The 57,236-nt window shown below is 62.1% G+C and carries 51 protein-coding genes and 1 pseudogene (1 of these 52 only partly in view); 30 read left to right on the top strand and 22 right to left on the bottom strand.

The genetic code is table 11. The features are described 5' to 3' along the window. The 3 genes in view from BLU85_RS09445 to BLU85_RS09435 are tightly spaced (each overlapping or abutting the next) and all read right to left on the bottom strand, a layout consistent with a single transcriptional unit that may run on beyond the window. On the bottom strand, positions 1–366 hold the beginning of the coding sequence (locus BLU85_RS09445; protein WP_092198199.1) for a rhomboid family intramembrane serine protease. It extends 507 nt beyond the left edge of the window; the window shows 366 of its 873 coding nt (coding positions 1–366); it begins with the start codon at positions 364–366; the stop codon falls past the left edge of the window. Then, positions 363–1,337, bottom strand: a complete 975-nt coding sequence (locus BLU85_RS09440) for a metallophosphoesterase (protein ID WP_170847560.1) — start codon at positions 1,335–1,337, stop codon at positions 363–365. Before BLU85_RS09440 ends, BLU85_RS09445 begins: the two co-directional genes overlap by 4 nt. Beyond that, complete coding sequence (locus BLU85_RS09435; protein WP_003180647.1) at positions 1,334–2,224, bottom strand: NAD(+) kinase; 891 nt, start codon at positions 2,222–2,224, stop codon at positions 1,334–1,336. The genes BLU85_RS09440 and BLU85_RS09435 overlap by 4 nt, the downstream gene beginning before the upstream one ends. Positions 2,225–2,329: 105 nt before the next feature. On the opposite strand from BLU85_RS09435, the gene BLU85_RS09430 reads away from it, so the two are divergent. Then, a complete protein-coding gene (locus tag BLU85_RS09430) occupies positions 2,330–3,295 on the top strand; it encodes a DUF1853 family protein (protein ID WP_092198193.1) in 966 nt (321 codons plus the stop codon). Positions 3,296–3,435: 140 nt separating this feature from the next. On the opposite strand, the gene BLU85_RS09425 is transcribed toward BLU85_RS09430, so the two are convergent. From BLU85_RS09425 to BLU85_RS09415, 3 genes are all read right to left on the bottom strand, one after another. Then, positions 3,436–4,719 carry an arsenic transporter gene (locus tag BLU85_RS09425; protein WP_092198190.1) on the bottom strand — a complete coding sequence of 428 codons (1,284 nt, stop codon included), beginning with the start codon at positions 4,717–4,719 and terminating at the stop codon, positions 3,436–3,438. 36 nt (positions 4,720–4,755) lie between these two features. Then, the gene (locus BLU85_RS09420) at positions 4,756–5,106 is read right to left on the bottom strand and encodes a metalloregulator ArsR/SmtB family transcription factor (RefSeq protein ID WP_092198187.1); all 351 of its coding nucleotides are present in this window, start codon (positions 5,104–5,106) and stop codon (positions 4,756–4,758) included. A 258-nt stretch (positions 5,107–5,364) separates the two neighbouring features. After that, positions 5,365–5,922, bottom strand: coding sequence for an NADPH-dependent FMN reductase (locus BLU85_RS09415; RefSeq protein ID WP_092198184.1), 558 nt, complete (start codon positions 5,920–5,922; stop codon positions 5,365–5,367). Between the two features lie 185 nt (positions 5,923–6,107). On the opposite strand from BLU85_RS09415, the gene BLU85_RS09410 reads away from it, so the two are divergent. Together BLU85_RS09410 and BLU85_RS09405 are read left to right on the top strand one after the other, a co-directional pair. Continuing rightward, on the top strand, positions 6,108–6,371 hold the full coding sequence (locus BLU85_RS09410; RefSeq protein WP_092198181.1) for a hypothetical protein: 264 nt from the start codon (positions 6,108–6,110) through the stop codon (positions 6,369–6,371). Positions 6,372–6,457: 86 nt separating this feature from the next. Then, positions 6,458–7,351 (top strand): LysR family transcriptional regulator, encoded by an 894-nt coding sequence (locus BLU85_RS09405; protein ID WP_092198178.1) that lies wholly within the window; start codon positions 6,458–6,460, stop codon positions 7,349–7,351. Here the strand turns inward: BLU85_RS09405 and BLU85_RS09400 are convergent. The 4 genes from BLU85_RS09400 to BLU85_RS09385 all read right to left on the bottom strand — a co-directional run bounded on the left by BLU85_RS09400 (position 7,317) and on the right by BLU85_RS09385 (position 10,433). Beyond that, on the bottom strand, positions 7,317–7,931 hold the full coding sequence (locus BLU85_RS09400; protein ID WP_092198175.1) for a GNAT family N-acetyltransferase: 615 nt from the start codon (positions 7,929–7,931) through the stop codon (positions 7,317–7,319). The genes BLU85_RS09405 and BLU85_RS09400 overlap by 35 nt on opposite strands. 264 nt (positions 7,932–8,195) lie before the next feature. Continuing rightward, positions 8,196–8,957: a DNA polymerase III subunit epsilon gene (dnaQ, locus tag BLU85_RS09395; RefSeq protein ID WP_092198172.1), complete on the bottom strand. Its 762-nt coding sequence runs from the start codon at positions 8,955–8,957 to the stop codon at positions 8,196–8,198. A gap of 175 nt (positions 8,958–9,132) precedes the next feature. Further along, a complete protein-coding gene (gene rnhA, locus BLU85_RS09390; protein ID WP_030142629.1) occupies positions 9,133–9,585 on the bottom strand; it encodes a ribonuclease HI in 453 nt (150 codons plus the stop codon). Positions 9,586–9,674: 89 nt separating this feature from the next. Beyond that, positions 9,675–10,433, bottom strand: coding sequence for a class I SAM-dependent methyltransferase (locus tag BLU85_RS09385; RefSeq protein ID WP_053119806.1), 759 nt, complete (start codon positions 10,431–10,433; stop codon positions 9,675–9,677). 65 nt (positions 10,434–10,498) lie between these two features. On the opposite strand from BLU85_RS09385, the gene gloB reads away from it, so the two are divergent. The 8 genes from gloB to fabI all read left to right on the top strand — a co-directional run bounded on the left by gloB (position 10,499) and on the right by fabI (position 21,240). Continuing rightward, positions 10,499–11,266 carry a hydroxyacylglutathione hydrolase gene (gene gloB / locus BLU85_RS09380; protein ID WP_092198556.1) on the top strand — a complete coding sequence of 256 codons (768 nt, stop codon included), beginning with the start codon at positions 10,499–10,501 and terminating at the stop codon, positions 11,264–11,266. A 99-nt stretch (positions 11,267–11,365) separates the two neighbouring features. Continuing rightward, positions 11,366–12,814: a transglycosylase SLT domain-containing protein gene (locus BLU85_RS09375; RefSeq protein WP_092198169.1), complete on the top strand. Its 1,449-nt coding sequence runs from the start codon at positions 11,366–11,368 to the stop codon at positions 12,812–12,814. Positions 12,815–13,031: 217 nt separating this feature from the next. After that, positions 13,032–14,864: an extracellular solute-binding protein gene (locus BLU85_RS09370; protein WP_092198166.1), complete on the top strand. Its 1,833-nt coding sequence runs from the start codon at positions 13,032–13,034 to the stop codon at positions 14,862–14,864. Beyond that, positions 14,861–16,714, top strand: coding sequence for an extracellular solute-binding protein (locus BLU85_RS09365; protein ID WP_092198163.1), 1,854 nt, complete (start codon positions 14,861–14,863; stop codon positions 16,712–16,714). Before BLU85_RS09370 ends, BLU85_RS09365 begins: the two co-directional genes overlap by 4 nt. A gap of 4 nt (positions 16,715–16,718) precedes the next feature. Beyond that, positions 16,719–17,792 (top strand): microcin C ABC transporter permease YejB, encoded by a 1,074-nt coding sequence (locus BLU85_RS09360; RefSeq protein WP_092198160.1) that lies wholly within the window; start codon positions 16,719–16,721, stop codon positions 17,790–17,792. A 1-nt stretch (position 17,793) separates the two neighbouring features. Continuing rightward, complete coding sequence (locus BLU85_RS09355) at positions 17,794–18,813, top strand: ABC transporter permease (RefSeq protein WP_092198157.1); 1,020 nt, start codon at positions 17,794–17,796, stop codon at positions 18,811–18,813. A gap of 1 nt (position 18,814) precedes the next feature. Then, positions 18,815–20,425: an ABC transporter ATP-binding protein gene (locus BLU85_RS09350; RefSeq protein ID WP_092198154.1), complete on the top strand. Its 1,611-nt coding sequence runs from the start codon at positions 18,815–18,817 to the stop codon at positions 20,423–20,425. Between the two features lie 20 nt (positions 20,426–20,445). After that, on the top strand, positions 20,446–21,240 hold the full coding sequence (gene fabI / locus BLU85_RS09345) for an enoyl-ACP reductase FabI (protein ID WP_025213267.1): 795 nt from the start codon (positions 20,446–20,448) through the stop codon (positions 21,238–21,240). 54 nt (positions 21,241–21,294) lie between these two features. Here the strand turns inward: fabI and BLU85_RS09340 are convergent, their stop codons facing one another. Both BLU85_RS09340 and BLU85_RS09335 read right to left on the bottom strand, forming a co-directional pair. Further along, on the bottom strand, positions 21,295–21,711 hold the full coding sequence (locus BLU85_RS09340) for a hypothetical protein (protein WP_139207889.1): 417 nt from the start codon (positions 21,709–21,711) through the stop codon (positions 21,295–21,297). A 6-nt stretch (positions 21,712–21,717) separates the two neighbouring features. After that, positions 21,718–22,542 carry a lipid II-degrading bacteriocin gene (locus BLU85_RS09335; protein ID WP_092198148.1) on the bottom strand — a complete coding sequence of 275 codons (825 nt, stop codon included), beginning with the start codon at positions 22,540–22,542 and terminating at the stop codon, positions 21,718–21,720. A 116-nt stretch (positions 22,543–22,658) separates the two neighbouring features. Here BLU85_RS09335 and BLU85_RS31670 point away from each other — a divergent pair. After that, a pseudogene (locus BLU85_RS31670) lies at positions 22,659–22,739 on the top strand (enoyl-ACP reductase); the annotation flags it as partial. A 327-nt stretch (positions 22,740–23,066) separates the two neighbouring features. Here the strand turns inward: BLU85_RS31670 and BLU85_RS09325 are convergent. After that, on the bottom strand, positions 23,067–24,029 hold the full coding sequence (locus BLU85_RS09325; protein WP_092198145.1) for a sensor domain-containing diguanylate cyclase: 963 nt from the start codon (positions 24,027–24,029) through the stop codon (positions 23,067–23,069). Between the two features lie 137 nt (positions 24,030–24,166). Here BLU85_RS09325 and BLU85_RS09320 point away from each other — a divergent pair, with 137 nt between their 5' ends. Continuing rightward, positions 24,167–24,991 (top strand): helix-turn-helix transcriptional regulator, encoded by an 825-nt coding sequence (locus BLU85_RS09320; protein WP_092198142.1) that lies wholly within the window; start codon positions 24,167–24,169, stop codon positions 24,989–24,991. Positions 24,992–25,030: 39 nt separating this feature from the next. On the opposite strand, the gene BLU85_RS09315 is transcribed toward BLU85_RS09320, so the two are convergent. Further along, complete coding sequence (locus BLU85_RS09315; protein ID WP_092198139.1) at positions 25,031–25,618, bottom strand: LysE family translocator; 588 nt, start codon at positions 25,616–25,618, stop codon at positions 25,031–25,033. Positions 25,619–25,829: 211 nt separating this feature from the next. Here BLU85_RS09315 and BLU85_RS31550 point away from each other — a divergent pair, with 211 nt between their 5' ends. From BLU85_RS31550 to BLU85_RS09300, 3 genes are all read left to right on the top strand, one after another. Then, positions 25,830–26,912, top strand: coding sequence for a bifunctional transcriptional activator/DNA repair enzyme AdaA (locus tag BLU85_RS31550; protein WP_092198136.1), 1,083 nt, complete (start codon positions 25,830–25,832; stop codon positions 26,910–26,912). 23 nt (positions 26,913–26,935) lie between these two features. Continuing rightward, positions 26,936–27,553 (top strand): DNA-3-methyladenine glycosylase family protein, encoded by a 618-nt coding sequence (locus tag BLU85_RS09305; RefSeq protein ID WP_092198133.1) that lies wholly within the window; start codon positions 26,936–26,938, stop codon positions 27,551–27,553. Positions 27,554–27,735: 182 nt separating this feature from the next. After that, positions 27,736–28,224, top strand: coding sequence for a GFA family protein (locus BLU85_RS09300; RefSeq protein ID WP_092198130.1), 489 nt, complete (start codon positions 27,736–27,738; stop codon positions 28,222–28,224). Between the two features lie 123 nt (positions 28,225–28,347). Here BLU85_RS09300 and BLU85_RS09295 read toward each other — a convergent pair whose 3' ends face one another. Continuing rightward, positions 28,348–28,953 (bottom strand): MiaE family protein, encoded by a 606-nt coding sequence (locus BLU85_RS09295; RefSeq protein WP_092198127.1) that lies wholly within the window; start codon positions 28,951–28,953, stop codon positions 28,348–28,350. A 178-nt stretch (positions 28,954–29,131) separates the two neighbouring features. Between BLU85_RS09295 and BLU85_RS09290 the strand changes: the two genes are divergently transcribed. After that, positions 29,132–29,995, top strand: coding sequence for a universal stress protein (locus BLU85_RS09290; protein WP_092198124.1), 864 nt, complete (start codon positions 29,132–29,134; stop codon positions 29,993–29,995). A gap of 38 nt (positions 29,996–30,033) precedes the next feature. Here the strand turns inward: BLU85_RS09290 and BLU85_RS09285 are convergent, their stop codons facing one another. Continuing rightward, positions 30,034–30,504, bottom strand: coding sequence for a DUF1289 domain-containing protein (locus BLU85_RS09285; protein WP_060741956.1), 471 nt, complete (start codon positions 30,502–30,504; stop codon positions 30,034–30,036). A gap of 407 nt (positions 30,505–30,911) precedes the next feature. On the opposite strand from BLU85_RS09285, the gene acnB reads away from it, so the two are divergent. Next, positions 30,912–33,521 carry a bifunctional aconitate hydratase 2/2-methylisocitrate dehydratase gene (gene acnB / locus BLU85_RS09280; RefSeq protein WP_092198122.1) on the top strand — a complete coding sequence of 870 codons (2,610 nt, stop codon included), beginning with the start codon at positions 30,912–30,914 and terminating at the stop codon, positions 33,519–33,521. Between the two features lie 306 nt (positions 33,522–33,827). Here the strand turns inward: acnB and BLU85_RS09275 are convergent, their stop codons facing one another. Beyond that, positions 33,828–35,108: a serine/threonine transporter gene (locus BLU85_RS09275; protein WP_092198119.1), complete on the bottom strand. Its 1,281-nt coding sequence runs from the start codon at positions 35,106–35,108 to the stop codon at positions 33,828–33,830. A 448-nt stretch (positions 35,109–35,556) separates the two neighbouring features. On the opposite strand from BLU85_RS09275, the gene BLU85_RS09270 reads away from it, so the two are divergent. Next, positions 35,557–36,510 carry a 2-hydroxyacid dehydrogenase gene (locus BLU85_RS09270; protein WP_092198116.1) on the top strand — a complete coding sequence of 318 codons (954 nt, stop codon included), beginning with the start codon at positions 35,557–35,559 and terminating at the stop codon, positions 36,508–36,510. Here BLU85_RS09270 and tssA read toward each other — a convergent pair. From tssA to BLU85_RS09245, 5 genes are read right to left on the bottom strand one after another with little or no spacing between them, the layout of a single operon-like run. Then, positions 36,507–37,583 carry a type VI secretion system protein TssA gene (tssA, locus tag BLU85_RS09265; RefSeq protein WP_092198113.1) on the bottom strand — a complete coding sequence of 359 codons (1,077 nt, stop codon included), beginning with the start codon at positions 37,581–37,583 and terminating at the stop codon, positions 36,507–36,509. The two genes, BLU85_RS09270 and tssA, sit on opposite strands and share 4 nt — an antisense overlap. Then, on the bottom strand, positions 37,580–41,404 hold the full coding sequence (locus BLU85_RS09260; RefSeq protein WP_092198110.1) for a type VI secretion system protein: 3,825 nt from the start codon (positions 41,402–41,404) through the stop codon (positions 37,580–37,582). The genes tssA and BLU85_RS09260 overlap by 4 nt, the downstream gene beginning before the upstream one ends. Next, entirely contained in the window at positions 41,401–42,165 is a 765-nt protein-coding gene (locus tag BLU85_RS09255; protein WP_092198106.1) for a DotU family type IV/VI secretion system protein, read from the bottom strand. The genes BLU85_RS09260 and BLU85_RS09255 overlap by 4 nt, the downstream gene beginning before the upstream one ends. An 18-nt stretch (positions 42,166–42,183) precedes the next feature. Beyond that, a complete protein-coding gene (tssK, locus tag BLU85_RS09250; RefSeq protein WP_092198103.1) occupies positions 42,184–43,515 on the bottom strand; it encodes a type VI secretion system baseplate subunit TssK in 1,332 nt (443 codons plus the stop codon). A gap of 52 nt (positions 43,516–43,567) precedes the next feature. Then, positions 43,568–44,032, bottom strand: coding sequence for a type VI secretion protein (locus tag BLU85_RS09245; protein ID WP_092198100.1), 465 nt, complete (start codon positions 44,030–44,032; stop codon positions 43,568–43,570). A gap of 224 nt (positions 44,033–44,256) precedes the next feature. Between BLU85_RS09245 and tssB the strand changes: the two genes are divergently transcribed. The 11 genes from tssB to BLU85_RS09185 all read left to right on the top strand — a co-directional run bounded on the left by tssB (position 44,257) and on the right by BLU85_RS09185 (position 57,126). Next, positions 44,257–44,817 (top strand): type VI secretion system contractile sheath small subunit, encoded by a 561-nt coding sequence (gene tssB / locus BLU85_RS09235; protein ID WP_060741947.1) that lies wholly within the window; start codon positions 44,257–44,259, stop codon positions 44,815–44,817. A 30-nt stretch (positions 44,818–44,847) separates the two neighbouring features. Further along, on the top strand, positions 44,848–46,329 hold the full coding sequence (tssC, locus tag BLU85_RS09230; protein WP_060741946.1) for a type VI secretion system contractile sheath large subunit: 1,482 nt from the start codon (positions 44,848–44,850) through the stop codon (positions 46,327–46,329). Between the two features lie 227 nt (positions 46,330–46,556). Next, positions 46,557–47,054, top strand: a complete 498-nt coding sequence (locus BLU85_RS09225; protein WP_024617958.1) for an Hcp family type VI secretion system effector — start codon at positions 46,557–46,559, stop codon at positions 47,052–47,054. Positions 47,055–47,067: 13 nt separating this feature from the next. Continuing rightward, positions 47,068–47,511 carry a type VI secretion system baseplate subunit TssE gene (tssE, locus tag BLU85_RS09220; protein ID WP_092198094.1) on the top strand — a complete coding sequence of 148 codons (444 nt, stop codon included), beginning with the start codon at positions 47,068–47,070 and terminating at the stop codon, positions 47,509–47,511. Continuing rightward, positions 47,495–49,288 carry a type VI secretion system baseplate subunit TssF gene (gene tssF, locus BLU85_RS09215; protein ID WP_092198091.1) on the top strand — a complete coding sequence of 598 codons (1,794 nt, stop codon included), beginning with the start codon at positions 47,495–47,497 and terminating at the stop codon, positions 49,286–49,288. Before tssE ends, tssF begins: the two co-directional genes overlap by 17 nt. Continuing rightward, a complete protein-coding gene (gene tssG / locus BLU85_RS09210; protein ID WP_092198088.1) occupies positions 49,252–50,277 on the top strand; it encodes a type VI secretion system baseplate subunit TssG in 1,026 nt (341 codons plus the stop codon). Before tssF ends, tssG begins: the two co-directional genes overlap by 37 nt. A gap of 1 nt (position 50,278) precedes the next feature. Continuing rightward, entirely contained in the window at positions 50,279–52,822 is a 2,544-nt protein-coding gene (tssH, locus tag BLU85_RS09205; protein ID WP_092198085.1) for a type VI secretion system ATPase TssH, read from the top strand. Continuing rightward, complete coding sequence (locus BLU85_RS31120; RefSeq protein ID WP_092198082.1) at positions 52,819–53,793, top strand: hypothetical protein; 975 nt, start codon at positions 52,819–52,821, stop codon at positions 53,791–53,793. Before tssH ends, BLU85_RS31120 begins: the two co-directional genes overlap by 4 nt. Positions 53,794–53,897: 104 nt before the next feature. Then, positions 53,898–54,542 (top strand): hypothetical protein, encoded by a 645-nt coding sequence (locus BLU85_RS09195; protein WP_139207886.1) that lies wholly within the window; start codon positions 53,898–53,900, stop codon positions 54,540–54,542. A gap of 24 nt (positions 54,543–54,566) precedes the next feature. Next, positions 54,567–56,576, top strand: a complete 2,010-nt coding sequence (tssI, locus tag BLU85_RS09190; RefSeq protein ID WP_092198076.1) for a type VI secretion system Vgr family protein — start codon at positions 54,567–54,569, stop codon at positions 56,574–56,576. Positions 56,577–56,589: 13 nt separating this feature from the next. Then, positions 56,590–57,126, top strand: a complete 537-nt coding sequence (locus tag BLU85_RS09185; RefSeq protein WP_092198073.1) for a toxin-antitoxin system YwqK family antitoxin — start codon at positions 56,590–56,592, stop codon at positions 57,124–57,126. Positions 57,127–57,236 lie beyond the last annotated feature (110 nt).

Below are 57,236 nucleotides of genomic sequence, written 5' to 3'. Positions count from 1 at the left end.
GCGAAACTCGAGGAAGGTCAGCCAGCGTAGCGTCGCAAGATTCTCCCCCAGCAGGGTGACCGCGCTGACGATCAGGCTCAGCAACAACACCACGGCCGTCATTGGACTGCGCGTCAGTTGCTGGACGAACCCGGCTCGCCGGGAAGTGCCCCCCGTGTCGGGCAGCTCCAACAGCTGTTCGGGATCGCCAGCAGGAAAACGGGCGTACAAGGCACGCACGTCCTCGCTGATTTCATCCGGCACCCAGAGCACCTGCTCGCCCGCCTCTTCGCTGACGCGATGGGGCACCTGCATGCGTTGCAGCAGCTTGACGAAGCCGCTCAGGTCCACTGCCAGGGGCAGGCGCAGAACCGCGACGGCACTCATTTCATCTCCTCCGGCCGCTCGACATCGACCCAGACGAACTTGTGCGGATCCAGGCGGGTTTCCTGGTCGAGGCGATAGGCGACCAGCTTGCCGTAGAGCACCGCGCTGTAATCCAGGCAGGCCAGGTTCGGGCGGATCGGCGCGGGTTTGCCGCTGCGCCAATAGTGACCGACGAACAACAGCGGCTCTTCGACGCCATAGCGCAGCAGGTTGTTTTTTTCATCCGGCGACAGCGGCGTGCGGGCCACCGGTTCCGGCAAGGCGTCGGGCTGGAATACGATGTCGCCGTAGGTCTGCGGGTTGTCTTCCCAGAACTTGGTGCGGAAAAACGAACGGGTCAGGCCATCGCCACCCGTCAGCGTCAGGCCATGGGGCAGGCGCATGTCCGTGCCGCGCAGCAAGCGATCGAACACCGTGCAGGCAAAACTGCCCGGTTGCGCCGAGGCCTGGAGGAAATGCTCGTCGACACAACCGTCCGGGAACAGGCCCCGCAGCGGTTCGATCAGGCCGGCATCCCAACAGGCGTGCACCACCCGGAAGCGGCCGGCGTCGACAAACAGTGGCAGCTCATAGAACCATTCGAGAAAGTCATGCCAGTCGCCGGGATGCTGCTCGAACTGGGTCAGCGTCTCGTTGAGCAGGCGGGCATGGCGCGGCGTGTGTTCGCGCACGTAGCGCTGGCCGCTGCCCGGCAATGCCGGTGTGCTCCAGCCCAGGGCGTTGAACTCGTGGTTGCCCATGATGCACAGCGCTTGGCCGGCCATGACCATGTCATGGACGATGTGCAGCGCCTCGCGGATCCGCGGGCCACGGTCGATGATGTCCCCCAGGAACACGGCCATGCGCGACGGATGCCGCCAGACCCCGCCCTGCTTGTGGTAACCGAGTCGGTCCAGCAGGTGTTCCAGGGTCAGGGCGCATCCGTGCACGTCACCGATCAAATCGTAACTGCGCGCAGGATCGAGCATCAGTCGCCTCCACCCCCCAACCGACTGCCCCAACCAAGCTTGGTCCGGCAGACTTCGTAGTAATTGTGATCCAGCGGGTGGATCAGGCGCAGCTTCTGCGCTTTTTTGCTGACGGTGATGGTGTCCCCCGGCGCGCAGGTGAAATGGTTCTGGCCGTCACAGGACACTTGCGGGTAGATCTGCATATCCTTGGACACGACGATTTTCAGCTCACTGTTGCCATCGACCACGATCGGTCGCCCAGACAAGGTATGGGGGTACATGGGCACAATCACAATAGCGTCGAGCTTGGGATGCATGATCGGCCCGCCGGCCGACAGCGCATAGGCGGTGGAGCCGGTGGGGGTGGCGACGATCAGGCCGTCGGCTTTCTGGCTGCAGACGAACTGGCCGTCGATGTACAGCTCGAACTCGATCATCCGCGTGGATTTGCCGGGGTGCAGCACCACGTCGTTGAGGGCGTCGCCCTGGCCGATGGCCTCGGCGTGACGGCGGACCTCGGCCTGCAGCAGGAAGCGGTTTTCCACCAGGTAGTGGCCGTCCAGCACCTCGGCGACCTTGATCTCCAACTCATCGGGGCGGATATCGGTAAGGAACCCCAGGCTGCCGCGGTTGATCCCCAGCACCGGGATATTGTGCCGCGCCAGGGCCCGGGCGGCCCCCAGCAGGCTGCCGTCGCCGCCGACCACGATCACCATGTCACAGACTTCGCCGAGCATCTTGCGCGACGACGTCTGCAAGCCATGGCCCGGCAGGACTTCGGCGATGGTATCTTCGAGGATCACATGCAGGTGCCGCTCCAGGAGGAAACGTTTGAGACGGCGAACGGTGTCCAACACCTGCGAACTGCCCAGGCGACCGATGATGCCGATATTGCGAAATTGCTCCATGAGGCTCCTGCGAGGGTCTGCGGCGGGCGAAAAACACGATTATGGGCGAAAGCGCGCCGTAGACAAAATCCTTTAAGCCTTCAGCGCAACGGCTATGCTCGCAAGATGATCCTGTTCCCTGAATTGCTGGACTTGCCCCGACGCCTGCACCATCCCGAAGTGCGCGACCTCGCGTGGGCGATCATCGCCCCGCCGATGCTCATCGACACGCCCTGGCCCCAGCGCCACCCCCTGACGGGCAGTGATTGGGTGCAGGAGCCAGGCCGACTGGAACACTGGCTGCGGCAACTGGACCGCGACAGCTATCCATTGCTGCACTGCCTGTCCCAAGGGCGAACGCGCCGCCTGGGCCTGTATTACGAAAGGCTGTGGCAATTCGCCGTGCAGCATGCCCCGGGCATCGAATTGATCGCCGCGAACCTGCCGATCCGGCGCGAAGGCCATACCCTGGGCGAACTGGACCTGTTGCTGCGTGATCGCGACGGCATCCACCACCTGGAACTGGCCATCAAGTTGTACCTCGGCCCCCAGCACGGAAACGGACTGGACGCCGCGCAATGGCTGGGCCCGGGTTGCCATGACCGGCTCGACCGCAAGCTGGCGCATCTGCGCGAACACCAACTGCCGATCTCGGCCCGCCCGGAAAGCCGCGAGGCCCTGGCGGCACTGGGCATCGAGCCCTCGGGCCTCGAGCTGTTTCGCTCCGAGCTCTGGCTGGGCGGGTATTTGCTCTACCCCTGGCCGGGCCAGGCCGAACCACCGGCCGGTGCCCATCCCAGGCATTTGCGCGGGCGCTGGCTGCATCAACGGGACTGGCCTGCGTTCATCGCCCAACGTCCGCCGGGTCGCTGGCAACCCCTGCCCCGCGCCGCCTGGCTGGCCCCGGCGCATTATCCGGCCGAGCAAACCTGGAGCACCGCGCAGCTGGAGGCCTGGCGAATAGCCCTGGACCCCATGGCGCCGGCACAGTTGATGGTGCGCCTGAGCGAAAACGCCGAGGGTGAGTGGGAAGAAGCCGAGCGGGTGTTCCTGGTGGCGGATCGTTGGCCGGATGTGCCGGGTGGTAGCTGAGCCTTGCGCTGCCTGTCAGGGCCTCATCGCGAGCAAGCTCGCTCCCACATTGGAAAGCACCTTTCTGCATAAGTGAGTTCCCGCATTGGAATGCGCGCCCTTGTGGGAGCGAGCTTGCTCGCGATGAAGCCAACTCGGTTCTAGAAGGACAACCGCACAGCCAACGCCGCCAACGTCACCAGCAGCACCGGCACGGTCAGCACAATCCCGACCTTGAAGTAATACCCCCAGCCGATCCGGATGTTCTTGCGCGCCAGCACATGCAGCCACAGCAACGTCGCCAGGCTACCAATCGGCGTGATTTTCGGGCCCAGGTCGCTGCCGATGACGTTGGCGTAGATCATCGCCTCCTTCACCGCCCCGGTGGCCTGGCTGGCATCGATGGACAAGGCGCCGATCAGCACCGTCGGCAAATTGTTCATGGCCGACGAGAGCAGCGCCGTCAGCACACCGGTGCCCATGGCCGCGCCCCACACGCCATATTCGGCGAAACCGTCGAGCCAATGGGCCAGGTAACCGGTCAGCCCGGCGTTGCGCAGGCCATAGACCACCAAGTACATGCCGAGGGAAAAGATCACGATCTGCCAGGGCGCTTCCTTCATTGCCTTGCGGGTGGAGATCTTGTGGCCGTGGGCCGCGACCGCCAGCAGCAACGCAGCACAGACCGCCGAGATCGCACTGATGGGAATCCCCAGGGGCTCCAGGGCAAAACAGCCCAGCAGCAGGATCACCAGCACCGCCCAGCCGGCATAGAACGTCGCCTTGTCGTGGATCGCTGTCGCCGGATCGTCCAGTTGATCGGGGTCATAGTCGCGCGGAATGTCGCGGCGAAAGAACCACAGCAGGATGGCCAGGCTGGCCGCCACGCTCACCAGGTTCACCGGCACCATGACCGCCGCGTAGCGGTTGAAACCAATGCCGAAGAAGTCCGCCGAGACGATGTTCACCAGGTTCGATACCACCAGCGGCAGGCTCGCGCTGTCGGCAATGAAACCGGCGCCCATCACGAACGCCAGGGTCGCCGCCGGGGAAAACCGCAGTGCCAGCAGCATCGAAATCACGATAGGGGTCAGGATCAGCGCCGCCCCGTCATTGGCAAACAACGCCGACACCAGCGCCCCCAGCAACACCATGAAGGCAAATAGCTTGCGCCCACTGCCTCGGCCCCAGCGAGCCACATGCAAGGCCGCCCAGGCGAAGAACCCCGCCTCGTCCAGCAGCAGGCTGATGATAATCAGCGCGACGAACGTCCCGGTGGCGTTCCAGATGATCTGCCAGACCAGCGGGATATCGCTGATCTGCACCACCCCGCTCAACAACGCCAGCAGCGCGCCGAGCGTCGCGCTCCAACCGACACCGAGCCCCTTGGGCTGCCAGATCACCAACGTAATGGTCAGCAGGAAAATCAACGACGCAATGAGCATGCGCAACAGCCTTGAAAAAGGGAGGGAAAGAAGGACTCAGCAGCAACGCGCCACCGGACGATCAGGCATGGCGTTCAAGCGCTGCACGTCCGCTGTCAGCCACGCGGAGCTGGCCGCCAACGCCTGCTCCAGCATCATACTGACCCAGGCCGGTAACTGCGGGTGCTGGCGGTAATAAACCCACTGCCCTTGGCGTCGGTCGCTGAGCAGCCCAGCGTTGCGCAACTGCGCCAGGTGCCGAGAGATCTTCGGCTGGCTCAGGCCCAGCGCGGCGGTGAGTTCACAGACACACAACTCGCCTTCACGGGCCACCAGCAACGCAATGCGCGTACGGGTGTCATCGGCCAGGGCCTTGAAGACATCGACGGGATTGGGGGAATCGGGCATGGCGTGGGCAAGCCTGGGATGAGCGAATGGCGAATATATGGATATTCGAATATCCAGTAAAGCGGGGATTTGGATTTGCCAGATGCGTTTGCAGATGTACATGCACTTGTGGCGAGGGGATTTATTCCCGCTGGGGCGCGAAGCGCCCCCATTCAAATTGTCTGGCACACCAGGGTGTTGGGTTTGGGGCCGCTTCGCAGCCCAACGGGGATAAATCCCCTCGCCACAGAGGTGCTTTGCTTGAAGTTCCAGTGGCCGTCAAGCCTTCTTATGCTGCTCGACCCACTTGCCATAGGCATCGATGAATTTCTGCAAGAATGGCCTGACGGACTCCGACAGGTTGCCCGCCTCGTCGAACGCCGTCCCGGCGTTACTCAGGTAGCCTTCCGGCTGCTGCATGCAGGGCACGTCAAGGAACACCAGGGACTGGCGCAAATGATGATTGGCGCCGAAACCGCCAATGGCACCCGGCGAAGCGCTGATCACCGCGCCCGGTTTGCCACTCAGGCAACTCTGGCCGTAGGGACGCGACCCCACATCGATGGCATTTTTCAACGGCGCCGGCACCGAACGGTTGTACTCCGGCGTGACGAACAACAAGGCATCGGCCCCGCCTACCTGCTGGCGGAAAGTGCTGTAGGCTGCCGGAGGGGACACATCGATGTCTTCGTTGTAGAGCGGCAACTCGCCAATCTCGATGATATTCAGCTTGAGGTTGGCTGGCGCCAGGTCAGCCAGTGCCAGCGCGACCTTGCGGTTGATCGATGCCTTGCGCAGGCTGCCCACCAAAACGGCCACTGTGTAGACATTACTCATGAGAGGCTTCTCGACTGTCGGCTCAAAGGAGCCTGTAGTTATAGATGATCGGGGTGACAATTGGACCAGTGGAGCGACAAAAACCGGCCGGCTGGACTATTTTTTTCATGTAGGAAAACTTACCGCGCTTGACCAGGGTCTACAGAACCGCAAATCGAGTGATTTATTTCCAGAGGTTCTAAGCAATGGCAGCAGTACTTGTCGGACAATTTCATGCGCGGGACGCCGAAGGTCGCGTCTACTCGGTGCATGAGTTTCAGGAATCGACCCCGTCGCCCGACGGAAATGGCAAGGAGCCTGTCACTACCTATAAATTGGCTATCGGGGATCGAGTCAACAAGCTCGACGATGGCAGATTTATTCTCGTGCAATCTCAAATCGAATTGACGCGCGAACCGGAAACGCCACTGTCCACTCAAACGCCCGCTGAAACGCAAATAGCTTCATAACCGTTGGTTATGAGCAGAAGTCATGCCCGGACTTGGGTTAGGATTCAGCCAATCAATGGCTCACCCGCCGAACATGGACTTCTTGCATGCGTTTACGCCACATCGAAGTGATCCAGGCGCTGCTGCAGACCGGCCACCTCGGCACGGCGGCCGAATGGCTGCAACTGCCGGTGGCGGAGGTCGAGGCGATACTGCGCGACGCCGAGGCCCAATTGGGTTTCATGCTGTTCGCCAGCGTGCGCGGTCGTTTGCAGGCGACCCGGGAAACCCTTGAATTGCGTGACGGTATCACGCGGGTGTACGACACCCTCGAACCGGTGCAGCGCCTGGCCAGCAGCCTGAAACACCATCAGGCAGCGCCCTTGCGCATTATCTGCACGCCGCCGCTGGCCCAGCGCTTGTTGCCCCAGAGCATCGCCGCCTTGCGTCGTCGCCATCCGGATGCGCCGTGCACCCTCCTCAGCCGACCGACCCGCGATATCGTCCACAGCCTGCTGTTGCGTGAAAGTGACTTGGGCCTGAGCCTGCACGACCCGGAACATCCCGACATCCATTGCCGGATGATCGCCCAGGGCAAACTGCAATTGCTCGCGCCCCACGGCTGGCTGCAACCCCGTCAAAAATATATTTCGCTTCAGGACTTGGCGGGCCAGCCGTTGGTGGGCCTGGATGGCCACGACCCGCTGAGCCCTGCATTCGAGCACAAACTGGCGGCGCTGCGTCCGGCGCCCATGATCCAGCTCCGCGTCCAGACCCATCAGATGATGCGCGCCATGGTCGAGGCCGGCGAAGGCCTGGCCATCGTCGACCCGTTCACCGCCTCGGGCGCCAAGGACGGCGGCCTCGACGTCTGCCCGGTATCGCCCGCCATCGCGATTGGCCTCTATGCCTTGAGCCTCAACGGCGCCCCCTCTTCACCCGCCCTTCAATCGCTGCTGGAACGAATTACGGAACAAGCCGAGGCGTTGCTGAGCCACTGATCGACATGCCCAGTGGGTCGTCGAACAGCCGGTACCAGAACAGCGCGACTTCGGCGGTATGCCGGTCAATGCCGCGATAGCGCAGGTGATCGATACCACCCAGCACGTAACCGCAACGCTCATAGAGCCGGCAGGCGCCCAGGTTGTTGTTCTGGGTCTCGAGCATGATGCCCGGCAGTTTTTTCTTGCGGCTCCAGAACTGGGCGACATCGAGCAACGCCTTGGCCACCCCGTGGCGACGGGCCGGGGCGTGTACCGCCAGCTCGTCGATGTGGGCATAGCCGTTCCAGTTGGTACTGACCACCAGGTGCCCGACGGGCTGGTCATCGAGGTAGGCCATGAAGATCTCGCTGTCCGGGGCATCGCGGAAGCTGCTGAACTCCTCGGGATCGATGCCATAGCACTTGCGATAGGGAACGATGGGCGTCACCGCCCATTGGCTGACGGGACGGCCGATCTGCGCCGTCGCGTAGTCGCTGACTTCAAAGCTGAAATCGCTGCCCCAGATGTAGGCCGCAAAGCCATCATCGACAATGCGCACCGACAGCCCGGGGTGCTTGGGGTTCATGACCGGTTGCATACTGGGGAAGGTCCTCATTCCTTGAAGCACCCAACGGCGTGGTGCCATCCATTGCCCTTGTCTTTCAAATCATCACACATCAAGCGGGATCCGTACCGTAGCCTGCCCGTTACCTCAGGGTAGAAGGTCGTGGCGATTGTGGCGAGAAATGAACAATGGGTGTCCCTGCGCAAACGAGCTTGTTCGCGATGACGGTAGTCCAGCCTCCATCAATGCTGGATGTGCCGCCGCCATCGCGAGCAAGCTCGCTCCCACAGGGTTTCATCAGTGCGTGGCGGCCTGTGCCTCGGCCAACTGTGTCCACAATGCCGGAGCACCCGCGGACTTGGCGATGGCTTCCAGACGCGCGGCATGCTCGGCCAGGTCGCTTTCGCTGGCGCGAATGATCCGCGATGGCTGGCGGTCGGCGGGCAAACGGCGAATTTCCGTGGCCTGGTTGCCGGAGCCTTCGCCGGTACCGTTGCCGTCCGAGGCGTTGCCGGCCAGGGACAGGCTGGTCTGGCCGCCGGTCATGGCCAGGTAGACGTCGGCCAGGATCTCGGAGTCGAGCAAGGCGCCGTGCAGTTCACGGCCGGAGTTGTCGACACCGTAGCGCTTGCACAAGGCGTCGAGGCTGTTGCGCTGCCCCGGATGCCGTTCCCGGGCCATCATCAGGGTGTCGAGGATGGTGCAATGCTGGGTGATGTCGGCCCGCTCGTGCTGCCCCATCAGGGCGAATTCGTTGTTGATGAACCCCACGTCGAACGCCGCGTTGTGGATGATCAACTGCGCGCCCTGGATGAATTCGAAGAACTCATCGGCCACTTCGGCAAAACGCGGCTTGCCCACCAGGAATTCGTTGGTGATGCCGTGGACGCCGATAGCGCCCTCGTCACTTTCACGGTCCGGTTGCAGGTAAACGTGGAAATGGCGACCGGTCAGGCGCCGGCCGATCAGCTCGACACAACCGATTTCAATAATCCGGTGACCATCGGTCACCGGCATGCCGGTGGTTTCGGTATCCAGTACTACAGATCTGTTGGCCATCAGTGTTCAGCTCTCAACGGGCAGTCTTGCAAAAGCGCGGATATTAACACGCGCCCTATTTTGTAGGAGCTGCCGAAGGCTGCGATCTTTTGATCTTCATCTTCTCTCTGGACTCAACTGTCTGAGACAAGATCGCAGCCTCGCTTCGCTCGGCAGCTCCTACAGGGGGAGGCCTTCAGGCCTGCTTGTAGCCCCGCACCTCATCCACCCCACGGTTGGCCAACTGGTCGGCCCGTTCGTTGCCGTGGTGGCCGATGTGGCCACGGACCCATTTCCAGGTGACGTTATGGCGGTTGACCTGCTCATCCAGCAGCTTCCAGAGGTCGGCGTTTTTCACCGGTTCCTTCGCCGCCGTCTTCCAGCCGCGCTTCTTCCAGTTGGCCATCCACTCGTTGATGCCTTTCATCACGTATTGCGAGTCGGTCACCAGCAGTACATCGCAAGGCCGCTTGAGCTCTTCCAGGCCTCGGATGGCGCCCATCAGCTCCATGCGATTGTTGGTGGTATTGGCTTCGCCGCCCCAGAGTTCCTTCTCCACGCCCTTGCACACCAGCAACGCGCCCCAGCCGCCCGGGCCGGGGTTGCCCTTGCAGGCGCCATCAGTGAAGAGTTCTACGCTATCGCTCATGCCAATCTATCCAGAAAAAATGCAAAGACCAGCCGACCAGGCGGGTTGATGCCTGTCGTCGAAAGGCCGGCCAGGCCTGCTAAAAAGGGTTATGGCTCGATGTGACGACGATTGACCTTGGCCATTGGCAAGGGAATCAGCTTGCCCATCGGCTCGCGTCGCGCCTGACGCACCGGGCGCAGCCCGACCGCGATCTTGCGCGCCACCAGCAGGTAGAAACCGCCGCCGGACAGCTGCCAGTCGCCGGCCTTGCGCTCCCAACCGGCCAGGCGAGCCTGCCACTTGGGTGACGCAAGCGGCGGACGATAGCACCCGAAGCGGCGTTTCTCCAGCGCGAAGCCCAGCAGGTTGAGCCAGTCGCCGACCCTCGACGCCGAGATGCAGCGGGCCTGGCGCAAGGCGTCGTGGGCAAACACATGACGCAACCCCCAGGTGCTCCAGGGGTTGATACCGATGATCAACAGATGCCCGCCGGGGCGTACGCTGCTGGCGGCTTCACGCAGCAAGCCGTGGGGCGACAGGCAGAAATCCAGGCCGTGCTGCATGACCACCACGTCGGCGGCATGTTCGCTCAGCGGCCAGGCCTGCTCCTCGCAGACGATTTCCACCCCGGGCAACGGCGCCCCCAGGCGTACGTTGCGCTGGACCTGCGGTGCCGACGGCGGCGTTTGCGCCGAAGGCCCGTAGTGCACCAGATAGCCGCCAAAGAACCGGCCCAACTCGTCTTCGAGCATGCGCCGTTCCTCTTCCAGCAAAAATTGCCCGACAGGGCCGGACAGCCATTCACGGGCGGCGCTGATCAACGCCAGCCAGTCAGGATCAGCCTGAGCGAACGCTTCATCGGTCATTGCATTCTCCAACGCGTCAGGAAGTTCTAAGATGCGCCTTTGTTTTCCGCTTGGCGAATTCCGCGATGATACAGATCAGTGCCCTGCCCGCGTTCACCGATAACTACATCTGGTTGTTACAGGATCACTCCACCCAGCGCTGCGCCGTGGTCGACCCGGGTGATGCCGCGCCAGTACAGGCCTGGCTCGACGCCCATCCGGGCTGGGTCCTGAGCGACATCCTGATCACCCACCATCACCATGATCATGTCGGCGGCGTCCAGGCGCTGAAGAATGCGACGAACGCCACCGTCTACGGCCCGGCCAGCGAAAACATCCCGGCACGGGACCAGGCCCTGCATGACAACGACCAGGTCAACGTGCTCGGCTGGGACTTCGATGTCTACGCGGTGCCTGGCCATACACTGGGGCACATCGCCTACTACCACCATGGCCTGCTCTTTTGTGGCGACACCCTGTTCGCCGCCGGTTGCGGTCGACTTTTCGAAGGCACGCCCGCGCAGATGCACCATTCCCTGGGTCGCCTCGCCGCCTTGCCTGAAGACACGCTGGTCTACTGCACTCATGAATACACCCTCAGCAACCTGAAGTTCGCTGCCGCCGTGGAGCCGGGCAACCCGGACATCGCCGCCCGCCTGGAAAAAGTCACCCGCCAACGCAACGAAGGCATCATGACGCTGCCCTCGACCCTGGCCCTGGAAAAACTCACCAACCCGTTCCTGCGCACGACTGAAACATCCGTTAAACAAAAAGCAGACGAACGGAACGGCCAGCGAAACCAGACGCCGAGTGAGGTTTTTGCGGCCTTGAGGGCTTGGAAAGATAAGTTCTAAGGCAGCTATCGATTGATACAAAAATTCTGAAAGGTTGACCTGTTGGGGTGCGCTTCCTAGAATCGGCCGACATTTTTGCCCGGAACTTACTTCCAGCCAATGTCGTCATCCATACGCAGGTCCGTCCAGTCAGACACATTGACCCGCTTGGCTCAAGCCATCGCGGTGGCTGTGTCCGCCACCCTGGCGGGCTGCCAGAGCACGAGCCAGCTGCCGCAGACCGACGCGGCGCACACCCCGAATATCGCCGCTCGCGCCAAACAGAAGCCGGTATGGCTCACCGAGAAACCCAGCCCCCAAGTGCCCCAGGACATCTGGGAACGCATGCGCCAGGGCTTCCAGCTGCAGGAAACGGCCGGCGTCAACCCGCGTATCGAGCAACAGCGCCTGTGGTTCGCCAGCAACCCTTCCTTCCTGGAAAACGCCGGTGAGCGCGGCAGCCTGTACATCCATTACATCGTCGAACGCCTTGAAGAACGCAACATGCCGCTGGAACTGGCGCTGCTGCCGGTGATCGAGAGCGCCTACAACCCCATGGCCTATTCCCGGGCCAACGCAGTGGGGCTGTGGCAATTCATCCCGTCCACGGGGCGTTACTTCAACCTGCGCCAGACCCGCTTCTATGACGGGCGACGCGACATCACCGCCTCCACCACGGCCGCCATGGACTACCTGACGCGCCTGCATGACATGTTCAACGGCGACTGGTTGCTGGCGCTGGCGGCCTACAACGCCGGTGAGGGCACCGTCAGCCGCGCCATCGAGCGCAACGAGAAGCTTGGCCTGCCCACCGACTACTGGAACCTGCCGCTGCCCAGCGAGACCCAGGCCTATGTGCCGAAGTTGCTGGCGCTGTCCCAGGTGGTGCTCGCGCCCGACGCCTATGGCGTGAACCTCAACCCGATCGCCAACGAACCCTATTTCCAAGTCGTCGAGATCAACCAGCGCATGGACCTGTCCAAGGTCGCGGCGGTGGCCAATATCGACGAAGACGAGCTGTTCCAGCTCAATCCGGCCTTCAAGCAGCGCACCACCATCGACGGCCCCCAGCATTTACTGGTCCCCACCTCCAAGGCGCAGTTGCTGACCGCCAGCCTGTCGACCATGCGTCCGGAAGAGTTGATCAGCCAGCGCGCCCTCAAGCCGGTTTTCGAATCAGCCGACGACAGCGAAGTGGAAGGTGCCAGGCGCACCTACCGCGTCAAGCGCGGCGAAAACCTGGCCCAGATCGCCAAGGCCAACAACGTCCAGACCAAGGACCTGCAACGCTGGAACAAGCTCAGCGGCAACAAACTCAAGGTCGGCCAGACCCTGGTGATGCAGGACGCCAAGGCCAGCAAGGCCACCGGCAAGCGCATCAACACCGTGGTAGCCGCCAACAGCAAGGACCAGAAGAAGCAGACCCAATACAAGGTCAAGCAGGGCGATTCGTTGTACGTCGTCGCCAAGCGCTTCAACGTGGAAATGCAGCACCTCAAGCGCTGGAATCCACGGATGGGCAAGGCACTCAAGCCTGGGCAGATGCTGACGGTGTACTCCCCGCACTGACATGACCGGGGGCTCCCGCTGGGCTGTGTGTAGGTGCTGGTGAAGCCTGCGATCTTTTGATCTTTCGCTTGGGACTCAAGTGTCCGGGGAAAGATCGCAGCCTCGTTGCACTCGACAGCTCCTACACCGCTCCTACAGCCCCCGCCTTTTTCCTGCCGATACAAGCTGTTACTGTACAGGCCATAAAAGCCCAAGCCGCCTGGATCGGATCTCCGACTTGATACGTCCCCTCCTCCTGTTCCTGATCAGCCTGGCCTTGAGCTCTCCCGCCAGCGCAACCATCAGCGAAAGCCATGGCTATGCGCAGTTCGGCACGCTCAAGTACCCGGCCAGATTCACCCACTTCGACTGGGTCAACCCGCAAGCGCCCAAGGGCGGAGTCTTGCGGGTCATGGCATTCGGCACCTTCGATACGCTCAACCCCTACACGTTCAAGGGCAGCAGCCCGGTTTCCACGCCCAATTTCCTGCAATACGGCATCAATGAGCTGAACGAACCGCTGATGGTCGGTACTGGCCAATACGCACCGTCCGGCGATGAACCGACGTCGAGCTATGGCCTGATCGCCCAATCGGTGGAGTACAGCGAAGACCGCAGCTGGGTAGTCTTCAACCTGCGACCCGAAGCGCGCTTCCACGATGGTGTGCCCATCACCGCCTATGACGTGGCATTCTCCTACAGGACCCTGCTCAAGGATGGCCACCCGCAATACCGCACCAACCTGCAGGAAGTGCTGCGGGTCGACATTCTCAACCCGCTGAAAATCCGCTTCGTCTTCAAGCGCGCGGGCAATCCCTTGCTGATCCTGCGCCTGGGTGAGCTGCCGGTGTTGCCCCAACATTACTGGAAAGGCCGCGACTTCAAGGCGACGACCTTCGAACCGCCCCTGGGCAGCGGGCCATATCGCATCACCAAAGTGCAGCCAGGCCGCCAACTGGTGTTCGAACGGGTCAAGGACTACTGGGGCAAGGACCTGCCGGTCAATCGCGGCAAATACAACTACGACCGCATGGACGTGGAGTTCTATCGTGACAGCGAAGTCGCCTTCGAAGCCTTCAAGGCCGGCGAGTTCGACATCTACATCGAACACCAGGCCAAGAACTGGGCCAACGGCTACGACTTTCCGGCAGTCAACCGGGGCGATGTGATCAAGGCGCAGATACCCCACCAGATCCCGACCCAGACCCAGGGCCTGTTCATGAACACCCGGCGCGGCACATTCGCCGACGTCAAGGTGCGCGAAGCCCTGGGGCTGATGTTCGATTTCGAGTGGACCAACCGCACCCTGTTCAGCGGCGCCTACAAGCGCACCCTCAGCTATTACCCCAACAGCGAATTCTCCGCCACCGGCCTGCCGGTGGGTCATGAATGGCTGCTGCTCAAGCCGTACCGGGATCAATTGCCACCCAAACTGCTCACCGAACCCTTCAGCTTGCCCAAGACCGACGGGCGCGGCATTCCCCGGGAAACCCTGCGCAAGGCATTGGGACTCTTGAAGGAAGCCGGCTGGAATCTCAACGGCCAACGCCTGCTGAACGCTGACCACCAGCCCCTGAGCTTCGAAATCCTGCTGGTGAACCCGAACCTGGAGCGTATCCTGCAACCCTACGTCGAAAACCTTGCCAGCATCGGTGTCCAAGCCCGGCTGCGCACGGTGGACCGCGCCCAATACAAACAGCGCCTGGACCAGTTCGACTTCGACATGATCCTGCTGACCTTGAACCAGACCCTCAGCCCGGGCCTCGAGCAATGGCAGTACTTTCACTCCAGCCAGGTCGGGGTCAAGGGCAGCAAGAACTACGCCGGGATCGCCAACCCGGTGGTCGACCATCTGCTGGAAAAACTGCTCGCCGCCCAGACCCGCGATGAACAGGTCGCCGCCGGCAAGGCCCTGGATCGCGTACTGCTGTGGCAGCATTACTGCATTCCCAACTGGTATCTCAACTATCATCGCCTGGCGTACCGCAACCGGTTCGCCTTCGTCACCACGCCGCCCTATACCCTGGGCCTGAGCGCCTGGTGGCTGAAATCTTCGGAGAAAGATCAATGAAGCCTTTACGTGCCCTGCTCCTGCAGGCCAGCAGCCTGTTATTCGCCGGGCTGGCCTGCGCCGCGCCGCAGCATGCCGTGACCTTGTACAACGAGCCGCCGAAATACCCGGCCAACTTCCAGCACTTCGACTACGTCAACCCGGACGCGCCCAAGGGCGGCATCTTCCGCCAGGGCGGCTTTGGAGGGTTCGACAGCCTCAACCCGTTCATCAGCAAAGGCGTGCCAGCCGATGACATTGGCCTGATCTACGACACCTTGGCCAAGCAGGGCCTGGACGAACCCTTCACCGAATATGGCCTGATCGCCGAAAAAATCGAGAAAGCCCCGGACAATGCCTGGGTGCGCTTCTACCTGCGCCCCGAAGCCCGTTTCAACGATGGCCATCCGGTACGGGCGGAAGACGTGGTCTTCAGCTTCCAGACCCTGACCAAGGACGGCGCACCGATGTTCCGCGGCTACTACAACGACGTCGCCGAAGTCATCGCCGAAGATCCGCTCAAGGTCCTGTTCAAGTTCAAGCACACCCATAACCGCGAGCTGCCGTTGATCCTGGGCCAATTGCCGGTATTGCCGAAGCACTGGTGGGCCGAGCGCGACTTCAACAAGGGCAACCTGGAGATCCCCCTGGGCAGCGGCCCCTACAAGGTCGCCGAAGTGAAGGCCGGCCGCTCGATCCGCTATGAGCGGGTGAAGGACTACTGGGGCAAGGACCTGCCGGTCAATCGCGGGTTCTACAACTTCGACGTGCTGGTCACCGACTACTACCGCGACAACACCGTCGCGGTCGAGGCGTTGAAAGCCGGGCAGTTCGATTACTGGCTGGAAATGACCGCCAAGAACTGGGCCAATGCCTACAACATCCCGGCCGTGACCGAAGGCCGGCTGATCAAGGAACAGATCCCCAACGGCAACCCCACCGGCATGCAGGGCTTTGTCTACAACCTGCGCCGGCCGGTCTTCCAGGATGTGCGAGTACGCAAGGCCTTGAGCCTGCTGCTGGATTTCGAGTGGACCAACAAGCAACTGTTCAACGGCGCCTACGCCCGCACCCGCAGCTATTTCGAGAATTCGGAAATGGCCGCCACCGGCCTGCCCGGCGAAGACGAACTGAAGATTCTCGAGCCCTTGCGCGGCCAGATTCCCGAGCAGGTCTTCAACGAGTCCTTCCAGCCTTCGATGTGCGATGGCAGCGGCATGATCCGCGACCAGCAGCGCAAGGCCTACCAATTGCTGCAAGAAGCCGGCTGGCGCATCGTCGACGACAAGATGGTCGACGCCCAAGGCAAACCGGTGGTGCTGGAGTTCCTGCTGGCCCAGACCGAGTTCGAGCGGATACTGCTGCCCTTCAAGCGCAACCTGAGCGACCTGGGCATCGACCTGGTGATCCGCCGGGTGGACGTGTCCCAGTACATCAACCGCGTGCGCTCCCGGGACTTCGACCTGGTGGTGGGCAGCTTCCCGCAATCCAGCTCGCCGGGTAACGAACAGCGTGAGTTCTGGATGTCCGCCGCCGCCGACAAGCCCGGCAGCCGCAACACCATGGGCCTGAAGGACCCGGCCGTGGACCAACTGGTGGAGCAACTGATCAATGCCGACTCGCGCAAGAGCCTGGTGGCTCACGCCCGGGCATTGGACCGGGTCTTGCAATGGGGCTACTACGTGATTCCCAACTGGCACATCAAGACCTGGCGCGTGGCCTACTGGAACCACATCGGCCATCCGAAAATCACCCCAACCTATGACATCGGCACCACCACCTGGTGGGTCAAGCCGGAGGTCAAGCCGGCCGATGAAGTAGAGAAGCAGGTCATCGAGCAGCAAATCGCCGCCCCTGCGAGCGTGGAGTAACAAGATGCTGGCTTACATTTTTCGGCGACTGCTGCTGATCATCCCGACCCTGTTCGGCATTCTGCTGATCAACTTCGTCATCATCCAGGCCGCGCCCGGCGGGCCGGTGGAACAGATGATCGCCAAGCTCGAAGGGTTCGAGGGCGCCACCAGCCGCATTGCCGGCGGCGGTGCCGAAGTGTCGGTGGCCGGCTCCTCCTACCGCGGGGCCCAGGGCCTGGACCCAGGACTGGTCAAGGAAATCGAACGCATGTACGGCTTCGACAAGTCGGCCCCCGAACGCCTGTGGATCATGATCAAGAACTATGCCCACCTGGACTTCGGCGACAGCTTCTTCCGCGATGCCAAGGTCATCGACCTGATCAAGGAAAAGATGCCGGTGTCCATCTCCCTCGGGCTGTGGAGCACACTGATCATGTACCTGGTGTCGATCCCGCTGGGGATCGCCAAGGCCACGCGGCATGGCAGCCATTTCGATGTGTGGACCAGTTCGGCGATCATCGTCGGCTACGCGATCCCGTCGTTCCTGTTCGCCATCCTGCTGATCGTGGTGTTCGCCGGCGGCAGTTATTTCGACTGGTTCCCGTTGCGCGGGCTGACTTCCAACAACTTCGACGAATTGAGCATGGGCGGCAAGATCCTCGATTACTTCTGGCACCTGGCCTTGCCCGTGACCGCCCTGGTGATCGGCAACTTCGCCACCATGACCCTGCTGACCAAAAACAGCTTCCTCGACGAAATCAACAAGCAATACGTGGTCACCGCCAAGGCCAAGGGCCTGACCCGCCATCGGGTCCTCTACGGCCATGTCTTCCGCAACGCCATGCTGCTGGTGATCGCCGGCTTCCCCTCGGCATTCATCGGGATCTTCTTCACCGGTTCCTTGCTGGTGGAAGTGATCTTTTCCCTCGACGGCCTGGGCCTGATGAGTTTCGAAGCGGCCATCAACCGCGATTACCCGGTGGTGTTCGGCACCCTGTTCATCTTCACCTTGCTGGGGCTGGTGGTGAAACTGATCGGCGATCTGACCTACACCTTTGTCGATCCGCGCATCGACTTCGAAAGCCGGGAGCATTGAGATGAACCTGTCCCCTCTCAATCGCCGTCGTTTCGAACTGTTCAAGGCCAACAAGCGTGGCTGGTGGTCGCTGTGGTTGTTCCTGATCCTGTTCGGGCTGAGCCTGGGTGCCGAGTTGATCGCCAACGACAAGCCGCTGGTGGTGCATTACGACAACGGCTGGTACTTCCCGGCCCTCAAGCGCTACCCGGAAACCACGTTCGGCGGCGAGTTCCCCCTGGAAGCCAACTACAAGAGCCCGTACATCCGGGAACTGCTGGCGGCCAAGGACGCCTGGGTGCTGTGGGCACCGATTCCGTTCAGCTACCAGAGCATCAACTACGACCTGAAGGTCCCGGCCCCGGCACCGCCCTCTTCCGTGAATTGGCTGGGCACCGATGATCAGGGGCGCGATGTTTTGGCCCGGGTGATCTACGGCTTCCGTATCTCGGTGTTGTTCGCCCTGACCCTGACACTGCTCAGCTCGATCATCGGCGTGGTCGCCGGCGCCTTGCAGGGCTTCTATGGCGGCTGGGTCGACCTGGCCGGCCAACGTTTCCTGGAGATCTGGTCCGGGCTGCCGGTGCTGTACCTGCTGATCATCCTCGCCAGCTTCGTACAGCCGAACTTCTGGTGGCTGCTGGGCATCATGCTGCTGTTTTCCTGGATGAGCCTGGTGGACGTGGTCCGCGCCGAGTTCCTGCGCGGGCGCAACCTCGAATACGTGCGCGCCGCGCGGGCGCTGGGCATGCAGAACGGCGCGATCATGTTCCGGCACATCCTGCCCAACGCCATGGTGTCGACCATGACCTTCATGCCGTTCATCCTCACCGGCGCCATCGGCACCCTCACCGCCCTGGATTTCCTCGGCTTTGGCCTGCCGCCGGGGGCGCCGTCCCTGGGCGAACTGGTGGCCCAGGGCAAATCCAACCTCCAGGCGCCGTGGCTGGGCATCAGTGCGTTCGCCGTGCTGGCCGTGATGCTGAGCCTGTTGGTGTTCATCGGCGAGTCCGCTCGCGATGCCTTCGATCCGAGGAAGTGATATGAACAAGGACAATCTGATCGAAGTGCGCGACCTGGCGGTGGAGTTCATTGTCGGTGAACGCCGCCAGCGCGTGGTCGAGGGCGTCAGCTTCGACATCAAGCGCGGCGAAACCCTGGCCCTGGTGGGTGAAAGCGGCTCGGGTAAGTCGGTCACCGCCCACTCGATCCTGCGCTTGCTGCCCTACCCGCTGGCCCATCACCCCACCGGGACCATTCAGTACGCCAACCAGGATTTGCTGGGATTGAAGGAAAAGACCATCCGCCATATCCGCGGCAACCGGATCGCGATGATTTTCCAGGAGCCGATGACCTCCCTCAACCCGCTGCACTGCATTGAAAAACAGATCAATGAAGTGCTTGGCATCCACAAGGGCCTGACCGGCAAGGTCGCGACCCGGCGGACCCTGGAGTTGCTGGAGCTGGTCGGCATTCCCGAGCCCCACAAGCGCCTCAAGGCCCTGCCTCACGAGTTGTCCGGCGGCCAGCGCCAGCGAGTGATGATCGCCATGGCCCTGGCCAACGAGCCGGAACTGCTGATCGCCGACGAGCCGACCACCGCCCTGGACGTCACCGTCCAGTTGAAAATCCTGCAATTGCTCAAGGAGTTGCAGGCGCGATTGGGGATGTCGTTGCTGCTGATCAGTCACGATTTGAACCTGGTGCGAAGAATTGCGCATCGCGTATGTGTCATGCAGCGCGGTTGCATCGTCGAACAGGCATCGTGCGAAGAGTTGTTCCGCACGCCGCAGCATCCGTACACTCGGGAACTGCTGGGCGCCGAGCCCAGTGGCACCCCGGCGAACAACGTCGTCGGCCCGCCGCTGTTGCAGGTCGAGGACCTGAAAGTCTGGTTCCCGATCAAGAAAGGCCTGTTCAAACGCACGGTGGACTACATCAAGGCCGTGGACGGCATCCGCTTCAGCCTGCCCCAGGGCCAGACCCTGGGTATCGTCGGCGAAAGCGGTTCCGGCAAATCCACCCTGGGGCTGGCAATCCTGCGGTTGATCGGCAGCCAGGGCGGGATCCGCTTCGAAGGCAAGTCGCTGGACAGCCTGACGCAGCAACAGGTCCGGCCACTGCGCCGGGAGATGCAAGTGGTGTTTCAGGACCCGTTCGGCAGCCTGAGCCCACGGATGTGTGTCAGCCAGATCGTCGGCGAAGGCCTGCGGATCCACAAGATCGGCACCGCGGCCGAACAGGAACAAGCGATAATCGCGGCATTGAAGGAGGTAGGCCTGGACCCGGAAACCCGGAACCGCTACCCCCATGAATTTTCCGGAGGGCAACGGCAGCGTATCGCCATTGCCCGGGCCCTGGTGCTCAAGCCGGCGTTGATTCTGCTGGATGAACCAACGTCGGCCCTGGACCGTACCGTGCAACGCCAAGTGGTAGAGCTGTTGCGGTCGTTGCAAACCAAGTACAACCTGACGTACCTGTTTATCAGCCATGACCTGGCTGTCGTCAAAGCGCTGAGCCACCAATTGATGGTGGTCAAGCATGGCCAAGTGGTCGAACAAGGTGATGCCCGCAGCATATTCGCCGCGCCGCAACACCCCTATACACAGCAGTTGCTGGAGGCCGCCTTCCTGGCCCCAACAACTGCCGAATAACCTGAAAAGAGGAGCAACACATGGGTTTTCTCGCCGGTAAGCGCGTACTGATCGTCGGTGTCGCCAGCAAGCTGTCCATCGCATCCGGCATCGCCGCCGCCATGCATCGCGAGGGCGCTGAGCTTGCCTTCACTTATCAGAACGACAAACTCAAGGGTCGTGTCGAAGAGTTCGCACAAGGCTGGGGCTCGAGCCCTGAGCTGTGCTTCCCGTGCGACGTGGCCAGCGACGAAGAAATCGCCAAGGTTTTCGAAGCGCTAAGCAAGAAGTGGGACGGCCTGGACTGCATCGTGCACTCCGTGGGCTTCGCCCCGGGCGACCAGTTGGACGGCGACTTCACCGAAGCCACCACCCGCGAAGGTTTCCGCATTGCCCACGACATCAGCGCCTATAGCTTCGTGGCCCTGGCCAAGGCTGGTCGCGAAATGATGAAAGGCCGCAACGGCAGCCTGCTGACCCTGTCGTACCTGGGCGCCGAGCGCACCATGCCGAACTACAACGTCATGGGCATGGCCAAGGCCTCCCTGGAAGCCGGCGTACGTTACCTGGCCGGTTCCCTGGGCCCGGACGGTACCCGCGTCAACTGCGTATCGGCCGGCCCGATCCGCACCCTCGCCGCTTCCGGCATCAAGAACTTCCGCAAGATGCTGGCCGCCAACGAAGCGCAAACCCCGCTGCGTCGCAACGTCACCATCGAAGAAGTCGGCAACGCCGGCGCCTTCCTGTGCTCGGACCTGGCGTCGGGCATCAGCGGTGAAATCATGTACGTGGACGGCGGCTTCAACACCACGGCCATGGGTAACCTCGAAGAGTAATCTTCACCGCGCATAAAAAAGCCGCGGGCCTTGCAAAGGGCCCGCGGCTTTTTTTTATCCCGATTTCCGTGGAAAACCAATCAGAACCAAAACAAGGGAGAACACAAACAGCAGCCCTCCCAATACACCTGCGATGGTGTCGTACATGTAGATGGCGGCGACGAACGTCCCCATGAGCGACGTCAGGAAAAGCAGGACATTGGTCAACGCATACACGCCAATGCGCCATTTGAAAGCACGTCGCCTTAGAAGCCTTTGAAACAGATAACCCAACCCCGTCAGGGCCACCGAAGCGGCGGTTAAGATGATCAGCATGACCGTGTACATCGCTACCGCGGGAATACCCCGAGTATCACTTAAATCATTGGGATTTTCCGAGACACCCTCCAGCGCAAAAAAGAACAACAATGCGCATGCGCCCATCACTGAAGCAATGGCGGCGAGACTTAATGTGTTTCTTCCTGCTGCCATGGCTACCTACCTAGAGAAATTGATTGGCAGCTCGCCAGTGATTCGAATTTCATAATCCCGTGCGTTGGCCACCCTTCCCACTTCACGGAGCGCGCTCGTGGCTTGCTCATCAAAGGCAGCCCTATGACTGCTGGCATTAGCATCATAACGATCCGAGTACGCTTTGATCTTTCCGGAGAACTTGAGAGTACCTGATGCATATCGAGTAACGTCTCCGGTAATTTGAAGCGTAATGTTTCCAAGGTAGATCCGTGCGACGTTTGAGTCCTGGGCCGTGGAATAAGGCATCTCGAGATTGACGCTGGTAACTCCTACACCCGCCGTATTAATAATCGCCATCAAATCTGGAATTTTGCTTGGCGTAGGGCTGATACCAATTCTATCCAGCCGGACGCTGACAGGCTTGCCCTTCCCCAGAAGCCAATGACTAAACGCTTTGAAGGGAGTAAAGATCCCACCCGAGAATTCCTGCTCAATGGCCAACTGGTCCGTATTCTTGATCTTTGCCCCTTCCTTGATCCCGAGATTCCAGGCGTCAGCGGTGCTGAGTGTTGAATTCCTCAACATGACCAAATCGGCGCCGTGGGCGACTTTCAACTCACCTATGATAATGCCGTCCAATCCGTAGCGAATGGGACGGTTATTAACCATGGATTTGAGATGACGCTGCAACATTTGAGGCCAGTGGCCTCTTACGTAAGCCGAGTTTCGCTCTTGAATCATTTTTCCAATCATCGCCATTGGCGCAGGGTTTGGAAGACCTCTACCACTTCCACGTGAGGTTCCGAAATCATCGGGGTAAACAAATGTCGGGGGTAACTCGGTATTCATACGGGTACTCGCCAAGTGAGTAATGGATAACACTGCAGTTATGAATCCGCATCACACGATGCGAAAAACTCATTCTGCGTATTTCCCATACCCTTGGTGCGGTACATATTTATTGCGTTGTTTCTGGCATCAGCGGTGAAATCATGTACGTGGACGGCGGCTTCAACACCACCGCCATGGGTAACCTCGAAGAGTAATCTTCCTTTCGGCCCTGCGTAAAAACGCCGCTTGCCCTGAAAAGGACAAGCGGCGTTTTTTTATGCCCACCACACATTTCCTGTGGGAGCGAGCTTGCTCGCGATAGCGGTGGATCAGTTGGCATTGATGTTGGATGTACCGCCGTCATCGCGAGCAAGCTCGCTCCCACATTGGTTCCGGCTGTTCATAAAAGTCGCGCCCACCACACATCCCCTGTGGGAGCGAGCTTGCTCGCGATAGCGGTGGATCAGTTGGCATTGATGTTGAATGTACCACCGCCTTCGCGACCAAGCTCGCTCCCCCGGAGGATCGGCGGTTGGCTTGCGCTAACTGCGAAGCGCCTGTTTCTGGGCATACATGGCCGCATCCGCGTCGGCCAACAGGTGGTCGATTGACGAATGCCGCCGGGGTTCGTACTCGATCTGGCCCACGCTGAAACGAATGTCATAGCCACGCTGCAACATCGCATTGCGCTCATCGAGGATTTCCCCGAGGCGCGCCATGATCGCCGAGGTCTCGACATAGGAAGAGCCGGTGAGCAGCGCCACGAACTCATCACCACCCAGGCGGCCGATCACATCACTTTCGCGAAAGGCGATACGCAGCACATCCGCGAAGGTTTTCAGCGCGCTGTCACCCTCGGCATGCCCATAGCGATCGTTGATCGGCTTGAAGTCGTTGAGGTCGAAGAACAACAGCGTCGCCGGTCGCGACAAGCGATCACACACATTCAATGCATGCTGGGCCAACGTCCTGAAGCCGCGCCGATTGGACAACAGCGTCAACTCGTCCATGCTCGCCATCTGCACCGCAACCATTTCCTGCTCGGCCATGCGCGCCAAGTCGCGCAGCAGTTCGCGCTCTTCGTCATTGAGCTGGCGCGGCTTGGTGTCGAGCAGGCACAGCGTGCCAAGCTTGCTGCCATCCTCCAACCCCAGCGGATGCCCGGCGTAGAAGCGAATGCCAGGCGTGTCCGTGACCAGCGGATTGTCGTGAAACCGCTCGTCCTGCTCCGCGTCGCAGATTTCCAGGATCTGATCCTGCAAAATCGCATGCCCACAAAAGGACACTTCCCGCGGGGTTTCGCTGGCCTCCAGGCCGGCACTGGACTTGAACCACTGACGGTTGGCGTCCACCAGGGACACCAGGGCGATGGGCACGTCAAACAGACGCCGGGCAAGGCGGGTCAGGCGGTCAAACCGCTCTTCAGGCGGGGTATCGAGCAGCTTGAGCGAATGCAGATTCTTGAGGCGAACCGCTTCGTTGTCCGGTTTACCTGGCGCAAGCATCGGGAACTCCATGGGCGAGACTTCACGAAGTCTAGTTCAGGACCACTACCATTCAAACCGAACGGCCAAATCAATCGGGCATTTGCCGGCCAGGGCTAATACACTGCTTCACAGGTTCAAGACGAGGACGCTGACCGATGAAGCACGCCCCCCATGACGCCGCCCCACGCTTCTGGCGCGACGCGGCCCTGCCCTTCATCGAAGCCCGGGCCATCGCCGATGGGCGCAAGGTCTGCTACTCACGCCACTCCCACGACCATTTTTCCATCGGAGCGATCACCGCCGGGCGCAGCACCTATATTCATGAGCGGTCGAATTTCCAGGTGCAGAGCGGCACGGTGGTGCTGATGAACCCCGGCGATGTCCATGCGTGCAACCCGATCGAGGATGAGCCGTGGTCGTATGTCATGCTGTACGTCGATACCCAGTGGCTCAGGGATTTGCAACGTCGTATCGGTTTCGATGAAACCCTGGATTTCCAGAGCTTTTCCACGACCCACAGCCGTGATGTCGAGCTGTTTGCCGCCTTGCAAGGGTTGTATGAGCAACTGGTGAATGAGCGGCTCGGCACCGACCGCAAGCGCACCGCCGCCGAGGCGTTTTTCACCGACCTGCAACAACGGCTCAACCCTGCCGGCCGTCCGGACCGGGGTAGCCACCCGGGATTGATGCGCGCGGCGCAGTTCATTCACGACCATTGCAGCGAAGCCTTGAAGCTCGAAGACATCTGCACCGCCGCACAACTCTCGCCGTCCTACCTGAGCCGTGCCTTCAAGCGCCACTACGGGATGACGCCCCATGCCTTTCTGGTCAACCGCCGGATCCAGTTCGCCCGCCGCCAGTTACGCGAAGGCAAGCTGATCGCCGACGTGGCGCTGAACAGCGGGTTCGCCGACCAGGCGCATTTCCAGCGGGCCTTCAAGCAACACCTGGCGGCTACTCCGGGCCAGTATCGCGGTTGATGCAGCGCTCTGGCCTAAACACACTTCTGTGAGCCCGATTCAAGGCAACACCAAATACACCGCGCTTGCCACCAACAGTCCTGCCATCGCCCGGTTGAACAGGCGTAGGGTCGCCGGATTCCCAAGCCAATTACGCAGAAAGCTGCCGGCATAGGCCCAGCAGCCCACCGAGACGTAACAGATCACCAGATAGACTGCCGCGAACTGCCACACCAGCCATGCCTCGCCATCGGCGACGAACGCGCCCATCCCTGCGACGCAAGCCAGCCAGGCCTTGGGATTGAGCCATTGCATCAGCGCGCCGTAGAACATCGACGGGGCCCGGTCCTCGTCCTTGGCGCCCAGGTGCCCGTTGTCCATCGCCAGTTTCCAGGCCATGAACAACAGGAACGCCACGCCCCCCAGTTGCACCACCCGTGTGAGCCCAGGCCAGCGTTGTAGTACTTCATGCAGCCCAAGCCCCATCAACACCAATAACAAGACAAAACCCAGGGTCGCGCCGGCCACGTGGCGCAAGGTCGCTCGAAACCCGTACCGGGCCCCGGAACTGAGGGCCACAATGTTGACCGGCCCCGGCGTAATGGAGGCGACCAAGGCAAACGCCGCCATGGAAAGAATCAGACTCATCGCAAACCTTCTTCATATCTGTGAGGTGGCGATCAAGGTAAATCGCCCGCTGCTACCGGTATTGAAGAAAACTGCCCCATGGAGGATCCACGGTGCAAGTGGTGCCGCTGTGGTCGCCGGCCAATCCTCGCGAGCATCCGACTAACTGCGGGAAAATTCACTGTCGATTTTCCGGTGGAGTCGTCCCGGGCACGGTTCTATGCTTTGACCCATGAACCTACAAGACTCGCTGCTCCCGCCCCACGCCGAGATGGTCCGCGCCATGCTCGAACGAGACACCGCCTACGAGGGGGTGTTCTTCACCGCGGTCAAGACCACCGGCATTTTCTGTCGTCCCAGTTGCACCGCGCGCAAGCCGAAGCCGGAGAACGTGGAGTTCTTCGCCCATGCCGACGAAGCCATGTCGGCCGGCTATCGCGCCTGCCTGCGCTGCAAGCCGCTGGACGCCGCCGCCATCGCGCCGGACTGGATCCAGGCCCTGCTCCAAGCGGTGGACGCCGAACCCGACCTGCGCTGGACCGACGCCCTGCTGCTGGAACAAGGTATCGAACCGCTGAAACTGCGGCGCTGGTTCAAGCAACATTTCGGCATGACCTTTCACGCCTACCTGCGCACTCGCCGTCTGGGCATTGCCCTGGGCGGCATCAAGGACGGCACTTCCATCGACAATGCTGCGTTCGATTCCGGTTATGAGTCGTTGAGCGGTTTTCGGGACGCCTTCGTCAAATCCTTCCACATCACACCGGGCCGCGCCGCCCTCAGTGAACCCTTGTTGTTCACCCGACTGACGACGCCACTGGGGCCGATGCTGGCCATGGCCGAACGGCGGGGCCTGGTGCTGCTGGAATTCCTCGACCGCCCGGCCCTGACCAAGGAGCTGGAAGAGTTGCAGCGACGCTACGGCTACACCGTCGCGCCGGGGCACAACACTCATCTGCAACAGATCGAAACCGAACTGGCCGACTATTTCGCCGGCAAGCTCACGACGTTCAATGTCCCGCTGCACATGCCCGGCAGCGCCTTCGCCGTGCGGGTCTGGGCAGAGTTGCAAAAAATCCCCTACGGCGAAACCCGCAGCTACGGCGGCATCGCCATGGCCCTGGGCAGTCCTGGTGCCAGCCGCGCCGTGGGCCTGGCCAACGGGCAGAATCGCCTGGCCATCGTCATTCCCTGCCACCGGGTGATCGGTGCGGATGGCTCGTTGACCGGTTATGGTGGCGGCCAGCCGCGCAAGGCGTTTCTGTTGCGACTGGAAAAAGCCGCGGTGCAGGTTTCACTGCCCCTGGCGTTTTGAGCGCCCCGGAGAACGAACACCTGATGCCAGTGCCCTATCACGACGCCAGTGTCTTCCTGGCCAACCTCGACGAAGACTGGCGACGGCACGTCGCGACGATCGGCCCTTGCCTGCTGCAACCCAAGCCGGCCCGCGATCCCTATGAAGCCCTGGTCCGGGCGATTGCCTACCAGCAACTGCACGCCAAGGCCGGCGATGCGATTCTGGGCCGGTTGCTGGCGTTGTTCCCGGCACAGACATTCCCCACCCCCGTGCAAATCCTGGCGACGGACGTTGCTCAATTGCGCGGTTGTGGATTTTCCGCCAGCAAGATCGCGACCATCCAGGGCATCGCCCAAGCGGCCCTGGACGCGGTGGTGCCGGATTACGCCACGGCGCGGGAAATGGAAGACGAAGCGTTGATCGAGCGCCTGATCAGCCTGCGCGGCGTCGGGCGCTGGACCGTGGAAATGCTGCTGATCTACAGCCTGGAACGGCCCGACATCCTACCGGCCGATGACTTTGGGGTGCGCGAGGGTTATCGACGGCTCAAGGGGTTGGCGCAACAACCCAGCCGCAAGCAGATGGTCGAGATCGGCCTGGCCTGGAGCCCTTATCGGACGGTGGCGGCGTGGTATTTGTGGCGGGTGCCTGGTCGTTAGACCGTGTCACCGTCCATCGCGAGCAAGCTCGCTCCCACATTGGACTTGGGAAGTTCACAAATCCCCTGTGGGAGCGAGCTTGCTCGCGATGGCGTCCGCATGTCAGTCACGAGTTCAACAGTCCAGAACAACAGGCCGCTCGAGCTGTCCAGAGTCATTACAGTCCCCAATAGGAGGTTCCCATGCAGCTCGAAGGATCCTGCCACTGCGGCGCCGTGTCGTTCAGCCTGGCCTGTGCCCACCCCTACCCTTATCAACGCTGCTACTGCTCGATCTGTCGCAAGACCCAGGGCGGCGGCGGGTATGCGATCAACCTGGGGGGCGATGCCCAGAGCCTGAAGGTGCGCGGTCGCAAGCACATCTCGATCTACCATGCACGGCTCAAGGACGAAGGCGATAAACGCGCCCACCGCAGCAGTGCCGAACGGCATTTCTGTTCCCTGTGCGGTTCGGGGTTGTGGTTGTTCAGCCCCGAATGGCCGGAACTGGTGCACCCGTTTGCCTCAGCCATCGACACACCGCTGCCGGTACCGCCGGAGCACACCCACTTGATGCTCGGTTCCAAGGCGCCATGGGTGGAGGTCGAGGCGCATAAGGGCGATCAGCGGTTCGATGTCTATCCCGAGGAGTCCATTGCCCAGTGGCATGAACGCCTGGGGCTGGTCACTTAGAGATGCAGTGCTGCATAAGGCCCCATCGCGAGCAAGCTCGCTCCCACATTGGACTTGGGAAGTTCACAAATCCCCTGTGGGAGCGAGCTTGCTCGCGATGACGTCAGTACCGGCACCTCTGCACTATCGAGCCGGCACACCACTGTGGAACCGGAATTCCACATCCGGCGATTCGATCAGTTCCCGCTCGGCCTCACGGGCCTTGTCGATCACCTGGGCAATGTCCTTGGCGTCGCCATACTGGTAGGCCAGTTTCAGATAACCCTGGAAATGCCGGGCTTCGCTTTTCAGCAAGCCGAAATAGAACTTGCCCAGCTCCTCGTCCAGGTGCGGCACCAAAGCTTCGAAGCGCTCGCAGCTGCGGGCTTCGATGAAGGCACCGACCACCAGGGTGTCCACCAGCTTGACCGGTTCGTGGCTGCGCATCACCTTGCGCAGCCCCGAGGCATAACGCCCGGCGGAGAGCTGGCGCAAACCGATCTTGCGTTTTTTCATCAGGCGCATGACCTGCTCGTGATGCACCAGCTCTTCCCGGGCCAGGCGCGACATCAGGTTGATCAGGTCGACATGGGAATGGTATTTGGCGATCAGGCTCAGGGCGGTGCTGGCGGCCTTGAATTCGCAGTTCTTGTGGTCGATCAGCAACGTTTCCTGGTCGGCCAGCGCGGCCTGGACCCAGGCATCGGGGGTGCGGCAACCAAGGAATTCGTGGATTTCGGGAAGATTCATGGGGCTCACGGGCAAAGGTAGTCGAGCGAAGGGCGCCGATTATACCGGCCTGCCCCCAGACCACCAGCCACCGCCATTGATATGCATCAAGTCAATGCCTCACCCACAGCAACTAGACTGCCCCACAACAACTATAGTTGAGCAACGCCAGCCTTTTCATTGCAGGAGAACGCCGATCATGCAAGCCATTCGCAGCATTCTGGTGGTCATTGAGCCCGAACATTCGGAAAGCCTGGCGCTCAAGCGCGCCAAACTGATTGCCGGTGTGACCCAGGCCCACCTGCACCTGTTGGTGTGCGACAAAAAGCACGACCACGCCGGCTTGCTCGGCGTGCTGAAGGCCGCGCTGCTGGCGGATGGCTACAGCGTGACGACCGAACAGGCCTGGAACGAAAGCCTCTACGAAACCATCATCGACGTGCAGCAAGCTGAAGGTTGCGGGCTGGTGATCAAACAGCACTTTCCCGACAGCCCATTGAAAAAAGCCCTGCTGACCCCGGCGGACTGGAAACTGCTACGCCATTGCCCGACCCCGGTGCTGTTGGTAAAAACCGCCGGTTCCTGGAAAGACAAGGTGATCCTGGCCGCCATCGACGTTGGCAATACCGACGACGAACACCGTCACCTGCACTCCACCATCATCGACCATGGCTACGACATCGCCCTCCTCGCCAAGGCGCACCTGCATGTAATCAGCGCCCATCCCACGCCAATGCTCTCGTCCGCCGACCCGACCTTCCAGCTCAAGGAAACCATCGAGGCCCGGTATCGCGAACAATGCCGGGCGTTCCAGGCCGAGTTCGACATCGACGACCAGCATCTGCACATCGAAGAAGGCCCGGCGGATGTACTGATCCCGTTCATGGCGCGCAAGCTGCAGGCGGCGGTGACGGTGATCGGCACCGTGGCCCGTTCAGGGTTGTCCGGGGTGTTGATCGGCAATACCGCCGAGGCGGTGCTCGATACGCTGGAAAGCGACATACTGGTGCTCAAGCCCCAGGAAGTCGAGGACCACCTGGTGGAGCTGGCGGCCAAGGAATAAAGCTCCCTGGCACAAAAGCTCCTTTGTACTGGCCGGGGTCAGCCGCCGATCGCATCCTTCAGGAACCCGGGTGCGATGTACCGCTGGTAATGGGCTTCGGACAGGAGGAAAAACTCCCGATCAATGGCATCGCGCAGGTCCGGCAGGTCCCAGTCGCGAAACTCCGGCATCAGCACCATGCCGTAGGCTTCCAGGTTGTTGATCACCCGCGCGCCCCGGGCGATCAACTGGTAGGCCCAGCAATATTCCGACTGGTGCGGCACAAAACGGATCTTGCGCGACTCCAGTTGCTGGCGCAGCAACCCGGGGTCGAAAACCTCCAGCTTGGCCACCATCACCTGCACCAACAGTTGTTCGAGCCGCATCCACACCGCGCGTTTTTCGTCCTCGTTGTAGCCGTTCCAGTGAATCACTTCATGGTGGAACCGCTTGCAGCCACGGCACACCAGGTCACCGTAGACAGTGGAGCAAAGGCCGACGCAGGGGGTCTTGATGAGCTGGTTGGGCATAGGGAAAAACACACGCAAAAGCAGGACAGGCTGGCATGTTAGCCCTTTGTCTAAGATTGATCACCCCTCAAACTTGAGCGCCCAACTTACCTTTAATTTTTTTTTCCCGTAGAATCAGCCAGCCTTTTAAGGCGCCAATGTCCGTTAGAAGCTGTTTTCAAAGCGTCACGAGCACAGTCGTTCCTTCAGAACGGTGTTGGCGAAGGGTCTTTCCAGCGGGGAAAGCCCGACGCCAACCCTCATCAGCTCCCGTTCTGCAGGCGTAAAACTTTGAAAGCAGCTTCTGTGAGGAACGTGCGGAAACTCTGGCGTGATGGCTCAAAAAGCCGTCGACGCGCATGAGTACCGTGGGTTCCTGGATGAGCGTCCCGGACACCCATTTGGGACCACTGATGAGGGTAATAACTGTGCTTGAAGCCTACCGCAAACATATCGAAGAGCGCGCAGCCCTGGGTATCGTTCCCCAGCCGCTTAACGCCGAACAAACCGCAGGCCTGATCGAGCTGCTGAAAAATCCTCCGGCTGGCGAAGAAGCTTTCCTCGTTGACCTGATCACCAACCGCGTTCCGCCTGGAGTCGACGAAGCCGCCTACGTCAAGGCCGGTTTCCTCTCCGCCCTGGCCAAGGGCCAGGCCCAATCCCCTCTGCTGGACAAGAAGCGCGCCGTTGAACTGCTCGGCACCATGCAGGGCGGCTATAACATCGTGACCCTGGTGGAACTGCTGGACGACGCCGAACTGGCGCCGGTAGCCGCCAAGGAACTCAAGCACACCCTGCTGATGTTCGATGCCTTCCACGACGTGGCTGAAAAAGCCAAGAACGGTAACGTTCACGCCAAGGCCGTGCTGCAATCCTGGGCCGACGGCGAGTGGTTCAAGAACCGCCCGGTGCTGGCCGACAAGATCAGCCTGCGGGTGTTCAAGGTCACCGGCGAAACCAACACCGACGACCTGTCCCCTGCCCCTGACGCCTGGTCCCGCCCGGACATCCCGCTGCACGCCCTGGCCATGCTGAAAATGGCCCGTGACGGCATCGTTCCGGACGAGCAAGGCAAGACCGGCCCGATGAAGCAGATCGAAGAGATGCGCGGCCAAGGCTTCCCGATCGCCTACGTCGGTGACGTGGTCGGTACCGGTTCGTCGCGTAAATCGGCGACCAACTCGGTGCTGTGGTTCTTCGGCGACGACGTTCCTTTCGTTCCGAACAAGCGCGCCGGCGGTTTCTGCTTCGGCAGCAAGATCGCACCGATTTTCTACAACACCATGGAAGACGCCGGCGCCCTGCCGATCGAATTCGATGTGTCCAACATGCACATGGGCGACGTGATCGACCTGTACCCGCATGCTGGCAAAGTCTGCAAGCACGGTACCGACGAAGTCATCACCACCTTCGAAATGAAGACCCCTGTGCTGTTGGACGAAGTCCGTGCCGGCGGTCGTATCCCGCTGATCATCGGCCGTGGCCTGACCGAGAAGGCACGCGCCGAGCTGGGTCTGCCACCGTTCGACCTGTTCAAGAAGCCTGAAGCCCCCGCCGAAAGCACCAAGGGTTTCACCCTGGCGCAGAAGATGGTCGGCAAGGCCTGCGGTCTGGCGGAAGGCCAAGGCGTGCGCCCGGGTACCTACTGCGAACCGAAGATGACCACCGTGGGTTCCCAGGACACCACCGGTCCGATGACCCGTGACGAACTGAAAGACCTGGCGTGCCTGGGCTTCTCGGCTGACCTGGTGATGCAGTCCTTCTGCCACACCGCGGCCTATCCGAAGCCGATCGACGTCACCACCCACCACACCCTGCCTGACTTCATCATGACCCGCGGCGGCGTTTCCCTGCGTCCGGGCGACGGCATCATCCACTCGTGGCTGAACCGCATGCTGCTGCCAGACACCGTAGGTACCGGTGGTGACTCGCACACCCGTTTCCCGATGGGCATCTCGTTCCCGGCCGGTTCCGGCCTGGTCGCGTTCGCCGCTGCCACCGGCGTCATGCCGCTGGACATGCCGGAATCGATCCTGGTGCGCTTCAAAGGCAAAATGAAACCTGGCATCACCCTGCGTGACCTGGTTCATGCCATCCCGTACTTCGCCATCCAGAACGGTCTGCTGACCGTCGAGAAGAAAGGCAAGAAAAACGCCTTCTCCGGCCGCATCCTGGAAATCGAAGGCCTGGAAGGCCTGACCCTGGAACAGGCTTTCGAATTGTCCGACGCCTCGGCTGAACGTTCGGCTGCCGGTTGCACCATCAAGCTGTCGAAAGAGTCGATCACCGAGTACCTGCAATCGAACATCACCCTGCTGCGCTGGATGATCGGCGAAGGCTACGGTGATGCACGTACCCTGGAACGTCGCGCCCAAGCGATGGAAGCCTGGGTCGCCAACCCGCAACTGATGGAAGCCGATGCCGACGCCGAATACGCCGAAGTCATCGAAATCGATCTGGCCGACATCAACGAGCCTGTGCTCTGCGCGCCGAACGATCCGGACGATGCCCGTCTGCTGTCCAGCGTTGCTGGCGAGAAGATCGACGAAGTGTTCATCGGTTCGTGCATGACCAACATCGGTCACTTCCGCGCCGCCGGTAAACTGCTGGAGCAGGTCAAGGGGCAATTGCCAACCCGTCTGTGGCTGTCGCCGCCGACCAAGATGGACGCCCACCAGCTCACCGAAGAGGGTTACTACGGCATCTACGGCAAGGCCGGTGCACGGATGGAAATGCCAGGCTGCTCGCTGTGCATGGGTAACCAGGCGCGCGTCGAGCCGAACTCCACCGTGGTGTCGACCTCGACCCGTAACTTCCCGAACCGTCTGGGTGACGGCGCGAACGTCTACCTGGCTTCGGCCGAACTGGCGTCCGTGGCTTCGATCCTGGGTCGCCTGCCGACCGTCGAGGAGTACATGGAATACGCCGGCAAGATCGACAGCATGGCAGCGGACGTGTATCGCTACCTGAGCTTCGACCAGATCGCCGAGTTCCGTGAAGCGGCTGCAAACGCCAACATCCCGGTCGTTCAAGCGTAAAGCTTAGAACGCCCGACTGAAAACGCCGCCCTTCTTGCGAGGGGCGGCGTTTTTTTATGCCTGTCATTTCGATGCCAACCGAACGACCGCCATCGCGAGCAAGCTCGCTCCCACAGGGGATCTGGGGTGGTTGCAACTTTCCATGAACACCCCAAAACCAGTGTGGGAGTTGGGGTGGATGTAAGTTCTGTGAACACCCAAAACCAGTGTGGGAGCGGGCTTGCCCGCGATGGCGCCGGCACATCCAATATCAATGCAAACTGACCCACCGCTATCGCGAGCAAGCTCGCTCCCACAGGGTGATGGTCAAGCCATCAGTGAGTAGACCAACGCCGTAATCGCCACTAAACCCACCGACACAACGAATACATTCGACGCCTGGCCGCGATAGCGAGCCATGGCCGGGACTTTGCGGATGGCGTACATCGGCATCAGGAACAGGATGGCTGCGATGACCGGGCCGCCCAGGGTTTCGATCATGCCCAGGATGCTCGGGTTGAGGGTGGCGACGATCCAGCACACCACCAGCATGAACGCTGCGGTGAGGCGGTCCAGGGTCTTGGGTGCCGGACGGCGGCCGCTCTTGACGATCAGGCCCTTGAGGCCTTCGCTGGCACCGATGTAGTGCCCCAGGAACGATTTGGAAATGGCGACAAACGCAATCAACGGCGCGGCAAAGGCGATGGTCGGGTTGCTGAAATGGTTAGCCAGGTACGACAGGATCGACAGGTTCTGCGCCTTGGCCTCGGCCAATTGCGCCGGGGTCAGGGTCAGCACGCAACTGAACACGAAGAACAGCACCATCACCACCATCAGCACATGGGCGCGCGACAGGATCTGCGAACTGCGCTCCTCGGCGTTGCCGCCGTAGCGACGTTTCTGGTCCACCGCAAACGCCGAGATGATCGGCGAGTGGTTGAACGAGAACACCATCACCGGGATCGCCAGCCACAAGGTATGCAACAACGCCGAAGGTTCAGGCGGCGTCGACGCCGTGCTCAGGATACCGCCGCTCCAGTGGGGAATCAGGAACACCGCCAGAAACAGCAGCGCCACGATGAACGGGTAGACCATCAGGCTCATGGCCTTGACGATCGCCTGCTCGCCGCAACGGACCACCGCCAGCAAGCCGAGGATCAGCACCAGGGACAGCACGGCCCGAGGGGGCGGCTGGATATGCAACTGATGCTCCAGGAAGCTGCCTACCGTGTTGGTCAGCGCCACGCTGTAGATCAGCAGGATCGGGAAAATGGCAAAGAAGTACAAAAGCGTGATCAGCGCACCGGCCTTGAGGCCGAAATGCTCCTCCACCACCTCGGTGATGTCCGCGCTGTCGCGACCGGACAACACGAAACGGGTCAGGCCCCGATGGGCATAGAACGTCATGGGGAACGCCAGCAACGCCAGGATCAGCAGCGGCCAAAAACCACCCAGGCCCGCATTGATGGGTAAGAACAGAGTGCCTGCACCGATGGCGGTGCCAAACAGACCCAGCATCCAGGTGGTGTCCTGGCGACTCCATTGGCTGAGGGTGGCTGGGACTGTCGTTTCAAAGCGCTCTTCGACGCTATTGGCCTGATCATTCATCCGGTCGGATCTCCGCTTTCCGGTCACATGCACCCGGCCGGGACGAGTCGGAAAACCCCGACAGGCAGCGCCCTGGCCGAAACAGGGGCGCGATTGTCCGGGATTCACGAGCAGAAGCAAAGACTTAGCTGAGGAGCGGTTGCGCGTATCAGATCGCCGCGGTGGAATTGTCCCTGTATTTCCCTGCGTTCCCTGTAGGAGCGAGCTTGCTCGCGATAGAGGTGGATCAGCTTGCATCGATGTGAACAGACCGGCGCCATCGCGAGCAAGCTCGCTCCCACCATTGGATATTGGATCGGAGTACAAGCAGCGAGACAGGCCATCTGCCAGGCCCCACACAAAGTCCCCCTGCAACCAAAATGCACATAAAAAGCCAAGCCCCCCTGCCCCCGGCTCCTACAATCAGGTTGAATAGCCACAATCGATCCAGCGCCCACAGGAGCCCAGCATGACCGCAACCGTTCTGGTACTGGTTGAAACCGTCAATGAATACCTGCCGATTCTCGAGCGGCAGGGTTACCACCTGGAATTGGCGCCCACGCCGGCCGAACGCAAGACAGCGATTTTCGAACACGGTGAACGCTTCAGCGCGGTGCTGACCCGTGGCCCCCTGGGTTTGACGGCCGAGGAAATCGCCGCCCTGCCCAACCTGCAGATCATCTGCGTGATCGGTGCCGGCTATGAGCAGGTGGACCTGCAAGCCGCCCGCAACCGGGGCATCGTGGTAACCAACGGCGCCGGGGTCAACGCCTCGTCGGTGGCCGACCATGCCATGGCGCTGTTGCTGGCGTTGGTGCGCGACATCCCTCGGGCCGATGCGAGTGTGCGCCGTGGCGAGTGGGCCAAGGTCATGCGCCCTTCCCTGGCCGGCAAGCGCTTGGGCGTGCTGGGCCTGGGTGCGGTGGGCATGGCCATTGCCAAGCGCGCTGCCCTCGGCTTCGACATGAGCGTCAGCTACCACAATCGCCGGGTGCGCAACGACGTGCCCTACACCTTCTGCACCACGCCCACGGAACTGGCCCGGGTCTCGGACTTCCTGATCGTCGCCACGCCCGGCGGCCTGGATACCCGGCAGTTGATCAACAAACAGGCCCTCGACGCCCTGGGGCCCCATGGTTTCCTGGTGAACATCGCCCGCGCCAGTGTGGTCGCCACCGCCGACCTGATCAGCGCCCTGGAACAGCGCCGGATCGCCGGCGCGGCCCTGGACGTGTTCGATCACGAACCCGAAGTGCCGGACGCGCTGAAAAGCCTGCCCAACGTCGTACTGACGCCCCATGTGGCCGGCCTGTCGCCGGAAGCGACGCGTGGCACGGTGGAGTTGGTGGGCCAGAACCTGAACGCGTTCTTTGCCGGCAAACCGGTGTTGACGCCGGTGCCGCTACCCGACGCGCAGCTTTAAAGCACCCCCAGCAAGGTCCACAACCGCCGGGATTCGGCATCGGCACTGATCAGTTCACCCAGCAGCTCGCTCAGCGGCTTGTTGCCCCACTCCACGCCACGCCGGATCAGATAGGGCACCGGGCTATGGGGCTCCGTACGGGCCAGGTAACCGGCGATCACCAGTAGCTGTCGGTAGGCCTCTTCACGATTGGCCGGCTCCTGGAAGACTTGGGCGGCCGCCTGCGGCTGGGACGTCGACGTCGGCGCCGGGGACGTTTGCACCGGCACGGCGGTGGGTTGCTGTGGGTGCATCGCGATGAACTCCTCTACCAGTGTCAGCAATGCCTGAATCACGTCCTGCAGGGATTTGTAGCCCGGGGCCAGGTTGCCCAGGTAAGCATCGCTCCAGGCTTCGAGCCGTTGCAGGTGCTGCAGGCTCAGCAACAGGCTGCCCTGGCGATGCAACCAGAACGACAAAGGGGTGCTGCGAATCAGTTCGGTGAGTTTCTTTTGGTCGTTACGCGCCGCTTCCGCCGAAGCCTTGGCGTTCTTGCTGTCGTTGACCAACACTTGCTGACGTTGCAAGCGTTGCCAGTCGTCCAGGCAGAAACTGGCAAACGTCGGGTCCCGGCCATCGAGCAAGGGCACCCGCGTCAGCAATACTTCGCTGTAGCGACGGGCCAGCCACTCCAAGGGGATCACCCGCCACGACTGGTCGCCTTCATCGGCCTGGGGATGCAACTGCTCCGGATAGCGCTCACACAACCCCGCCACCAGCGCCAGGCTGCCCGGCAACCCCTCCAGCCCGGCCCGATGCAACCAGGCCTCCCCCAGCCAGGCACTGATCATCAAGTCCTTGCTGCGCTCCAGCAGCAGCGCGGTCGCGAGCCGTTCCAGGTCCGGCCACAGGGCGCGCTTGATCGAAGACTGCCAAACGCCGGTGGGCAAGCTGGTGTCGTCCTCCCGGCGCAATTCGCGCAGTTGATCGTATTCCGGCTCGTAGCGCAGGTCAGAGCCACAGGGCGACTCGGCACTGATCGGCTCGAGCAACTGAGTGACCAATTCGGGCAAAGGCGATATCGGCACGCTCACAGACCCTCCTCACGGGTGGCGATGGCGGGGCTCGATGAGGTCGCCATGAAAGGTGAACGGGGTGCCCGCGTCGGCAGCGGCGGGATCGACAATGGCAACTTGGAGCCCTGGCTCATCAACGACAGGCGCACGAACATCAGTGTCTGTTCCGCCGTGCGGGCCTGGGTCTGGGCAGTGACCGGCAGTTGCAGGGCCAGGGGAAAATCGGTGTAGTCGACATTCGGCTGGCGCTGGGCCGATCCCAGCGCGCGCATCAGGCGCAGCAATGACCACGGCCCCTGGTACTCCCAGCCGGCCTCCAGGTCGCGCACCACCAGGTTCGGTTGCAATGGATCGTTGGCCGGACGCTGGTAGCCGTTGCGGGCCCAGCGCAAGGTCAGGCGCACGGGCTGGCCGACCATCCACCGCAGGTTCTGCTGGCCGCCGCCAGGGTAGCTGATCTGTTGGTTGCCGGCGTCCAGGCTCCAGGCGATCACCTGGTCAGCGCCGCGCTCTTCATCACGATCGGTCCGCCAGCGCACGTCCATCTCCACCCCCAGAATGCCACTCTTGTCGCGCACGAACAGCGGCCCGAGCCAGGTGCCGGCCTGTTTCAAACGGCTGAGAAAATCCTCGGCCGCCAGGCGGTCCGGCGTCTGGCTCAACACCAGCCCGGCCTGGGCCAGGGGCAGGCGTGTGTCGATCAGTTCCAGCAGGTGCCGGACCCGCGCCGGGTCGGCATCGCTGGCTCGCACATCCTGGGCGAACGGAAAGCGCCCGGCCAGGTATTGATTAAAATAGTTGGCCAAGTCATTCCAGGCGGTCGCCGCCTGGTTCTGTTGCAGGTACAGGCACCGTTGCAGGGCGCCCTGCTGCAACGCGACCGTGCGCTGGGCCAGGTCGCCGCGCCCGCTGGGCAGGCTGGAGGTCTGCAAGATCTGCGCACAGGACGTGGTGTCCATGGCGATGAAGTCCCGGCTCACCAATTGCTCCAATTGGGCCGCCGAGCTGGCCGGGTTCTGGTTCTTGTACTTGAGCAATTCATCGTTGAGGGCCATGAAGCGCGCCACCTGGTCGTGCTCCAGGGCCGACAGGTTGTCCTGCTGGACGATCAGCCATTCCAGGGCGGGCATTCGCTGCTCGGCAACCTGCAACATCACGCCGAATTGCTGGCTCAGGCTCAGCTTCAAGTCTTGTGGATCGCTGGCACCGTACAACTGCAAGCCGAAGTTCTTCGAACCGTCCCAGCGCTGGACATCGGCTCGCTGGCTGAACAGCGGCTGGGCATCGATTTCGTCCAGGCCACTCTTGATCTGCGCCAATGCCCGGCGATTGAGCAGACGCTGGAAACGGATCGCCAGGTCGCCGCGGTGCACATCCATGAAGGCTTTTTGCAGCGCCACGGCCTGGGTCGTTTGCACATTGAAACCCATGCCGGGCAACGATGCGTCGCTTTCATCCAGGCTCAGCCACATGGCCCGTGCGGCAGCGCCTTCGGCGGCCTGCATCAGCGCGTCACGGTAATCCGGCGGAATGCGCGGCAGTTCTTCGCTGGCATAGCTCTTGTAGCTGGCGAAGTAGTTCAGGGCGACGCTGAAATCATCACTGCCATCGCCCTGGCCCATCGCATCGGGGTTGCTGTCCGACGGATCCTTCTGCATGGCCAACGCCACGAAATCGCGCTTGAACAGTGCCTGCACCGCACCGTCCAGCGCGGTGACATGGTCCTGCAAGACCAGCAGGCCGCTGCCCTGTTGCACCAGCAGGTTGTCCCGGGAGCCGGTCTGGACGATCCACTGGTCACGAAAACTCTGCTGCAACTTCGCCGCCTGGCTCTCCAGGTCCTGCTCGATATCCGGCCCCAGCAAAGCGCTGTGGCTGACCTTGTCCAGCATCTGGCTGTAGCCGGGCACCAGGTCCTGCCCCTTGCCTCGGCCCCAGGCCGAATTGGTCAGGCTGACCAGCGTCTGCAAATCGTCGATCAGCGCCATCAGGTCTTCGAGTTCGCTCAAGGAATTGCCGCTGCCGGCTTCCAGCCGTTGCAGGTGCAGCTTGAGGTAACCGGCCTGGCGCACGAAGTTGTCCGCCAGGAAGTAATGGTCCAGCCAGCGCTGCATCAGGCCGGTGAAATTATCGGAGATCACCGGGCGCGCGGCGTTCAGGTCCAGCCCTTTCAAATCGTCGTTCTGGGCATCGAACAGCACCCGGTTGTAGAAATGTGCACGGCTCAAGGTGCCGGTGTTAAGTCCCAGGGACAACGCGGTATTGCTCAGTTGCACCAGTTCGTCCAGCGGCGCCTTGGGGTCGTTCACCACCTGGCTGAACATCTGGTTGTGCTGTTCCAGGCGTACCGCCAGGTCCACCAGTGCCTTGGCCTTCACGTAGCTCTGCCATTGCGCCGGGTCTTCACTCTCGACATTGCCCCGCCGCTCGGTGTTGCGGATGGACTTGAGTTGCTCAAGGTCTGCGTTCAACAGATCCCGCAACGGCAAGATCCAATGATGCCGGGCGGTCAGGCGCAACCCATTCTCCAGTTGCGTGTCCACGGAAGAGAACCACGAGGTGGGAAAGACCACCGAGACGAAGCGCCAGCGCGGGGCTTTTTCCAACACGTTCCAGTAGTTCTGCACGTTGTGGCGGGTCGGCTCCAGTTGGGGTTCGTCGGGGTCGACGACGAGGTGGTTCTTATGGGCGCTGAGGATCAACCGCGACAACCCTTCGGCTTGCTCCACCGAATCGTGCCAGACCCAGACCATGCTCCCCAGCCAGACCAGGCCCACCACCAACGCCACCGCCGCGGCCAACCGATGCCCGCGCTGGCGCAAGCGCAACAGCCTTGGCACAGGCTGGGCCAGGCCACGTTCGGCCACTAGCCGTCGCGACCACAATTGCCGGGCGAACACGGTTTGCCCCTGGGCGCTGTCGGCGGCGACCAACCCGTCGCCGCTGACGGCCGGCGCCTGGCGGGCGGTGAAATACACCCCGCGAAAACGCGGCGCTTCGCCTTGGGCGTTGCCCTGGAACACCGGTTCCAGCAGGATCTGCAAGGCCCGCCGCAAGCCTTCGAAACGCTCCGGCAAGCCATAGAGATCGGTGCCCAATTGTCCCGACAGCGCACCGATCTCGATGATCGACTGCGACAGCGCGGCGTTGACCTGGTCCAGGGCCTGATCACTCCATTGCGACTGCCACGCCGCATCCGGCAAATACGGCGACGACCAGCCCAGCATCGACTCGCGCGCCTCGGCGGGCAGCGCGCTGACCAGTTCCTGGAACCCGGGCAGTTCCTCCATCCCGGTCATCACCACATACACCGGCAGGCTGAGGCCGAAGCGTTGCAAAAGGTCGATGAAGCAGCGTCGGACCTTGAGGCTCAGCTCGGTGGTGTGCTCGATGTCATCGAGGGTGCTGAACGGCACGGTCCAGATCACCGCATCCAATGGCCGTTTGCTGCGCAAGCGCAACATCAGCCCGAGCAGGCGCCACCAGTTGCCCCGTTGCCGGTTCATGCCTTCGTCGGGCAGGAACAGCGCCTGGGGCACCACCAGCACCGCGCCTTCGACATCGCAAAACCAGCGCCCGAACCAGGCGGCCTTGTCGGTCGGTTGCAAGCGCCACTGGGCGCACAGTCGGGCACCGTCGGTTTCATTGCCGAGCATCATCAGCCAGGGCATCTGATAGCGGTCCCGGGTGCCCTGCTCCTGTTCCATGTGGCGCACCGCCCCATAGAAACTGCGGATCGCCGCCCCGCCCTGGGTCCGCAGCCACCAGATCAGAGCCGCGATCAACAGCACCGCGACGATGGCGATCAACACCAGGGCAACGATGCCCAGGGTGCTCATGAATCCAGCTCCTGAACCACCGCCGACTCGTTCAGTTGCAACACTGGCTCGAGCTCCAAACGGATGTCACGCCAGAACACCTGCCCCAAGCCGGTCAGCAACAACACCATCGCCAGGATCGCCAGCCCCAGGCGCAAGCCGTCCGGCAACGACTGCTGCACCGGCATGCGCACCGGCGGTGCCGCCGCAGCCAACGCCAGGCGCTGGCTGACGTCGACATAATCGGGGTCGTGTTGCCAGGCGAAGGTGAACAGCGCCGCGCGCCACTTGGCCTGCTGGACCTGGCCGCGCTCGCCCCGCAATCGCCCCTGGAACCCCAGGATCAGGCACTGCAGGTAGACGTTCGCCAGGTCACGGGTACCGGGCATCTGCTCGTCCAGCAATTTCTTGATCGCCGCCGGCAAGCGCTCGCCGGCCTGGCGACTGGCATACATGCGTGATTCGAGGGGGTGTTGCTGCCAGGCCAGTTGACCGGGCCAAGGGCTGAACAACAGGGTTTCGTCCACCAGCGCGACGAAGGCATAGACCAGTGCCTTGACCTGTTCGGTGGCCGCATCGCCGACGGTGGCGAAGGCCACCCGCCACAGGCGTTGGGCGCTGCGCCCGGAAAACTCCACCACCCGGTTGACCAATACCGCGGAGTCGCTGTCCTTGGGCAAGTCCTGCCATTCCTGGGACCACTTCAGCCAGGCCTGGCGAAAAGCGCTGCTCAGCGGCGCCTCATGCAGACTCCGAACCGCCCCGCCACTTCCGTCAGGCATACGATTCCCCCTTTGCGATCAGGCACTATCACTGGCTTGCGCCACGAACAACACCACTTGCCACGGGCTGCTGGCCTGGGCCGATGCCGGCGCCACGATGTGCAGCGGTAATTGCCCGTCGAACCATTGTCCGCTGGCGGCCACCACGAACAAACGGGTGTCGTCGCCGACGCTGTAGGCCACCTGTTCGTTACGGCTCATGGCCTGGTGGGGCAAACCGCTCATGCGCTGCCGGCTCAGCAGCGGAACGTGCCGCGCCGACGCGATGATCGCCCCGCGCAACCAGTCGGCCGCCGCCTGCTCGCTGGCACCGTTGGGCATGCGCAGGCCGATCACCAGGCGTTGATCCGGCTGGTCGTCCGGCAACTGGATGGAGAAGACCTGCTCGTTGCGCTCGAAGGCCAGGCTGCGATAGCCGGCACGGACCAGCTCCAGGGTGGTTTCCAGCCAATCCAGCAACGGCTCGTAGCCACGCTGCAACTCGAGAAAATCCAACGGTGCGAAGGCCGGGACGCCCGCCAGCGGGTCGAGGGCCGACCAACTCCCGGCCAGCCCCAGCAGCAAACCATAGAGTGCCTGGGACGTGGCCACGCGGGTGTTCAGCAACCCTTCGACTTCCGGCAAGCGCGCCCACAAGGCGGTCAATTGCCGGCGGATCTCCATGGCATCGTCCTGGTTGCCGGCCGCCTGGGCCTGACGCAAGCGACCGGCGAGGAACATGCACTTTTCCCGGGCCCGGGCACACACCCCGGCGACCCGCCGGCCAAGGACCGATTCCGGCAACAGGACCGGCGTTGGTGGCGTGTAAGGTACGCGCCAGAAGCCACCGCCCTCCTTGCGGATGCGCAGCAACGGCAGGCAGATCGAATCGGCCTTGCTCAGTTGTGTGCACAACCTCGGGTTGGGTCGCCAGACCGTGATCGATTCGGGAAACTCACCGCTGGTGAGGTCCGGCAACGCCTCGCCGACCACCGACTGCAAACGGCCCTTGAGCGGCAGCAGTTGCCCGGCGCGCCACAGTGGGCTGACGGCCAGGTACACGGTCACGGTGGCATCGGCGGTCTTGTCGATGGCCTCGGTGATGTCCAGTTCCAGGGTCGGCCCGACGCCAGCCTGCAGATTGACCGGCAAGCCGTCCGGCAAGGTGCCTTGCAGTTGCAGCAGGCGTACCTGGCCGGCGCTGAGGGCCGACGGGTCGACGTCCAACTGGCTGACGCCCCAGAACCAAGGGTTGCAGGCCCCGGCGAAATGCGCGGCCAAGGCCTCTGCACGCAGCCCCTGCAATTGAAAATGCTGGGGCAGCAATTGCATGCCCTCATGCCAGCACACCGCGTCAGGTAACAGACTCATACGACTCCCTTCGACATCCCAATGCCGCCGCCCATGGCGGCCCGCGGTTTACTCAAGGTTGACGGTCATCACGCTGGCCATCGTTGACGAGGGTCATCTCGCGACTGTTGAACTTCAGCCAGGCCTTGCGCTGATCGTCCAGCCGAAGCCGGTGGGCTCCGGGAGTGTTATAGCTGGCGAAGACCAAAAGTCCAGCGGCGCGCCGGCCCTCCAATGGGAAGGGTTGGCGGTCGATGAATTGCCCCGGGACCAGCTCCAGCCCCCACACCGACATGAGTTGACGATAGTCGCGCTGGAACTGTTCGCGCTCGGCGAACCATTGGCTGGCGGTGATGCCCGACAGCTGCTTGAGCAGGTCCGGGTCGTTCACCGCGATGAAATCCACCGCGATCGGCGTGTCGTCATTGGCCCGGGGCGCGACGTCAAGGGTCAGGCTGTCCAGGTCGACACTGGGAGCAAAGAACGAGCAACCGGTGAGTGCCAGGCTCAAAAAAAATCCATAAAAAAAGCCACGCAAAATGAATCTTCCTTTTCTCAGCGGTCAAAAATTGTTTTTGCTTGCTTTTTTATAGACCTGTTCTAGCGTCTTGGGTAGTTCGACCCACGCGGTTGAATGGACCAGGTTCGTCAAGGGAATGACAGGTTTCCTGCCGCCCGTTTGCAACCTGCTGATCAGCAAGGGAATGCGATGAGCGGGACTCCCGATGCATTGCTCCCACACATGCATCGGAGTCGGCCGCCATGGCAGAAAGTACCCAGCACAAGCTCGACAGAGTCCGTCCTCCCCGCGTCCAGATCACCTATGACGTGGAAATCGGCAACGCCATCGAGAAAAAAGAATTGCCACTGGTGGTCGGCATTCTGGCCGACCTCTCGGGCAAGCCGTTGGACCCACTGCCCAAGCTCAATGAGCGGCGCTTCACGGAAATCGATCGGGACAATTTCAACGAGGTGCTCGCCTCCATCTCCCCCCGCGCCACGCTGCAGGTGAACAACACCCTCAGCGGCGACGACAGCAAGCTCAACATCGAACTCAACTTCCGCCACATCGACGACTTCGACCCGGTCAAGGTCGTGGAGCAGGTCACGCCGTTGCGTCGGTTGTTCGAGGCGCGCCAACGCCTGCGAGATCTGTTGACCAAGCTCGACGGCAACGATGACCTGGACAAATTGCTGCGTGACGTGATCGCCAACACCGAAGGCCTGCAAGAGATCAAGTCGGCCCGGCCCCAGGACGCAACGCAGGAGCTGCCGACCGTCGCCGCCAACGATGACCCTGCCCCGGCCGAACCACAGGCCTGATCGCGCGCATCATTCAAGGGAGATACCGCCATGCCCGCTTCATCCAGCGCTCAAACCAGCGAGAGCACGACCCAGACCCTGTCCCTGCTGGACAAGATCATCGCCGAAGGCCGCATGGCCCACGACGACAGCCAGCAAGACTACGCCCGCGACATGCTGGCCGAATTCGCCACCCAGGTCCTCGACGAAGGCATGGCCATCGACAAGGATACGGTGGCGATGATCAACGACCGTATCAGCCAGATCGATGAGTTGATCAGCGCCCAGCTCAACGAAGTGCTGCACCATCCCGACCTGCAGAAACTCGAAGCCTCCTGGCGCGGCCTGCACTTGCTGGTGCAAAACACCGAAACCAGCACCCGGCTGAAATTGCGCCTGCTCAACGTCACTCAGAAAGAACTGCAGAACGACCTGGAAAAAGCCGTCGAATTCGACCAGAGCGCGCTGTTCAAGAAAATCTACGAGGAAGAATACGGCACCTTCGGCGGGCATCCGTTCAGCCTGCTGGTGGGTGACTACACCTTTGGCCGGCATCCCCAGGACATCGGCCTGCTGGAAAAACTCTCGAACGTCGCCGCCGCCGCGCACGCCCCGTTCATTGCCGCCGCCAGCCCGCGGTTGTTCGACATGACCAGCTTCACCGAACTGGCAATCCCCCGGGACCTGTCGAAGATTTTCGAGAGCCAGGAGCTGATCAAGTGGCGCGCCTTCCGGGAAAGCGAAGACTCGCGCTACGTGTCCCTGGTGTTGCCGCACTTCCTGCTGCGCCTGCCCTACGGCCCGGACACGCTGCCGGTGGAAGGCATCAACTACGTCGAAGACGTCAACGGCACCGACCACAGCAAGTACCTGTGGGGCAATGCCGCCTGGACGCTGGCGCAACGCATCACCGAAGCCTTCGCCAAATATGGCTGGTGTGCGGCGATTCGCGGGGCCGAAGGCGGTGGCGCGGTCGAAGGCCTGCCGGCCCATACCTTCCGCACCAGCTCCGGGGACCTGTCGCTCAAATGCCCGACCGAAGTGGCGATCACCGACCGCCGTGAAAAAGAACTCAACGACCTGGGCTTCATCTCCCTGTGCCACAAGAAAAACAGCGACGTGGCAGTGTTCTTCGGCGGCCAGACCACCAACAAGGCCAAGGTCTACAACACCAACGAGGCCAACGCCAACGCGCGGATCTCGGCGATGTTGCCGTATGTACTCGCGGCTTCGCGTTTTGCCCATTACCTGAAGGTGATCATGCGCGACAAGGTCGGCAGTTTCATGACCCGCGACAACGTGCAGACCTACCTCAACAACTGGATTGCCGACTACGTGCTGATCAACGACAACGCGCCGCAAGAGATCAAGGCGCAGTACCCATTGCGCGAAGCCCGGGTGGACGTGACGGAGGTGGCCGGCAAGCCCGGCGCCTACAAGGCCACGGTATTCCTGCGGCCGCACTTCCAACTGGAGGAGTTGACCGCCTCGATCCGCCTGGTGGCGACCCTGCCGCCGCCGGTAGCTGCCTGACGGTTGAACTTGTGGCGAGGACACTGTTGTGGCGAGGGGATTTATCCCCGCTGGGGCGCGAAGCGGCCCTAAATACCGGCCACTCGGTGTATCCGGCAGATTAAGCTGACTGCTCAAGGTGCTGCTGCGCAGCCCAGCGGGGATAACCCCCCTCGCCACAGGGGTTCGGCATTCGTTTCTAGGGGTATCGGGTACCACCTACTTGTCTTCTTCAGGAGTTCCACACAATGGATGCAATCATTCTCGACCTCGGCGGCGACATCAAGGGCGACAGCCTGCTGGAGGGGTTCACGGACAAGATCGAGGTCATGTCCTACAGCCATAACGTGGCAATGCAGGTCACCAACGACGTCAGCAACTCGGAGCGTACCTCCGGCCGGCCCCACATCGGCGAATTCACCCTGACCAAATTCGTCGACAGCTCCACCCCCTCCCTCAATGAGTATTGCTGCGCCGGCAAGCCAATCCCGCAAGCCGTCATCACCATCGGCCGCAACGCCGCCGAAGGCAGCGGTAAACTCATGCCCTTCATCATCTACACCCTGACCAACGTCGTGCTGTCCAACGTCAGTGTCAGCGGCGGCACCGGCGGCAAACCGGTGGAAACCCTGTCGCTGAACTTCACCAAGATCAAATGGGAGCTCACCGCGCAGAAAGACGACGGCACCAAGGAAGGCACGGCGGGCACGACCTGGGACCTGGCCGCCAACAAAATGACCAAGTAAGGCCGCCGCGCCCATGGCTGGCTTCGGGCTGCGCCCGCCCCTGTTCGAACGCCTGGCCAGCCCGGCGGACGACACCGGGCGGGCGTTCGACCGACAGGCGTTGCAAGACTCGGTGCATGCCGAACTGTCGCGCCTGTTCAATACCCGACGCGGTCCACGGGCGCTGACCGAACCACCGAGCATTCTCGACTACGGCATCGCCGACTGGACCGCGCTGCAACAGCAGCGCAGCGATGACCGGCGCCAACTGACCCGGGAAATCCGCCAGGCCATCACCCACTTCGAACCTCGCCTGCGCCTGGGCGAGGTCCAGGTCTGCCCGGTGCCAGGCCATCCACAGCAACTGTGCATACGGCTGTCGGGCGAACTGCGCGGCGACCTGCACGCCTGGCCCGTGGCCTTTGTCATCGAGCATGCCGGCGACGGCCTGGAGGTACGCCATGAGCGACTCGATTGACCCGCAACTGCTGGACTACTACCAACGCGAGCTGACCTGGTTGCGTCACGCCGGGAGCCTGTTCGCCGAGCGTTATCCCAAGGTCGCCCGGCGCCTGGAACTGTCCCCCGGCGAATGCCCCGACCCCCACGTCGAGCGCCTGCTGGAAGGGTTCGCCCTGCTGGCCGCGCGCTTGCAACGGCGGCTGGACGACGACTACGCCGAATTCAGCGATGCCCTGCTCGAACAGCTTTACCCGTTGGCCATGCGGCCCTTGCCGTCGTGTGCCATCGTGCAATTCGAGCCCGACCCGAGCAAAGGCAACTTGAACGAGGGTTACCCGCTGCCCCGCGACACACCGCTGTTCGTCACCACCGACACAGGCCAGAGCATTCATTTCCGCACCACGGCCGCCGTGCATCTGTGGCCAGTCCACGTCAGCGAAGCGCTGCTGCTGGGCAGCGATGAAACCCAGGCGCTGACCGGGGTGGTCCAGGCCCGTTCGGCCTTGCGCGTGGAATTGCGATGCCTGGGGGAAAGCCAGTGGTCGACGCTGGGAATCGAATCGCTGCGGGTGCACCTGGCGGCGTCACCGATGATCAACGCCGGGCTGTACGATTTGCTGGGTGCCCACGCCATCAAGGTCCTGGCCGGCGCGCCGGGCAGCGTGCCCGAGCCGTTGGCCGGCTTGCCGCAGATCGTCGGCTTCGCCAGCGACCAGGTCTTGTTGCCGGACGAGGACGGCGTGCACCCTGGCATGCGTCTGCTGGCCGAGTACTTTGCCTTTCCGGACAAATTCGGTTTCTTCGACCTGCCCCTGGCCGGCGCCACCAGCGACAGCCAGGCCTTGTACCTGTACATCGTGTTCGACGACCGGGCGCCCAGCAGTCGCCTGCCGCTCCAGGCCAGCGACATCGCCCTCGGTTGCACGCCGGTGATCAACCTGTTCCCCCGCACGTCCGAGCCGCTGCGCCCGGATGGCACCCGCAGCGAGTACCGGCTGGTGGCCGACAGTCACCGGGAAAACAGCGTCGAGATCCACAGCATCCGGGGCATGCGCGCCATCTCCGGCCAGGGCGTGCGCAAAGTGCCGGCCTACTACGGCAGCCAGCATGGCAGCGACCAAACCTGCTACTGGCATGCGCGCCGGGTCAGCGGCATGAGCCCGAACCGACTGGGCACCGACTTGATGGTCAGTCTGGTGAACACCCGGTTCGACCCGCTGGCCGACACCCGCGACTACAGCCTCACCGCCGAACTGCTGTGCACCAACCGCCACCTGGCCCAAAGCCTGCCGGCCGGTACGCCGCTGGGTTTCGAGCGCCCGGGACCGGTGGCCTGGGCACGCCTGCGCAACCCACCCAGCCCGCAAAGCCTGCCGCGCCTGGACGGTGAATCGCGCTGGCGGCTGGTGTCGCAATTGACCCTCAACCATCTGTCACTGGTCGAAGGTCCCCAGGCACTGGACGCACTGCGTGAAATTCTCCAATTGCACAACCTGCGGGACGAGGCCAGCGCCCACCGCCAGATCGAAGGGGTCGCCGGACTGGGCTGCGAGCGCGTCATCGCCCATGTCGGCGAAGATGCCTGGCGCGGCTGGCGCAACGGCCTGGAGGTGCGCCTGCAACTGGATCCGCAACACTTTGTCGGCAGCAGTGCCGTGCTCTTCTCCGGTGTGCTGGCGCAGTTCTTTTCCCTTTACGCCACTGCCAACCGCTTCGTACGCACGGTGCTGGTCCAGTCCGACAAGGAGGTGAAGACATGGCAACCCCAAGCCGGCAAACCCCTGGTGCTCTGAACCTGAGCGAGCGACTGCGACGCGACCCGCAACGCTTCGAATGGCTCCAGGCCCTGTTGTTGCTCGAACGCGAACACCCCCAGGCCGAGCCCCTGGGCAGCGGCACCGCGCCGCACGCCGAGGCCTTGCGCCTGCGCGGGCCCTTGACGCCGCTGTTCGCCGCCAGTGAAGTCGAGAGCCTGGACTACGAACCCGGCTTGCCGCCCACCTTGACCACACCGATCTTCGGCCTCGGCGGCCCCGACGGCCCGCTGCCCTACGCCTACCAGGAATGGCTGCAACAGCGAGCGCGGGCGAAGGATCACGCCCCGGCGCAGTTCCTCGACCTGTTCCAGCATCGCCTGCTCAGCCTGCTGTACAAGGTGATGCGCAAACATCGTATCGCCCTCGGCTTCACCGCCCCAGGCGCGTCCGCCGTACACGCGCAACTGCGTGCGTTGACCGGCCTGCTGCCCAAGGCCTTGCAGGAGCGCCAGGCCGCCCCCGACTCGGCGGTCCTGGCCTGCGCCGCGCTGTACGCCGATGGCCGGCGCTCCCTGGACGGGTTCGCGGCGATTGTTCGCGAGCAGTTCGGCTTGCCCGTGGAACTGAGCGCCTACGAAGGCGGCTGGCGTGAAATCCCGCCGGCCAGTCGCAGCCGCCTGCAACCGGGCGGGCGCAACCTGCGCCTGGGCCGCAACGCGGTGGCCGGCACCCGGGTCTGGGACGAACATGCCGGCGTGCGCATGACCCTCGGCCCCCTGAGCACGGCCCAGGCCAGCGGATTGCTGCCCACCGGCGAGACCCATCCGCTGCTCGCCAGCCTTTACGCCCTGTACTTCGGCCCTGACCTGGACTGCACCCTGGTGCTGCTGGTCCGCGGTGCCGGCCCGCTGCAACTGGGTCGCCAGGCAGCGCCACGGTTGAACTGGAACGCTGGCCTGCAACGCCAGCCAAGCCTGGCCGTGCAACGGATCGAAACCCGCCTTCGCCAGCCGGAGATCGCCTGAAATGGAACTGGCCAGCCTGATCGGACGCCTCAACCCGGACAACCGCCGCGCCCTGGAACGGGCCGCGCAACGCTGCATGCAGCGCAGCCACCACTACGTGGAAATCGAACACCTGCTGTTGGAGTTGCTCGATATCGAGGGCGGTGACTTCGCCTGCCTGCTGCCGCGTTTCGGCCTGGAACGTGACGCAGTGGCGGCGGAAACCAACAAGGCCCTGGACCTGTTCAAATCCGGCAGCACCCGCACGCCCGCCCTGTCGGCGCACACCATCGGCCTGCTGGAAGATGCCGTGGTCCAGGCCAGTGTGCTGGGCCTGGACAGCATCCGCTCCGGGCTGTTGCTGCTGGCACTGCTGGACCGTGATGAGCGCCGCAGCCTGCTGCTCAACAGCGCCTCGTCGTTGCTGCGCATTCCCCGCGACGCCCTGCGCGCCCAGCTATTGGAATGGACCGAAAGCTCCCGCGAACATGTCGGCGGCGTGCGCCCGGCCAAACCCGGCGAGGCGCCACAGAAACAGGACCCGGTGCTGGACCAGTACACCCAGGACCTGACCGCCGACGCCCGGAACGGTCGCATCGACCCCATCGTCGGCCGCGACGGCGAAATCCGTCAGTGCATCGACATCCTGCTCAGGCGCCGGCAGAACAACCCGATCCTGGTGGGCGCGCCGGGTGTCGGCAAGACCGCCGTGGTGGAAGGCCTGGCCCTGCGGATCGCCGCCGGGGATGTGCCGCCATCGTTGCAGGAAGTCACCCTGCGCGTCCTCGACCTGGGCCTGTTACAGGCCGGCGCCGGGGTCAAGGGCGAATTCGAACAACGCCTCAAGGGCGTGATCGACGCGGTACGCAGCGCCGAAAAACCGATCATCCTGTTCATTGACGAAGCCCACACGCTGATCGGCGCCGGCGGTGCGGAAGGCGGCAGCGATGCGGCCAATCTGCTCAAGCCGGCCCTGGCCCGGGGCGAATTGCGCACCCTGGCCGCCACCACCTGGCTGGAATACAAAAAATATTTCGAGAAAGACCCGGCCCTGGCCCGCCGCTTCCAGTTGGTGCAGGTCGAAGAACCGGACGAACTCACCGCCGTGGAAATGCTCCGGGGCGTGGCGAGCAAACTGGAACAGCACCACGGCGTGCAAGTGTTGGACGCCGCCATCCACGAGGCGGTGAAGCTGTCCCACCGCTACATCTCCGGGCGGCAGTTGCCGGACAAAGCCATCAGCGTGCTCGACACCGCCTGTGCCCGGGTCGCCCTCGGCCAACACGATGTGCCGCCGCCGCTGGAAAGCCTGCTCCACCGGCAGAACAGCCTCAAGGATGAAGTCGAACGCCTGCGCCGCGAACAGGCCACCGGCCTGGATCACCGCGAGCGCATCACCCTGCTGGAGGCCGAATCGACCAGCAATGTGCAGGCCATCCGTGAGCTGGAAACCCGCTGGGGCGAAGAGCGCGAAGCCGTACGCGAACTGCTCGATACCCGCCGCGAACTGCTGGCCCTGAGCGAACGGGCCGACAGCGAAAAAGCCGACACCGAGATCGATAACCGCATCGACCACCTGGCCGCCGAACTGCTGCGCCTGGAAGCCGGCCTCGATGCCATTCGCCAGGACGATCCGCTGGTGCCCGAACAGGTGGACAGCAAGACCGTCGCCGCGGTGATCGCCGGCTGGACCGGCATCCCGGTGGGCAAGATGCTCGCCGACGAAGCCCACGCCGTGCGCACCCTTGGCCAGCGCATGGGCCAGCGAGTCATGGGCCAAAGCACGGCGCTGAACACCATCGCCCAACGCCTGCAAGCCTACCGTGCCGGCCTCACCGACCCGCAGAAACCGGTCGGCGTGTTCCTGCTGGTGGGCCCCACCGGCGTGGGCAAGACCGAAACCGCCTACGCCCTGGCCGATGCCTTGTACGGTGGCGAACGCAACCTGATCAGCATCAACCTTTCGGAATACCAGGAGGCCCACACCGTCAGCCAACTCAAAGGCGCCCCGCCCGGCTATGTCGGCTATGGCAGCGGTGGCGTGCTCACTGAAGCGGTGCGACGCAAACCCTATTCCGTGGTGCTGTTGGATGAAATCGAAAAGGCCCACCCGGACGTGCTCGAAGCCTTCTACAACGTCTTCGACAAAGGCCTGATGGAAGACGGCACCGGCCTGGTGGTGGACTTCAAGAACACCGTGATGCTCGCCACCAGCAACGTCGGCGCCGAACTGCTGCTGGACACGCCGGTGGCGCAACTGGGCAGCGACGCCTTCAACGAAGCCTTGCACAAGGTGCTGCTGCAAGCGTTTCGCCCGGCGTTTCTGGCGCGCATGACGGTGGTGGCCTATCGGCCACTGGATGAGGCGACGCTGGAGGGGATTGTGTTGGCGAAACTGGAGAAATTGCGTGGGCGTTACAAGGCGGCGACTGGCAAGCAGTTCGAATTCGATGCCGGGATCGTCAAGGCCGTACTCGCCAAGTGCAGCGCGGCTGGAGCACGGGATGTCGAGAATGTGCTGATGACACAGGTGACAGGGAAACTCGCGGAGTGGGTGTTGGAATGAAATATAGAATAGCCGTTGAGAACGCCTTGAAAGCTTGGGACGGTATCTGGCTTCACTGGAATAAGAGCGACGCCAGTAAAGCTGCTTCCATGATTCTTCGCCGAATAATGGGGGAGGATCAATACGATGACAAACTCAAAGCGGCAGTGGACTGGTTTTTGGGAAAAACTCAGGTGCCCTTCTTCTATATGGTTGCTTTCGATGCGTTAAAAACAAGCTCTGCACTTTATGCACTATTGGACGCACAAGTGGGTGCCAGCGATGTCGAACCGGCACACCTGAAACCGGTCGTTCAGCCATCAAACACCCCTCTCCAACGTCGCCCTGTCAGGAGGCAGCAAACGCCAATCACCGTCGCTGGATCCTCCTTGGCGATAGCCTCTTCATCCGCCCCAAAAAAATCCAATATCGTTGTGCAATTGATGAGATATCAGGATACGTGGAAAGCGATAAAAATCACCGACATCCCCACCGGCACACATGGTCGCTATGAACATACTGCCGATGACTCCACCACCACCATGCAAAAAGGATCGGCCGCAGCAGTCATCAAGATGCAACTCGGTATCAAAACCAATGCCCTGGAAGCCCCAGCTTACTGGATAGAATTGGGGCGTATGGTATTCAAGTCAAAAAAAGGACGCTGTTTCAGTTGTGCTGGAGCTGCGCTTTTTACATTGACCAATGATGAGTATTTCGACACCTACGAAATTGCCGTCATGGGCAATAAGAAATTTGACCATTATTTTGTATGCATCGGCAGCACTCTCGGAGAAATAGACGCGGGGCTCGGCACTGCCGTCGATATCTGGCAAGCAAATCTGGCAAACACTCCAGATGTATTTGCCAAATCCCCAGCCAAGGATTTCATGTACTGGAAAGGTGCGAAAATAATCTGCAGCATTCCCCGCGACCAGCGTCAATCTCTTCGTCACTTTGCGCGCAAACGAGAAGAAATCGAACACTCATGACAACCGAATACATCGAACATAAGACCTCGGTTCTTTTACTGTACGGTCAGTGTAAAGAGCCGCGTATCTGATCTCTCCAAGCGATCGACTCAGGAACACTTATCATGCCCCGATACTCGCTACTGCAAAGTAAAGATCTGTCATGCGGTGCGGCTGCATCAGCTGTTGCAGAGGCGGAGTTCAATCAAGCCGGCGCCCCGGGTGAGTCCGAGGAAATGAAAATTTTTGCGTCTGTCAGCCGCGACTTCAATCAACTGGAGGTCAGCGCTCCAGCCAAGATTGCCCGTTATTTCAAAAACGCCGGCTTTCGCGCCAGCGTGATCGAATCACCTTATCGTACGGCTATTCTTATCTTGGGATCACCCGCAGTGTTCGCCCCCGAATGGGCAAAGTACTCCATGGAGTTGTGGAGTCCGACCAACTGGGTTACCCGCTGGCCCAGAGGGGTACGCGAACGAGACTTCGACAACAATGCCCGTTTGATCATGTTGGTCGCGGTCCCAGGTGGCATGCATTATTTGCTGGCCCGCCGTGATGCCGGTCAGTATTACGTCATGGACCCGGCCTACAACATGGACGTCGCCGTACCCGAATTCAGTTCATGGGCAGGGCTTTACTGGGCCGACGGTAAATCCTGGAACCCACTGGCAACGATCACCACAGGCCCACCCCATGGCGGGCGCACCAATCATTATCTGGGGATCAGCATCTGGGTCAATACTGCCAACTCCCCTTACGTGTGGTACTGACGTCAACCCGCCTGAGATCAACCGATGCCACGCGCCATTGATACCAATACCAGCCTGTCCCTCACAGCCTCTACCCTGGCGGCGCTGTATCCAGAATCCATTTGCGGCGACGAATCCCTGAACCATCTCGGCCAGTATGTGCTCAATGGCCTCAACGACGGCACCAGTCTTACCCTGGCCCCCGCTATCGCCACCCATGTCACTGCCACCTTGCACAATGACGCCATGCTCCGCCCGCTGGACGCACTCGTCGCCGAAATCCGCCAACTGCCCGCCGACGCCACCGCCGAGCGCTATCAACTGGTACTGCGCCCCTGGCTCTGGTGGCTGGGCCTTGCCAGCAACAACCGCGTGTTCCAGAACCTTGCCACCTCGGACATCGTCACCACGATTTTCAAGGCCCACGGTTTCACCGATTTCCAACTCAAACTCACTGGTAGCTACACCCCCCGTGAATATTGCGTGCAATACGGCGAAACCGACCTGGCCTTCGTCTCGCGCCTGCTGGAAGAGGACGGGATCTTCTGGTTCTTCACCCACGAGGAAGGCAAGCACACGCTGGTCCTGGCCGACAGCAACGACGCCTTCGCGCCCATCCCCAATGGGCCGACGGTGAATTATCTCGGGCAGAAAATGGGTGAGCGAGAACTGCACGGCATCCGCTCAGGGCAGGTGTTCCTGCAGGCGGTGGCCGGGGTTTACCAAGCCACCGATTATGAATTCACCACGCCGACCACATCGCTCTTCAGCCAGGCCGAAGCCGTGGCCGGACCCAACTCGATGTACGAACATCCGGGCGGCTACAACGCCAAGGCCCAGGGCGATGCACTGACCAAACAGCGGGTGGACGGCCTGCGCAGCCAGGAGAAACGTTTTGTCGGCGAGAGCGACTGTCGCTGGTTGGTGCCGGGGTATTGGTTCACCCTCGCCGGCCATGAAGACACGACGCTGAATATCGATTGGGTGGTGACCTCGGTCAGCCACGAAGCCAGCCATGAAAGCTACCGCAATCGCTTCGAAGCGATCCCCAAGGCCACCGCTTATCGACCGGCCCGCATCACGTCAAAACCGCGCATGCACACCCAGACGGCCGTGGTGGTGGGCAAGGCCGGTGAAGAAATCTGGACCGACGAGTACGGGCGGATCAAGTTGCAGTTCCCCTGGGACCGCACCGGCAAGAACGACGAGGCTTCCTCCTGCTGGGTGCGCGTGGTCCTGCCCTGGAGCGGCAAGGGCTTTGGCATGCAGTTCGTGCCGCGAATCGGCCAGGAAGTCATCGTGACCTTCATCGACGGCGACCCGGACCGTCCACTGGTGACCGGCTGCGTCTACAACGGTGACAACGCCCTGCCCTACGCGCTGCCGGCGAACCAGACCCAATCCGGAATCAAGACCAACTCGTCCAAGGGCGGCGGCGGATTCAACGAGTTACGCTTCGAAGACAAGAAGGACGCCGAAGAGGTGTTCCTCCAGGCGCAAAAGGATTTCAACATCAACGTGCTCAACGACACCACCGCCACCGTCGGCCACGACGAAACCCTCACGGTGCAGAACGCCCGCACCCGCACGGTGAAGGACGGCGACGAAACCGTCACCCTAGAGAAAGGCAAGCGCAGCGTGACCATCCAGACCGGCAGCGACAGCCTCGATGTGAAGGACACCCGCACCGTCACCGTGGGCTCGGACCAGACCCACAGCACCGGCGGCAACTATGAGCACAAGGTCACCGGCAATTACAGCCTGACGGTGGACGGCAACCTGACCATCAAGGTGAGCGGTGCCCTGACCCTGCAAAGTGGCGGCAGCTTCGCCATCAAGAGCGGCGCGGACCTGGCGGCCCAGGCCAGCACGTCCATCAGCCAGAAAGCCGGCACGGCCCTGAGCAACCAGGCCGGGACGTCATTGGAAAACAAGGCTGGCACCACCCTGACCAACGACGCCGGCATCAGCCTGGTGAACAAGGCGGCCGCCGAACAGACGGTGGACGGCGGCGGCATGCTGACCATCAAGGGTGGCCTGGTGAAGGTCAACTGACGGGAGCACGGCGATGACCACGAAAAGACTGGACCTGGAACGCGGCGACAGCCGGCTGGACGGGCAACTGGTCGATGGTCGGCTCGACGGCCCGCTGCACATCGAAGAAGCTCAACGCCCGCAGGCGAAACTCAACTACAGCCAAGGTGAACTGCAGGGCACCAGCACCCTGTACCACCCAAATGGCAAAGTCTCTGCGGTCCTGCCGTTCATAAAGGGGAAATTGCAGGGCGTGGCGAGTTTTTACGCGGCCGAAGGCGGCTTGCAACGCCAGGCCACGTACCGTCGCGGGTTGCTGCACGGTGAGGCCAACAACTACTTCCCCGACGGGCAACTGGCCGAAGCCGAAGTCTATCGCGACGGCGTGCGCGACGGCCACTACCGCCGCCTGCACCCCAACGGCAACCCGGCGGTCGAAGCCCGTTACCTCAACGGCCAACTGCTGGAACCGGCCCAAGCCTACGCCGAAGACGGCCGCCCGTTGGACGCCGAGGGCAAACCGATCTCCCGGCTGCGCTGGTGGTTCAAGCGCTGGAATGACCCGACTTAAACATGTTCCCTGACTTTCCTGTGGGAGCGAGCCTGCTCGCCAAAGCGGTGGATCAGCTTGAATCGATGGTGACTGTGCCGCCGCCATCGCGAGCAGGCTCGCTCCCACAA

Source organism: Pseudomonas sp. NFACC14, assembly GCF_900106885.1.
Lineage (GTDB): Bacteria > Pseudomonadota > Gammaproteobacteria > Pseudomonadales > Pseudomonadaceae > Aquipseudomonas > Aquipseudomonas fluorescens_AA.
The sequence above is the reverse complement of the archived record's forward strand: the minus strand, read 5'-3'. Positions and strand labels throughout refer to the sequence as shown.

Bases quoted from the DNA above. Each gene is read 5' to 3' on its own strand.
- BLU85_RS09435 (WP_003180647.1), bottom strand. From the start codon at position 2,224: ATGGAGCAATTTCGCAATATCGGCATCATCGGTCGCCTGGGCAGTTCG.
- BLU85_RS09430 (WP_092198193.1), top strand. From the start codon at position 2,330: ATGATCCTGTTCCCTGAATTGCTGGACTTGCCCCGACGCCTGCACCAT.
- BLU85_RS09425 (WP_092198190.1), bottom strand. From the start codon at position 4,719: ATGCTCATTGCGTCGTTGATTTTCCTGCTGACCATTACGTTGGTGATC.
- BLU85_RS09420 (WP_092198187.1), bottom strand. From the start codon at position 5,106: ATGCCCGATTCCCCCAATCCCGTCGATGTCTTCAAGGCCCTGGCCGAT.
- BLU85_RS09415 (WP_092198184.1), bottom strand. From the start codon at position 5,922: ATGAGTAATGTCTACACAGTGGCCGTTTTGGTGGGCAGCCTGCGCAAG.
- BLU85_RS09410 (WP_092198181.1), top strand. From the start codon at position 6,108: ATGGCAGCAGTACTTGTCGGACAATTTCATGCGCGGGACGCCGAAGGT.
- BLU85_RS09405 (WP_092198178.1), top strand. From the start codon at position 6,458: ATGCGTTTACGCCACATCGAAGTGATCCAGGCGCTGCTGCAGACCGGC.
- BLU85_RS09400 (WP_092198175.1), bottom strand. From the start codon at position 7,931: ATGCAACCGGTCATGAACCCCAAGCACCCCGGGCTGTCGGTGCGCATT.
- dnaQ (WP_092198172.1), bottom strand. From the start codon at position 8,957: ATGGCCAACAGATCTGTAGTACTGGATACCGAAACCACCGGCATGCCG.
- rnhA (WP_030142629.1), bottom strand. From the start codon at position 9,585: ATGAGCGATAGCGTAGAACTCTTCACTGATGGCGCCTGCAAGGGCAAC.
- BLU85_RS09385 (WP_053119806.1), bottom strand. From the start codon at position 10,433: ATGACCGATGAAGCGTTCGCTCAGGCTGATCCTGACTGGCTGGCGTTG.
- gloB (WP_092198556.1), top strand. From the start codon at position 10,499: ATGATACAGATCAGTGCCCTGCCCGCGTTCACCGATAACTACATCTGG.
- BLU85_RS09375 (WP_092198169.1), top strand. From the start codon at position 11,366: ATGTCGTCATCCATACGCAGGTCCGTCCAGTCAGACACATTGACCCGC.
- BLU85_RS09365 (WP_092198163.1), top strand. From the start codon at position 14,861: ATGAAGCCTTTACGTGCCCTGCTCCTGCAGGCCAGCAGCCTGTTATTC.
- BLU85_RS09360 (WP_092198160.1), top strand. From the start codon at position 16,719: ATGCTGGCTTACATTTTTCGGCGACTGCTGCTGATCATCCCGACCCTG.
- BLU85_RS09355 (WP_092198157.1), top strand. From the start codon at position 17,794: ATGAACCTGTCCCCTCTCAATCGCCGTCGTTTCGAACTGTTCAAGGCC.
- BLU85_RS09350 (WP_092198154.1), top strand. From the start codon at position 18,815: ATGAACAAGGACAATCTGATCGAAGTGCGCGACCTGGCGGTGGAGTTC.
- fabI (WP_025213267.1), top strand. From the start codon at position 20,446: ATGGGTTTTCTCGCCGGTAAGCGCGTACTGATCGTCGGTGTCGCCAGC.
- BLU85_RS09340 (WP_139207889.1), bottom strand. From the start codon at position 21,711: ATGGCAGCAGGAAGAAACACATTAAGTCTCGCCGCCATTGCTTCAGTG.
- BLU85_RS09335 (WP_092198148.1), bottom strand. From the start codon at position 22,542: ATGAATACCGAGTTACCCCCGACATTTGTTTACCCCGATGATTTCGGA.
- BLU85_RS09325 (WP_092198145.1), bottom strand. From the start codon at position 24,029: ATGCTTGCGCCAGGTAAACCGGACAACGAAGCGGTTCGCCTCAAGAAT.
- BLU85_RS09320 (WP_092198142.1), top strand. From the start codon at position 24,167: ATGAAGCACGCCCCCCATGACGCCGCCCCACGCTTCTGGCGCGACGCG.
- BLU85_RS09315 (WP_092198139.1), bottom strand. From the start codon at position 25,618: ATGAGTCTGATTCTTTCCATGGCGGCGTTTGCCTTGGTCGCCTCCATT.
- BLU85_RS31550 (WP_092198136.1), top strand. From the start codon at position 25,830: ATGAACCTACAAGACTCGCTGCTCCCGCCCCACGCCGAGATGGTCCGC.
- BLU85_RS09305 (WP_092198133.1), top strand. From the start codon at position 26,936: ATGCCAGTGCCCTATCACGACGCCAGTGTCTTCCTGGCCAACCTCGAC.
- BLU85_RS09300 (WP_092198130.1), top strand. From the start codon at position 27,736: ATGCAGCTCGAAGGATCCTGCCACTGCGGCGCCGTGTCGTTCAGCCTG.
- BLU85_RS09295 (WP_092198127.1), bottom strand. From the start codon at position 28,953: ATGAATCTTCCCGAAATCCACGAATTCCTTGGTTGCCGCACCCCCGAT.
- BLU85_RS09290 (WP_092198124.1), top strand. From the start codon at position 29,132: ATGCAAGCCATTCGCAGCATTCTGGTGGTCATTGAGCCCGAACATTCG.
- BLU85_RS09285 (WP_060741956.1), bottom strand. From the start codon at position 30,504: ATGCCCAACCAGCTCATCAAGACCCCCTGCGTCGGCCTTTGCTCCACT.
- BLU85_RS09275 (WP_092198119.1), bottom strand. From the start codon at position 35,108: ATGAATGATCAGGCCAATAGCGTCGAAGAGCGCTTTGAAACGACAGTC.
- BLU85_RS09270 (WP_092198116.1), top strand. From the start codon at position 35,557: ATGACCGCAACCGTTCTGGTACTGGTTGAAACCGTCAATGAATACCTG.
- BLU85_RS09260 (WP_092198110.1), bottom strand. From the start codon at position 41,404: ATGAGCACCCTGGGCATCGTTGCCCTGGTGTTGATCGCCATCGTCGCG.
- BLU85_RS09255 (WP_092198106.1), bottom strand. From the start codon at position 42,165: ATGCCTGACGGAAGTGGCGGGGCGGTTCGGAGTCTGCATGAGGCGCCG.
- tssK (WP_092198103.1), bottom strand. From the start codon at position 43,515: ATGAGTCTGTTACCTGACGCGGTGTGCTGGCATGAGGGCATGCAATTG.
- tssB (WP_060741947.1), top strand. From the start codon at position 44,257: ATGGCAGAAAGTACCCAGCACAAGCTCGACAGAGTCCGTCCTCCCCGC.
- tssC (WP_060741946.1), top strand. From the start codon at position 44,848: ATGCCCGCTTCATCCAGCGCTCAAACCAGCGAGAGCACGACCCAGACC.
- BLU85_RS09225 (WP_024617958.1), top strand. From the start codon at position 46,557: ATGGATGCAATCATTCTCGACCTCGGCGGCGACATCAAGGGCGACAGC.
- tssE (WP_092198094.1), top strand. From the start codon at position 47,068: ATGGCTGGCTTCGGGCTGCGCCCGCCCCTGTTCGAACGCCTGGCCAGC.
- tssF (WP_092198091.1), top strand. From the start codon at position 47,495: ATGAGCGACTCGATTGACCCGCAACTGCTGGACTACTACCAACGCGAG.
- tssG (WP_092198088.1), top strand. From the start codon at position 49,252: ATGGCAACCCCAAGCCGGCAAACCCCTGGTGCTCTGAACCTGAGCGAG.
- tssH (WP_092198085.1), top strand. From the start codon at position 50,279: ATGGAACTGGCCAGCCTGATCGGACGCCTCAACCCGGACAACCGCCGC.
- BLU85_RS31120 (WP_092198082.1), top strand. From the start codon at position 52,819: ATGAAATATAGAATAGCCGTTGAGAACGCCTTGAAAGCTTGGGACGGT.
- BLU85_RS09195 (WP_139207886.1), top strand. From the start codon at position 53,898: ATGCCCCGATACTCGCTACTGCAAAGTAAAGATCTGTCATGCGGTGCG.
- tssI (WP_092198076.1), top strand. From the start codon at position 54,567: ATGCCACGCGCCATTGATACCAATACCAGCCTGTCCCTCACAGCCTCT.
- BLU85_RS09185 (WP_092198073.1), top strand. From the start codon at position 56,590: ATGACCACGAAAAGACTGGACCTGGAACGCGGCGACAGCCGGCTGGAC.